Genomic DNA, 55455 nt, shown 5'->3' with positions numbered 1-55455 from the left:
TAACAAATAAAGCCTTTCAAACGCTCTTTCAACCATGCGTTCTGATAGGCTCTACGTTCACGATATTCTCGGTAGCTCATTCCATTTGGACGAGCAGTAAGAAGGGGAGTGCGATTCTCCGCAACTACCCCTTCCCGAAGGACTTTGTTCTTCTTCATTAATAAAATCTTTAAATTGTTGTTCTGAAATAAATTTAGTGCAATGATTGTACCAAGTTCCATCGTTTAATTGGAATGGATCATCTGATTCATCCGTTCCCATCAAAAGACCAACTACAGCATCGTTCCTGTTTCCTTCATCCCATAAAATGACAACATCGCCAATGGTAGGAATATATTCAGGCTCCAACTTTTCAAAATTGAAAGAGAAATGCTTCTCTTCTTTCACAACAGAAAGCATTTGAGCCTTCTCTTCTTCGGTTGCTTTGCGAAAACCTTCCATTCCACCAATGCCAGCTTGTGGCTGACTTTCGACAAAGACTCTTCCACCTTCATCATTGGAAGGTATATATTTAATATACCCCAAAGGATATTTCACTGGTGGCAAAAATGAAAGAGACTTTTCTTCTCTTATTTCGGAAAGAATCATCATGCAACCACCGCCGCGTTTCGGATTGATAATTACATCACCAGGTACGAATGTTTCACCTTCAAATTCAAATTTACCCCCCCCCGCAGCTTTTTGAGCAGGTTGCATACTCTCTTCATCTTTCACGATCTTTACTGTGTGTCCTTCGGGCACTTCAACTGTTACTTTCATTTTACTTTGATTTTAAATTGGTTATTATATTCATTGTATTTTTCGGGGCAAGTTGTTTCTATCACTCCGTTTATAGTGGAAATACGAGTCAACTTCCCGGCATTATGAAGCTCCTTTTCAAGTAATTTCGCTTTATGCAAAGCAGCCAAAGAATGAGCTTCATTATCAGTCTGTTCTTTGGCTACCGCAATACTTGTGCTTACTTTTTCCCGCGAATCCATTATTTGATTTCTTCTGCGTATGGAGTATCTTCTTCTTCAAAATCATCAGGTTTTTGGCCTTGTGATTTTTTCCAGTCCTCAAACATTTCATCATCCAATTGGCTCTCTGTTTCAAGGACTTTGAGCATTGAAGGTGATATGCCAAGTTTGGGTAGAAACTTGAATCCCCAATTGATAATCGTTTTTCGAGCCATTTCCTCGAAGTCTGTGTCCCACGGGGATTGTTTTCCTTTCTTTACAGCTTCGCTGCGATTCTTAATTTCGTCAATACGAGATTTAGGCATCGCATCAAATTTTACTACGCCGGAAGTTAATATGGCGAAGTAATAACCACCGAGTAGTTCGCCACGATCTCCAAACACATTTGGCTTGTGAGTAAGAGCACCAGCATTTCCTTTTGTCATGGAAAACTCGTCATTTGCATAAACCAAATCTGCATAAATATCTTTCACAACACCAGTGCGGATCAGGATGTCGGCCTTACCCATATATGAAGTCTGAAATTTCACTTTGCCCTTGTAGGGGACGAGATAGCCAAGCTTTAATTCGGGATTAAGTGTCAATCCAGTAAGAGATACATTCTTGATAGCTTCGACAAGATGATCGGGATATTGCCGCGCACAATCAATCAGATAGGGGTTATTCAACATTGCCTGCATAGCAAAGTTGACCTCACGAGCGAATTGCTGTTCTGTTCCTCCAGCAGCCAAAAAAGCTTTCCTGGGAGAAATAAAGCAGTTTTCCAAACCTTTTAGCTGGGAAGGAAAAGCCGGTGGGGTAAAAGGTACTGGGGCCTGCGCTGTGGAAGGTGTTGGGGAGGCCGGTTCTGTCTTTGTTGGATCGGGAGAGTTTTGCTGTCCCATTTCCAAAGTCCCTTGTGAGGACTGATTTTCAGTTTTACTCATTGTTCTTGATTATTATAAAAGTTAAACATCCTATTTTTTTCAAATGCTGGAGTGTCAGGCATCATAATTCTTCGTCCCCTAAAGCCGGGCTGAATGAATATCTGTGCGCCATCAAAATCGTTTTGTTGAGTACAGTAAACGTGTTGTTCCAGTAACTTCTTGAAGACTAAAGCACTTGCACCCATTTTCACGATACCGTCTTCTATGTGAAAAGCCCAATTTGCTGCACTAACGAACACTGCATCATAAGGAGGTGTCTTTTGCTGCATTACCCAATAAAATTCTTTCCACACGCCAGTACGTTCATGCTCAAAGAATTGGTAGAAGGCAGCGGATATTCCATAATGAAATTTGGCAATAGTCCGATTGACCGTTTCTTCATGAAGATCGTCAACGGCTAATGTTTTCCAATCAACAATCTTTTTTCCAGTCTCAATGTCCGGGCGATATTTAAACTTACATCCTTCATACTCAACAAAATGACTAACCTCGGCTTTTCCCCACTTTAGTATTTGTCTGATTTGTTTCGAGGTGTCCCTACAATTGTTGAGAAGTTCATAAACCATTGTCTCAACTAACTGTATATCAGTCGTACTTGTCAAGGTTTTACCTGGGTTAGCCTCTTTTGCCTCTATCAATGCAATCTGATATTTTTGCGTATCTCGGCCATACGGACTGCCGGTTTTAGGATTGATTGGAGGTTCAAATACGAGAAGATTATTTCTCCATTTCTCCAGTTTACCAGTGTTAGCAAGACTTTCCATTGCATCATGGTAAAGAGAGCCTTTTTCTGACGCTTCTACGCTGATCTCGAATAGTTCCGGGTGCAATGCCTTATATCGGGCAAATTTGGGAGATACAAGGTAGTCTTTAATCTGCGTACTACTAAGGTAGTCTTTAAACCTTTCTCCACGATGATATTCCTCATTGGGAAGATCATAGATCGTATCTTCTATTTTATTCATATATTGAATTTTGAGGTTCCTATGAAAGACTCCCTACTTTCACAAGCAAGGAGCCAATAACTAATAAATTTATTCATCACTTGTGGTTAATTCTTTCTTGTAATTTGCGAGGACATACGTCTTTTCTTCCTCATTTAAAGAATATGCTTTCACCATGAATTTTATAGCCATCTCTTCGTTATTATCAGAAAGGGGATAATAGTCAACGGCAAACCTTCTTGTGAGTGTATTCAGTCGCATATACTTATCCTTCACCTCTGATACTCGTTCTCGAATTTCAGCGACAATGTCAGAGGTATCTTGCAATTGTTGTTCATATTCCTTTTTGTCTTTTTCGGCTTGTTCTTTCATCGCCTTGTTTTGTACAGCAAAGTCCGTTATTTTAGCATAAAGCTCTTTTGAATATACCCAGCCGGACATAACATCAAAATCAGAATTACCTCTATAGGCGTACCGTTCTTTCTTTATAAGGTACTTGTAATCGCTCCCTAATTTTTGCCAGTCATAATCGGTCTTCCGTAATGACTTAGCATTTTGTAATGCTTCTGCTACTTTCTTTACTTCTTCCATGTCCGTGAAGGCATAGCCATCAAGAATAGGAATAGTGAAAATCTGAACATCAGCAGGCTCGATTTCAAATAATTCAGGAATAATTGGCTTATCCATGATTTTAATTCCTTCCTCCATCATGCGGAGCTTAATAAGCTTTTGCACGTCTTCCTCCGTTAGCGCAAGTATTTCTTGCTCGGTCATTTCTGCAATTTTTCTCATATTGTTAGTTTTTAAAAATGTGTTCCCGTCCGCGTTCCGATGCACTGTTGGCCGTAGCTTTTTAGCGGTGACTACTTCTTGCGAAGCACGGGTTATGTACGCATATTCACAAGGTTATTCCTGCTACGTGAGGGAACTACTTACTATAGCCTTGTGAGGGTTAATGCGTTTTCCAAAAGCGATTCGCCCGCCCTTCGCCTGCGAATACTTAATGCAATTAAGGACTTGATTGCGCTTTAGTTAATTTGTTCGGAATCCAGCGTACGGACGCCAACCCCGTATGCTTACTGATAGACGTTTTTTCAGACTGGATTCTTTACTATGACAATTCTATTGTGTGTCTAAACAACCATTTTAAAGCTATCGGTGCATTCTCATACTTCCCGTAAGGTGGGAATACCCCACATATCGCTGTGGATCGGAGCTATATTTTATTTAAAGAGTACCCTATAGCCCTATCGGGTGCTCATATCTAAAGTAAAATTTATTAGACCTTTCAGCGTATCCGTTGCCTAATCCGTTATTACTTACGCCTAAAGACTTGGCTACTGATGAAGTCATTATAGTAATTACCTATTCTAAATTATCACAAAGCAAATACCACGATTTGCCGACCAAAGTCTAACTATTTATTTTTACAACGATGCCGATTTGACCTTTATCGCAGCACACATCGTTGTCAAGTTGTGCCTATTTGTGTAGTCCACTTTCGGCGGAGGATAACTTGCAACCTCTATTTTTTTACCAATATGTCAAAGAGCGTTTTGTTAGTTCCCGGAAAGGCGATCAAACCCAGCCGAGATTATTTCCTCTCTAAGAATTGAGTCAGGGAAGATTTAGTAAAAATGAGCTTCTTGCCATTTTTAGAATGGGGTATATCTTCTATGCGATTGTATAATGTCTGAACTTTCCAGCCAAGAAATGCGGCAGCTTGTTTGGTGTCAAGATACTCTTCGGCTTCTATAGCTACAATTTCGCTTAGAGTCTTCTTCACATCTTTGCGAATAATCTTATGTAGCTCTTCTGCGATCATTTTGGCTTCTGAACGAGTCATTTCCTTTCAATCGCTTCAATGGTTATACTACATGCTTTGGCATTGATGGAGGTCTTATACCTTTCCACATCAGAAGGTTTATCACTTGAATTATTTAGTTGATAAGCAAATGATGATGCGCTTTTACAAGACTCATAATCGGGTAGTGTAAATTTCGTAGAGCTACCAGCCCTAATTGATAAGATGTCTTTCTTTGTTACTTTCATGTTATTTTCTATTTTATGCTTAAATTTTCCACAAAATATTTGCATAAAAGAAAGCTAACAACTATATTTGCCAATGAGATATGTAGTATGCGGCTTGATAAGTCGCCAGCCTTCTTTTTGTCTAAGCTTACTTACTTTGTTTGCTTTTGACTCTGCAAATATACTACATAATTTGGAAAGCAAGCATAAAATACTACTATTTTTATGTAGTATTTGTATGTTGTAAAACATGTTATATGTAACACTTTGATTATTAGCAAGTTATACAGACTGTGTTTTGTAAAAAGTGAAGTAATATTTTGATAAGAAAGCAAAAAGAAGAAAAATATCGTTCTTTATATGTTGTACAATTAGTGAAGTAAACCTCAATCTCATCCGGTAAGGTGCTGGATTGCTGCATAGTTAGCCCTAAGACGGTTTCCCGCTTTTGCTATATGCAGCATAAGAAATGTCTCGTCCGTATAAGTACGCCGTTCTTAGCTGGCCGGGCATTAACAAGTTACCCAACTTCCCGGATTTTTCGCTTACTTGTAGCTGTGCAGGCATCCCGGTTTCGTTTACCTCTCAATATCGCACGCTCTCGCAGTATTGAGTTTTAAGAGTACAACCCTCTGTCTCTCCGCTATGCGGCCTACCGCCGATTGTACAATGGATAAAAAAAAGAAAATCCGCAAATAGGTAGCAGCTATTTACGGATTTCTATATATAAAACTCCATTTAGGAGGTTTTATCATTTTATGTGGTAATACTGCTACTATTACGAGCACAAATATACTACTAAATTTAGAAAGTATGCAAGAAAATGAAGAAAAAAAAATAAGCGATCTCTCAAAGAGGTTTTTGCAAGCGGTAGCATATAGTGGGCTGTCAGGCTATAAATTAAAGAAAGATAATATTATACCAAGCGAATCGACTTTGACGAAAATAAAGCAAGGGGTTCAATTGCCAAGTAAAAAAACAATTGATCTCTTTTGCGAAAAATACAATATCAACAAATCATGGTTATATACTGGAGAAGGATTATATGCAAAAACCTCAAATGATAATGTAGAACCATCAGAGCAGGATGTCAATGATGCTTTTGATAATGCAAGATTGCAGACTGAATCTATGCCGGAGATCGCAAAAGCCGCTCCATACATTCCGGATTCACTTATTAAAGTCCAATACGTTCCCATTGATGCAGCAGCTTCATTCGTAGAAAGTCTATATGAAACTACTTATTCTATGGACTACTACGGTGTAATGCCGGAAGACGGTGAACAATTGGATGATACTTATATGGTATTTCAGGTTTATGGTGACAGTATGGAGCCGACAATACCCAATCATGCGAAAATACTCGCACGTAAGATAGATGAAGGATTATGGGAAAATGCAACCGGTGTAATTGTTATTGTGTATGGAAAAACTCTTTCAGTAAAGCGAATATTGAAAAATGCCCTTTTCTTAGATAATATACTGACGTTAAAAGCCGACAATCCTAAGCATGGGCAACTTGATATTGAAAGAAGAGAGATAAGATGTATGTGGCAAGCAATACGTATCATAAGCCAAAAAATTATTTGATATGGAGAAAGAAAGAGCTATTGATAGGCTACGAACGTTCGCAAAGTATGCGCGCGACAAAGGGGTAGTGAAGGGGGAAATATCATTTGAGGCTTATTGCGGTTTATCTCATAAGTATATATCCAATGCCGTACGAAATGGGAAGGGTGCGATTGGAAGCGATATAATAACTCGTATTGCAGACAAATTCCCGGAGTTAAATGTGAAATGGCTTTGTACGGGCAAAGGAGAAATGATTGGAATGGATATTGATATGAATGTCAATTATAGAGCCGCTTATGAAGGTGCGATGATGCAAATAGAGGCATTGCGCAAAATAATCGAAGAAAATGAGAAAAAGTGATATTGATATGATACCATTAATATATTTATGAACTGTATCTTTTTGATTATTAATACAATACAAAAATGTGTTAGTCCCGTACGCACCGCAAAAGGGAGTAACAGTAGTTACTCCCTTTTTTTGTTGTGTATCCAGACAGCTAAGGTATCGGATGTGTATTATGGTTATTCGTCTTTAAAAGTTACTTATTCCATTCATTTATCCCGCCGCACCCGTGTTTCCTCCCTTCTGTGGGGAGTGGTTCCGGGTGATGTTTATTCCATGGGATGCTTCGCGTTGCCCAGTATGACAAGGGGAATATCCTGCTGTCATACTGAGCTTTCCCCCCGCTGTCATCCTGAGCGAAGCGAAGGACCCCGTTGCTGCGGCTGCAACCTGATGTCACTCCCCCTGCAGCCCGATGTCCGCACCGTCGAGGTAGAGCGAGAACGGGAGGGCGGAGGGATGGGGGTCGCCGGCGGCATCGCGGTAGAACACGGTTTTGAGCGTGAAGCGGGGCACGTCGGCGGGGGTGAGGGGGATGGCGCCGGTGCCCGTGCCGGTGATGACGGTGGGGAAATGGATGCTTTCGTCCGAATCCAGATAGTTGTTCAGCACGAGGGAGCAGGCGAAGGCGTCGGGAAGGGGGAGGCCGACGGTCACGGTGGGGGGAGTGTCGTACGTTCCACGACCACCTACCTAAAAACCGCAAAACGTCCTGTGATACTTTCTCAAATCAAAATGTGAGCTTTTTAAAGTCATTAACACAAAACGAATTGCGAGATTTTATTTATTTTCTGCCCTTCTTTAAACACCTCTCAAAAGCATTTTAAAAAGCGTTCAAATCATACGTATTTCGTATCTTTGTATAAATCTTAGGGACAAACTGCCTGAGTTACCACAGTCCTATCAGGACTCAGTGCAGGCGCTGCGGGACACGTTTACGCGACTCAATATAATCATGGACGGAATCGCTTGCATAAGAATTGCTGACCCTGAAGTTAAACGGATTTTAGTATCAATTTTTGATGCTGACAAAAACGGTGAGATTAATGAAGATGAAGTAGATGGAATTACTCGAATTGGCCGGTATAATTTCAGTGGAAACACTCTGATTAAGAGTTTCGACGAAATGAATAAGTTTACCAACCTGGTGAATATAGAAATAGGTTCTTTCATGAATTGTACGAGCTTGGAAAGCATCTCCTTTCCCGATCATCTAACGTCATTCGGGCAACAGGTATGCAACGCATGTACTTCTTTAAAAAAAGTACATTTACCAAATTCGCTCACTCATCTTGGTGGAGGGTGCTTCAATAATTGCAGTTCATTGAGAGAAATAACTATTCCGGAGGGCGTTACTGTCTTAGATTCCTTCGCAAACACTGCATTGGAAGAGATTAAGATACCGAATGCTACAACTTCTATCAAGGGATTTGCCGGATGTATATATCTAAAAAAAGTGGATATCGGTACAGGAGTGACAGAATTTAAGCAAAGTGCCTTTCAGAATTGTGACGCTCTCGAGGTATTCATTATGCGTGCTGTGACACCTCCAAGTTATGCCGGATGGACTTTACCTGATGGCTTCTCAGGAACTATTTATGTGCCCGATGCTTCGGTTAATGCTTATAAGACGGCAAGCGGATGGTCAGGACGTGCATCAAAAATAAAACCTCTCTCAGAATATAATGGGTAAAAAATCGGAGTTATGGAAATAAATGAGAATCATATCAAAGCGAGCGACGGCAAAGTGCTCCGACGCATTAGTGACGGCTGGATAGCCGGGGAAGAAATATATCTCGGATATGCTTATTACCTCGGTGGTATCAAACTGGTAGAACCTATCTTGGAGTTACCTGAACACTATGAGGAGATAGATGCTCCAATCCCAGAAGAATGAGAAAGACAATCAGCCCGTGAGATATGTCACGGGCTGATTGTCGCTTAAATAGATTACTTCAAGTAGTCTTCCGGCATGTCAATCTCCTCATAGTGTTCCGGCAGTTCCAATAGCGGTTCTACCAGTTTGGTACTATTCAAGTAATAAGTGTAGCCGAGATAGATTTCTGTACCGGCTATCCAACCATCGCTAATACGCCGAAGTACTTTCCCCTCTGCCGCTTTTAGTACGGTCATTGTAACTTTTTCTGTTTTCATATCCTTTATTAAATTAGAAATCATATTCTTGTATTCTTGATGCCAACGCACTCCAATTTGTCGCAGATTTATAGGCACTACCGCAACCACGAGGGACGTATATATTACAAGGATTGTTATCAAATACCCTGCTGTCAAGTTGTGGTGGCGTTGTGGCTTTGATATAGAAAGATTTCATAGCTGTACATCCCATAAAAGTGAAGGCACCAATGCGCTGCATTCCTCTGCCTATAGTAATGCTTTTCAAGGCAGTACAATTATGGAAAGATGCCTGGCTGTATTGTCCCCATATAGTAGTACAGGTGTCTGGTATCTCATTGATGTCTTCCAATGATGCACAGTTCTCGAAGGCTACACCTGATATGGTTTTCAACTTGTCATTAAACCGGAACTTCCTGAGGTTTGTTAAATCTTGGAATAGCCCGGTACCAATTGCATTTGCGTCCGGTCCCATATAATACTCTTCAAGTACTGGAGAATGAATCTGCATGGCATTGATTATTCCATCCTTTTCGTAAGTCTCTCTGCCCACATATACAATTCGTGCATTAGGTACATAGGGCGAAGAACCGTTGACTACATATCCTAATACAAGCTCTCGGAAGTCGAACACTTCCCCATTACATGGTTTGTTCTGGAAATTGATGATTTTAGATACTTCTCCCTCTTCTGGCATAATCCAGCCGTCTCCATCGCTGTCCCAATAATTTAATGCCCATTCTCTAAATAATGGGTCTGTCAGGCGTATTGCAGGCTCTCCAATCATTACTAAATTTAGCCGCTTGAAAGTGCTTCTCAGCGCCTGCACTGAGTCCTGATAGTACTTGCTATGCACCGTTATAGTACCTTCTAAGACAGGTATGGGGTCTTCGCCAGCAAGTCCTTCGGCAGATAATCCGCTATAGCTGCCATCCGATAAGAGCGCCAGCATATCGAGTGCATCAGCCGTGTAGTATTCCTCCTCGAAGCCGACGGCGCGGATGTGCTTCAAGGTATGCTCGCTACCTTGCGATTGCTGTGCCTCAATGATAGTTGATAGCAACTGCATCGGCTTCAGCAGCGGGCAATTCTCGACAAGGAAGTCGGTTACGTTCTCCTTACAATAGTCAAGCAGTACACCTTCGCTTGTTATCAAAGGATAGTTCTGGAGCATTACATATTGGTTGTATGCACTGTATTCTATTACTTCCAGCCCACCGCCTTTGGGTAGGACAAGCTGGGTAAGTGAAGTACCGCCTGCATATACTTTCTTTATGTGAGTACAGGCAGATAAATTCAGGGTTCCACGCAATGTAGAGATGCGTGATAAATCAAGATTCTGCAATGATGCACAATTGGAGATCGTCAACGAAGTAATTGAAATGACGATATTGCCGGTCTTCTTCCCTAAACGGATTTCACGGAGCATACGTCCCTGAATAATCATACTTCCAGTTACATTCTTGTCGTACCAATCACCAATGTCCTGGAGATAGGATGCCGCTTGGATAGTATTCTGTTGGTCACCGGAACCGGACAACTCGATAAGCATTTCACAGACTTCCCCGGCTTTGGTTCTCGCTCCACGTATGATGGATGTACCATTGGCGATCGCCGGGTACATATCCATTGCGGGAGTCAGTTCGTATTTGATTGTATTACCGGCGGCACGCACGGTAATGTTATCCGTTCCGTCGGCCGAGAATAGCCCAAAGCTATACTTACTCATCATGTACAGGATGCGTTTCGTAATCCATCGCTGTTCGGCTGAGTAGTGATCGCCCAATGCTTGCGTTATAGGGTCTGTGTCGTTGGTGTAGCGTCCGGCTTCGTAAGCCAGCTTTGAGCCCTCATACGTAAACTTCGCATCGGCATTGTATAAGTTTTGCGGGAAGTATTCCTGCGCCTGATCGAAATAGTACTTCTTGAAGTAGGCATACAGCTTGTCGAAGTCAGTTCCTGATTTCAACCCGCCAAGTTCCTCCATTTTCGTCATCATCTTACGCATGCCCGCCCAAATCTCATCAGGGAATGCGAGGTCGAGAAGATTCCAGAAGTTTGAAGTCTCGCCGTTCCATACAGAACCGCCATTGTCGTAGGTATCGTGGAATTCAACGTAGTAGCCTTTCTTGGCCTGTCCTTGATTATCGGTGTCGAAGATTGTATCAAGGTCATCGTAACGCCATTTCCACTTGCTTGTGGCTGTTCCGAATGTGTAAGGATAGGTATTCTTGGCCCTGTTATCGGTGCCCGCATGGAATTCCACCCAGTTGCGGTGCAGGATGGCATCATCAATATCCCAATAGGCAGGTGCTTCTTTCCTGAACTTCTGTATGCGGGCATTGATAAAGAGTTCATTCAACTGATCTGCGGTTTTCCCGGATAAGTTGGCTGTAGTCAAGCCATACCCCTTGTCAACAAGTTGCGTCTTCAGATTAATCGTACCAGCACCGATATCGGATGCGATGAATTTGCCTTCTGACGACTCGTAGTAGTAGACATTATATAAATTGGCATCACCGGCTTTGGATATCCAGAATTCGTAAGGTTCATTGCGGTATGTGGCAATTTGTGCGTTTAGCTCGGCCAATGTCCCGTTAAACGGTTTCAGGCGGTTTGAACATTGGTAGGCGATGTTGTAGGCAGGAATCCACTTACTGATATTCTCTACCTTTCCGGCGCCAAAGTCCCAGGAGTTTGCACCGTTATACTGGAAAGCTTCTTCCTCTTCATTATAAACCATACGATTGGTATTCCAAGGCACACGGAACAAAGCGCATAACGGAGAGTTGTCCGAACCTTCAATGGAGATCAAGCCTGGAAACATATCGGTATCATATCCGAACGTATTCTTATCGCCCTTATCCGGTCCCATCGTGTACAATCCCATGAAGGTATATACCGCATCACCTTCTTCATTGATAGATTTCTCGAAGCCGACAAAAGGCAACTGATATACTGATACTCGCGCATTCGCATATTGTTCCGTCTGCATGGCCTCATTCAAGTAACCCATCGCTCGGTACAGGTCATTGACAGAATTCACGGAGCCAATCTTATGAGACTGCATGGAGGAAGCAAAATTCTTCTTTGCTGTGATTTTAGTTGCCTTGGCCAATTCAGGAGTCATGGACCAACCGCCGGTGCTGGTGGAGCCATCAGCCGCCTTTATAATGGACAATATTAAATCAAGTATAAAGCGGATATTCCATATCCAGTAGCGCATGGATGAAGTTCCTTGACCTTTACCTTCTACAGCGTTTATTATGACATTCCAATCGGGATGGCCAGCAAATAATACTTCCAAAATTCCCTTCATTTTGTTGGGATTCGCCAGCGATGGAAAGGTGTTGTAAAAGACGAACACATTACAATTCTTTTTCACCTTCTCGAAGTCTATCTCAGAACCGTTACCGTCCATTACATTATTGTTCTCCTGCACAAGAGCTTTGTACGCATTTTCAATGAGCCAGTTGATATAGTTTTTCAAGACCGATTCGGACGTCAGTGCAGAATCATAAACCCGTATGCCGTACACATCAATATCAGCATAATTACTGCCGATTACAATGCCATTCTGCTGGGAGAAGTAATCGTTGTTCTTGTAGGTAAACTCCCGGTTCTTCACCCCATTGATATAAACGATACAGAGGTTGAAATCAGGATTCCCGTAAGCGTCCGGCATGATAACGAGAGTAAGACGTAGGCGCTTCCCCTCAAACAGATTAATGCTTTGGTTGTCGATAGTCTTCAACGCATTCGAATACATAACCACCTTGTCTGGATATACCCGAAGTCCGACGAAAGAATCCCCTTCGGATGACATGCGGATAACCGGGTAATTAAAGTCCGTCACGTTATCCACTCTATAGTCTATCTCAATAGTCTTACCGATTCGTGCAGCTTCCTTCGCAAATACCTTATAGCCGATATCGGCCGATGCGGACGCCATGACACGAAGCACCTTGTTGCCGTCCGCGTCGGTTGTCCATCCGTCATTGCCCCAGTTCATGCCGTGCCAGGTAACGGCAATATCTTCTTTGGTCATCTCGTTAACCACAGAGAGATAATTCCCTTGGTTATTGCTTCGGGTACGCGGATTCATATAAAATGCCGCACCTGCAACGGATGAGAAGCCCAACGAGTTGTTCACTTGAATGGTAGCTGAAGCAAGGTCTTTGGCACCATCCTTGACGTTGACTACGATATTGAAGTCGGCATTGTCAATCGTTTCGATTTCAAGAGGCAGGGCGAAGGTATGCTTGGCTGACGTAGAGATGGAATCTTCATCGGATGTAAACACGGAATCGCCATCTTTGCTGACAACAAACTGCGCGGAGGTTATTGCATTGTTACCATCGTACATCGCATAGTCAAACAGAGCGTTTTCCGTCCAGTTCGTAGCTTTCTCAAGCACATTATTGATTGCTATCAGTTTGGCTGCCTCGCCTGCTACAGCACAGATAATGTTGTATGATATAGTGCGGGTGCGGATAGTACCGTCATTGTTGGCAACGTACATCGACACGTTATACACGCCCGTTTTACCCGGATGTGCAAGCTGATAGTTGTATGCTGTTTCCGTATATACTGTCGTGCCCAATGGTACTTCATAGCTCTTGTTGTAGTCATTTCCGATAACTGTCACGTACAACGTCTTGGATATGTTGCCGCCAATATTTAACGGTATACTGATCACTCCAGTAAATGCCGTCCACCAACGGAAGTTGGGAGCACTAATACCTAAGGAGGTCAGTTGGACAACATAGGTTACAGGGGCTGTCGTTTTATCGGTATTCTGGCCTTTAATGGTTATTTTAATGTTGTTACTGCCGGAAGACAACCATTCAGCAACATTCTGCTTTATGGATGTTCCTGATGCGATCTCCATCTGCTTCACAACGGTAAAATCGGCATACTTCGCATTTTTAATCATGATAGTGCAAATACCAAGTTCGCCGGTAGCCTTGTACGGCTCGGAGATATCATCCCGGTACTGCGATACGAAAGTAAAGTCAAGTACACACTCTTCACCGTATTGAGACGCAAAGCCGAGCGACTCCATGTTATTTCTGACGTACACGCTGTACATCGTCCCTGCGCCTCCTACCAGTTCCCTTACAAGTTGTTCGAGTGTCGCACCTGCAGCGCCGTCATAGGCTGTGCCTGGCGCAGTGCCTATCGTAATCGAAGCACCAACCAGTTCGTTCACCTTTGCAACGATCTCGTTAAGTTCTGCGGCTTTTAGCGGCTCTCCCTTGATAAAATTTCTATCTAAATTCTCCATAACTACCCCAATAAATAATTCTCATCATCCAAAATGCCGACGTCTAAAATAAAGTCTGAAGCTATCATTACCTTACCACCTCTTGCCGATAGCGCGTGCATGATTAAGTTCGTTTCAAGCATACTCGTATCAGCCATATCACTTTCGATACGGCTGATAACGGAGTGAGTCGTATTGCCCTGCTCATCCGTCTTCCGGGTGCTTAAAACGAACTTTATATAACCCATATCACTTACTCAACTCAGCGATTGTGTTCTCGAAATCTGTAATCAGCGCAAGGCGTTCTTCGGGCGTCGTTCCTTCCGATAATGATACGGAGTACCTCTTGCTTGTTTCTACATACATGATATTACCCACATATCTTGTTGTACCTCCGGAAACTCTCTTTATTTGAGCATCGAGTTTTACCAGCATGTTATCTGCGTCATTCGTTACAGAATACTCCAGCCTGAAGTCACCGACAACAGACAAACCGGTTTTGATAGTGTTTCCTGTAAGTTCCATATATACCTCCTTTTATTTAATTAATTATTCCCTCTATTAATTCATGTAACTGTCCATAGCCGCCCGCGGTTAGATAGTTTACGCAAACAGTTTTAATCAGTGATGCTTCTTCAGTAGAGATTTCAATTTCTCCCTGGGCTTCGCTGATCTTCCGGCAAATCTTGTACGCTTTGTACTTGTCTTCATTCTTGATTTGATTGTTCTGCATTCCTGCGGTAAACAATGCTTCGGCAACTTTATCGCCGATAATGTCCTGAGTTGGCTGTCCCTTGTAATTTGAGAAGGACACATTGAAATTGATTTTCATAATTCATATATTTAGTTTATTTCCTACTATAAGTTTTGGTAAGATTGAAATTCTCATAGAATTTAATACCAGAAGACGGCGATATTTCTACAGAGTATATATTACTACCAGAAGATGATTGCAAGTATAAAGAGCGGGGATTAATAATAACACTCTCATCACCATCTTTAAGTGCAATCCCCATCGCTCCACTAATTCCAAACCCTGTGGTATAGCCAAATGCACCAACTTGATTGCCTTTTTCATCATATATTTTCACCCCATTATCTTCTGCACCAGGAACACTGGATTGTTTCTCAACCCCTACAACAACATAGTTACCTCCAGAAGAAGAAGAAGATTTTATGGTTCCTACAAATTCAGCCTTACCTTTATCATCCCAAGTTATATTACCACTTGCCAAACTGCCACTACCATCGTTTTCCAGTAGTATTTTATTAGCGATAGAAACTCTTCCTTTAAATTCTCCGGTTTCGTTTACAGTGATATTATTCAATGTCAATTTACCGTTCTCATCTACAACGAACGTGTCATTGGCCACAATATTACCGTTGAATCGTATCTGTTCTGCCGATATCACCGCATTCGAAATCAACCTCCCTGCCTGGTCTTCGGTGATGAACGTACTGATTTCAGCGCGTTTCACATACCCATCAGCATAAGCCTTCTCGGAAAATAGTTGCGCAAAGCTGGCCTCGGTTACAAGACCGCTTGTACTTATATTCGTGATATGACCTCCACTGTCGAAGTTGACCTTCTTCGAAAGCAACACATTGAAGTCATCCGTTGTAACCAGACCCGACGTATCAATATTCGTGATGTTGCCCAAGGCATTGATATGAATACCTTCCACCAGCGCAGATATAGAATCCTTGGTAACCTGGATAGCTGCTGTATTTTGGTCGGCCGTACTCTGTGCACCTTGTGCTATTCCTAATGCCTGCAATGCCGATTGCGCAGCATCATAAGCATCATTTATACCTTGCCGTGCAAGCTCCTTTGCAGCCGCTATGCCATCTTCCGAATTCGTCACAGCAATTGTTATCCGGTCACCCAGATTTTCAATATAGGCAGTGGTTGCGGAAGAAGAAGGCTTCCAATGAGAAATAGAAAATGCCGCTCCTGCCGCCTTCGCAGTCTTGCATACAAGCGAGTCATTCTTATAAGTGACTGTTCCATCCGAATATGTTGCATTTACCCACAAGTCCCCCACGTCGTAAGCATCCTTAGCCGTAGGTTGAGCGACAAATACACGACGTTTACTATCGGCTGTGTCCTGTGCTTTAGCTGCATCCTCCAGCGCTTTCAGCGTCAGGTGGTCCGTGATCTCTTTCCATACGCCGGATTCAAACCGATATCCCTTCCCGGTCAGTCTATTATAGAACATGTCCTGATCGTGCATAGCCTTCAGTTCCGCGGTCTTCCATTCCGATGCCGGGAGATTGCTTAGTGTAGGCTCATAATCATAGTACCACAGCGTATACTCCTTATCCGTCTGCTGCTTAATCAAATCCAGATTAACCTGCATATCGCCAATAGTCTCATCAATGTCCTTGCCTGTAGCCTCATTGATAAACTTCGCAGTGATCTCACTCAGCACCGTATTAAAATCAATGAGTGGCTCAGGCATCGTATAAGAATTGATACCTTTATATATACGCACATAAGGTCCTCCAGCCGTAACGCTATCCCAAACAATCGCACCCTGCCGGGAGATATCCGTCCGATTACCCAACTGCACGATACTGTCACCGACAAGAGGTGCATCGCTACCTGTTGCACAGTCTGATTTGGATAAGTCTATGTAATCGTCTCCTTTCCCTACAAGAAGCCGCCAATAATAATGGCTACCCGATTTTAGATTGAACACCTCGCAGATAGCTTGGTCATCCTTCTGAAAGGTATTATATACTGTCCGTCCGTCGGCATCCGTAGTCTTAAAGTAGCATCGCCAATACGTACCCATATCCTCTACGCGATTACAGATCATACCGCCTCCGGTATTGTATTGCTTGCCACCAATGTAAGTTGATTCCTGCACCTGGATTTCTTCTACCCTCAACTTCTTGCGAATATCCACGAAGTCAATGTCAAGATGATAGTTTCCGTCTTCATCCTGATAGATACCAAAACCATTACCGCCGGGAGAAAAATTCTTGGAAATAATATTATTCAGCAAGATGATTTCGTTCAGTGTTGCCGTACCTTTTACGTTTATGCCTTCGATGAAGGTCATCAGCTTCTCGATCGTTTCGGCAATATCCTTGCGAACGTAGCGATCATCATTATCATTGTTACCCCCCAGCGGGTCAAGGTAGCAATGATAAATTTCCTTATCGCTTTCGTCCGGCATTTCCGGGTCTATCTTAAGTATATACGCCTGACCTTCTGCCGATATGATCTGCCCCGGATATGGCACGTCTTCGCCATTTGCATTTCTGGCATACAGATGCGCCTGCTGTTTAGTAGCATGTGTCTCTGAAGAATCCAGCGATTTAGGATTCGTTCTTTTCACTGACCCTACATACGGGCTTCCGGTATTTATTATTCCTGCCATATCAAGATATAGTTATAGTTGCGTAGTTAGTGACATCGTTTACAATCGTCGATTTAATATACCATACATCATATTCTACCGGGGTACTTCCGTTCACCCCGTCTACCATTACGGAGTGATCGGAAATCTTCAGCGTACCGTCGTTTGGAACCAAATCAGCTAAATAGCCTTTAATACTCACCCTGGTAAGGGGAGCACCGGCCGGAAAACATATCACAACGAGCTTCCAGTTTGTCGCCTCGAATGTGTAATTTCCGGCACCAGTATAAAGACCACCGAAACTCAGTGCCCGCACCTGCGCACTCGTAATAGGTATTGAGTCCACAACCCCCGCAAACCACCTTCTGCGTACATTCACGCTAATCGTAGTAGTCAGTGATTTCTCCGGCAGCTGCCCGTCCGAGGATGCCGCATAAACAACAGTAGCCTTATACGTTTCTCTTTCTGTGTAGCTTCCCGACAACTGTCTTACCGCCGTCTGCACCCCCGAATTCTCTTCCGAGAAATTCAGCTTATTCTCCTTCTTCTCATCGTAGTATGCCTCTTTCATGCCACCCTGACCGTTTCTCGTTGCGGTATAAGTGATATACCCCTTCTTAGTACCATACTCTACATCGGTACCCGTCGATATAACACCCCGAAGTTCCGCTCCTACCGGCCTGTACAGCATATTCCGAAAGATAGTTTCCCAAGTCGACCCGGCAGATACCACATCACCCTTCTTGACGTAACCTACATCGTTTGAATTAACGAGGATGTCTTTTTTCAGCTTGTCAGAAACCTCGGAAGAAGAGGAAGAACCGCCCCCGGAAGAAGAGGAATTGCCATTAGATACCACATACTGCAATTGTGACAAACTTGCTTCTACAGTTCGCTTCCAGCCTTTTCCTACCTTATTCGTACACGATATCGTGGCAATGCTCAGATTATCCAGCTTGCGCACTACTTTCGTCATACGCGTGTCACGGTAACCTTCGCTGAAATATTCGTCACTCAGCAGCCGGACACGTTGACCAACCTTCAGCGGCACCTTATTCTTATCTACATAGATGTAATCCGTCTCTCCGCCATAGATTGCCACGTCCTCGCTATATTTTTCCAGATAGCTTGTCACGGCAGCTTCGAAGTCCAGTTCTGCTTGCACTTCGTACGATTCCGGCATGCGGAAATTCCAGGGGATGTACGTGTTACCCGGACGGGGAATAAGGTTACCACCCGGTATCTGTACGTCGTCCGAAGGATAGACATTAATAATTTCCCATTCCAGAGTGTCGGAGTTATAATTTGCCTCGAACCAGTAGTTATTACCCTCGGAATTTCCTTGCCCCGCGAGATCACCTGTTTGGAATGATAGACGTTTTACCAATCCGGCAATTTCATTCTTGTTCGGGTCGAACATCATCCCTTCATCATTGAAATAGTAGACCATGAACTTCTTGCCGTCATCCCCCGTTTTTTCTTCTGAGCGAACTGTAGAGACCGTACCGGTATAATGAGGGAAAATCTCGGCAAAAGCCGCTTCCTCCACATGTTCGTAAAGCCCGTATTGAGTATTACGATCTATATATTTCGCACGATTAGGAAGTTGAAGCCGATAGAAGCCATACCGGGACTTATCTATATTCTTCGTACTTCCCCGCGGAATCAATCGCGTAAAGAACTCCACATCCTCGCTGTTCTCCGATTGCGTCAATGAGGTAAGCCCTTGCATATAGCCAAGCCTTACCAAGTCACCATGTTCACAGCGCGTCAGGTTAATCTTAAAGCCATCTGCCCACCATTCTGTTTCAAAAGCTTCAGATATTTTGGACAGTGCATCCCAACATGTTGCATTGTCATAGTCAATGGTTTTATTAGGTAAATCAGCCACCTCACCTATACTCCATCGCGTTTCACCGTAGATACGATTCATATTATCCACCCATTTTTGCAGATGCACGCGCGGACTGTCATTCAGCGTAAATTGCGGTTCATACTGCCCATCCGCCAAATGCAGGTACATCACCTGCTCCGCGTCGTGAATAGGCGCGTAGAACTTCACAGAGTAGCTGTACGTTTGCTTGTTCTTCTGCTTGGGTTTATATTCCTTTTTGATGGAAAATCTGATACCTTCCAGCAATACATAATCATTCACATCCAGCGGAACATAGAACGGGTGAGTGAAAGAGACAGACACAGAATTCTCCGTCATCAACTCATCGCTCCAGGTTGATGACGTAGCTGTACTGGCTGTCAGTTTCAGCGCTCCAGATTGGCTATAGATTCTTAGCTTCATTTTAATCAGCGTTTAATCATTGTTTAAAGGGTCAATCGTTTGATAAGGATTTGGCTCCCGGAATTTCATTTTCATTTTTCCATATATCTTGCCGCTCGCCTTAAATGGGGTTACCATCTGCTGCGCGGAACAACTTTTGAAATACATCCGGTAAGTCGTTCCCAGTTCCGGCAGGGAGAACACCAGCCACCCGCTTTTGAGAAAAGCTTGAAACGCTATATATTTCTGATGCCATTCCGTTTTTGTATCGGTAAGGATTCCGAATTGCAACGTAACGTCACGCGCTTCATAATGCGGTTCCGGCAAACTGTCCGGAAGGCGTTCCCCATTTTCTTCACGAAACGACACAACCGTATATGCTTTCATGGCAGGCACCTTCAGCAATTCGTCATAGTTTGTATGAGCTCCTGCCGAGTCCTCTGCCAGGAAAGCATTGTATTCCTTATATATATCCACACCATTAATGATGAGCAATCCTTCCAGTATCTTCATATCATTTCATTTTCATTCCATCTCTTTCAGTTCTTTCCATTATGTCGGCAATGTCATCCAGCCGCTTGCAGAAGGCCGTATTCTCGGCAATAGTGTTCAGTATGCCGATAGCTTCATAGGCATACTGTGAAATATCCGTCAGTTTATCATCCATATTGATGACATGTATCTGCATAGACATACCAATCCCTTCAAGTTTCCCGGCAGTCTCTTCAGTGATAGTCGTAACAGCACCTGCATGACCGGACTGTGAAGAGGAAGAGTTTCCCCAGCCGAAAGCATCAGCCAGTTCTTTCCTCTTTTGCAGCATCTCTTCCGTTATTGCTTCCTGCTCTTTACGCAAGGCTTCAGCTTCGGCAGCCGTCAATTTCTCATCACTCTCAGTAGCATCGGCCCAATTGTCATACAGTCGCTTTATTCTGTCGCGATACTTATCCGTGATAAGAGACGACAATATTGCATTTTTAAGATATTCCTCGAAATTGTCTGCAAAATCTTTAGAGCTGCTATCCATATCTGTCAGCACATCCGTGAAGCTGCTGAGGAAGCTGTCAAAATCAGCTTTTACCAGACCCTCTTTCCGGTCATTCTCCAACTGGGTAAGTTCATCATTGCAATCAATGATCTGCTGGAGATACTTTTGTGTATCATCGTACAGTTCTGCCCAAAACAGAGGAGCTGTTTCCTGAAGCTTTTTAAGTTGTTCTACACTCAGATCAAAAAGGCCGGTCATACGCCCATCTCCAATATTGTATTTATAGAAATCACTGCCAAGTGCTTTCTTTGCCTCATTCCATGCCTTGGATGATATGTCTTTCTGTTGCTTGACACCTTCGGATGCCGAACTTCCAAAACCTAAAAAGCCCTTGCTTGCTCCCGAATTCAGATACTGCTTTCCAAGTTCACGGGAGGCATCTTCCTGCTTTTGAACGATTATCTTCGCTGTTTCATAAGCTTGCTGTCCGGTTTTGGAATTCAGTTCAAACAGTTCTTTCTGTTTTTCAATGACTTTATCAAGGATATTGATATAAGATTCGTATACCTCTTTGGCACGTTCATATTCGGCCACCCCATCATCATCTTTGAATAAAGAGGCGATCTTGATCGCTATTTGAATGGCAGCACTTATTATCGCCAATATAACCGATGCTTTTTCCACGGCCTTCACTGCGGAACTTGCTGTCTCAGATGCCGTACTCACACCACTCATAGCCGTCATGGCAAACATACCGATATCGCCAATAATTCCGATGATCTCTCCGGCCTGCCCGCCGATAGCATCGCCCAAGCCTTTCATTGCCTGAGATAAGTCTCCTATGACATCTGCTACTTTCTTTTCGGCCGCCTGTACCTTGGTATTGGCCTTTACCGCTTTGTCTTTTGCTTTATTGTACTTTTCAAGTGCTTCGGCAGAAGATAAATAGGTCTTATCAATCTTGCCGGTATCCTTGTTGTATGAACTACCGGTGACCACCTTTCCCCCGGAATTCACCGTTTCAAGATTTCTTTTGGCTTCAGCCAGTTCTTCTTCCGCTTCGGCCAGCTCTTTCTTCCGGTCTGCAAGTGCCTGGAAAGGATTGCGCTCATCCAACTCGTTCATGATCTCCTGGATGGTGGTGGTATACTCACGCAACTGATCGGGAGACAACACTTCTGCTGCTGTCTGTTTGGCATTCTCAAATTGAGCAAGCAGGGATTTAAGCGTTGATGATGACGTTTCTTTCAGGTTCTCGAATGCACGGACATAATCAGGAGACTGTTTCAATTGCTCGTAGTCCAGTCCCATAAGGGCCTTGCCTTTATCTTTTGTTGCTTTTGCCAAAGCAATATTCATCGTTTCGACGGTATCAGTATCTCCCTTCTTTTCCGCCTCCTTGCGTTTTTCGGTGATATCGGCTATTTCCTCATTGAATTTCATTTCAATGGCAAGTCGTTTTTCCTGGTATGTCCCATACTCCTTGTTGTAGTCAATGAGAGCTTGTATTTTTTCTTTTTTCAGCTTTTTGCTTCTTTCTGCATACTCCTTTTCTACATCATAAAAGTCTTTTATATACTGTTCCCCGGCAAGGTCACGCTGTTGCTTGGCTTGGTCTTTAACTGTTGCCACTTGTTCCGGGGTAACGGCCATGCCGTTCTTTTGCGCTTTCTGCAAAGCCTTCAGGCGGTCGCGTTCTTCCTGGTCTATACGTGCCAGTTCCTCATCGAATTGTTTGCGAGCAAGGGCCTTTTTCTTTTCCTCTCCCTCCTTCATCAGGACGATGGTCATATCATTTATTTTTTGGCGTGCTTTGAGTTCAGCATCGGAGATTTCATTGGCTTTATCACTGAAAGATTCGTTTTTCTTCTTTTTATTGGTTTGTTCTTCATAGTCATAGACCACTGCATCCTGCATCGCTTGATTATACGATTTCCAAGCATTATCTGCTATATCTTTAGCTTTATTCAGTTGTTCTGTCGAAGCTTTACCTTTGGAATGCTGTTCCAAAACCTTATCATAGTTGGCATCAGCAAGCGCCAAAGCTGTTTTTGCAGCCTCCTTTCGCAATTCAATAAGTTCCTTCTTGGATTTTCCGGCAGCCTCGGCAATTCTAACATCGAAATCAACATCATCGGATAGGTTCTGCATGGATGATTGTGTTTTTTCAATCTCCGTATTGAGTTCTCGCTGACTTTTTTTTGATTTCTCTGTATATTTATTCCATAAGTAAATCAATGCACCAATTGCCGCAGTGAGTCCTAACGTCATAGTTGCCATCAATGCCTTGGCCGCCACGTTGGAGATACCCAAAGCAACGGACAGCCTGGTGGTTGCTGCCGTCAGCATATTTTTTGCACCTGTCAGCAGTATATGCGTGAAGTAACTGTCTTTATTCAACGTATTGGCCACCTGCTGCACTCCCATAGTGATCGCCATCACTGCCTGCAACTTGGTCTGTATCTGTGCCAGTTTCTCTTCCTCGGCACCAAAAAGTGATGCCACACCGACACCTGCGGTCATTACTCCCGTCAGTCCGGACACGGCATCCATCGTAGCTCTGATGTTCTTGTTGTCATCAGAAAAGATTCTTCCCTGCGTGTTGATATCTCCCATGCGGTCCTGCATTTCTCCAAGCTTCTGCATGGCAACAGCATACTCCTCCGTGCCTTCCGTCATGTCCGCCATCTGCTCTTTCAGGTTGCGGATTTCTGTACGGAGCATGGTGTGCTTCTGTGCAGACTGGTTCACTTGCTTTTCCAAAGCCGCAAGTTCCCCCTTCTCTTCGGCAAGCACTTTCTTGGCAGCATTCAGTTCGGCAGTCAGTTCCATCTTTGCCTTGCCGGGAGCAGCATTTTCAAGCTGCTTCTCCAGAGACTTGATATCAGCTTCCACCTGCTTCACGGCCTCGCTCTGTTCCTTCATACGTGCCTTGAAGTCATCCGTTACTTGCTCTACGGTCTGACCTACTTTGGAGGTGTCACGTGCAATCTCGTTCAGTCCCTCCTTAGTCTTGTTGCGGGTGATTATGGTAAGTTCTACAGGTTCCATCAGTCTGCTGATATATGAGTTTGGAAGAAGGCAACCGGGTCTTGGCCGACGGCGCTTTCTTTCTGTATCTTTTTCATCATTTCCTTATACTGCCGTTTCTTTTGTTCTTCCACCGAAACGTAGCGGGGAGCATCCTTTGCCATGAGCAGCAGCATCGGATAAGGCACCTTCCACAATATGTAGTCAATACTCCAGCCGGTGGCCGTAGCCACCTGCCATACTAAACCGAACGGGCTATGAGGGGCTTCTGTATATCCCTTTAACTCCCGCTGTTGGAATGGCTCAGATTCGGCTTCATCGGATTCATCATTTCCACCGAGCTGATAGTAGTCTGAAAATACTTCGGGTCGAGCATGGTCAGGAACTGGAACATGGCTTCCTGTAGGAACATGGGGTGAACACGCCAACGGAGCCACCAGGCTACGGGACGGTTCAACAACCTTCCCCAAAATTTACTCCGGGTCAGCGTAAAAGCAACGATACGGCTGACGGCGACTCCATGTTCTGCAATAAACTTCATGTTCTGCTCGAAGGTATATTCTTGCATTTCATTATAGGTGACGCCTATTTGCAGGTACAGATTCGAAATCCGCAGCAGGCTGCCCAGTCCCGGTGTACGCATTACTACCGTCATTGGTTTCCGCTTGCGATACAGAAAATTGAAAGGGCGGACGGGAATCGCCACGCCCATATCAAGCATCAGCGCGGAAGCTTTCAGTTGTTCCGTCTGTTCCATAATTATCCTGCCTGGATTTGCGGAGGAACAATGCGATAGCGTGCCAGCCCTTCAGTCAAAGGCTTCAGGCACTTCACCGTACAATCGTAACTCAGCACACCGCTCATGTTGATGGAATCAGCCAGTTCGCCGCTCATCTTGGCGCGGGGAATCTCGATCTTGTGACCGCTGACACATTCTACTTCAAACGGTCCTTCCAAATCTTTGAAGTCGGCAGGCGGTTCGTATGCCCCGTCCGCGGTAGCAACAGTACCGCCAAATAGTTCCTTACATACTTCGGGACTCAACTGGATGAGCTTAAAACCGAAAGCGGTGGTACCGGGTGTACTTGTCAGTTCGTCTACCGGACCATCATGCACTTGTGCTGCGTAGATGGGTGTAGTCTGTTTGGCCTCACCTTTTGGGGACAAACCTTCCTGGCTAATCCAGCCTATTTCTTTGTTATTGAACTTCAGTTTACCGATACCGTAAACAAGTCCATTATTATCTTTTACAGCCATAATCTTGCTATTTAATTACGTTTAACCGCCGTTTAATCAGTATTATAACAAGAACGAAAACGGCGATTCGTCCTATCCATATCTGAAACCATTGCCAACCGGTTGGCTCATGCACCACCTGCGGAGGAGGTTCTTCCACTTCCTCACCGGTTTCATTTCTTATGCGCGTAATTTCTTCCCGAAGGGCGATTACTTCACGCGCCAGGCTGTCGCAGGTCGAAGTGAACGTTAAAGTATCACCGCGTCCGCGTATCACGCTTGCCGTGGCCTGCCCGCTTCGCGCACTATATCCCGCGCCTTCCGGCAGCACGGCCAGTTGGCTCATCGGCAAGGTCATCCGCGCTTCGCTTGCCGGTACCGGCAGAAAGGTCAGAACGGATTGTCTTACGCTTTGCAGGCTGTCGAGGACGGTACTCTTCACCACTCTTGTCGGACTTTTGCAACTCATCGCGCACAGGGCAATTAGCAGAAAAACGGCAATTGTTAGCCTTTTCAACGACACGCCTGAGTTTGGCGAGTTCTTTTCTGATTGCATTGATTTCTTGTTTTAAAGGTTCTACTATGTCATCCATCAGAATTTGCATCGCCTTCTGAACGTTGTCCAGTTCGCTACTACGGGTATTTACCTTCGCTGCCTGTACTTCTTCCTTCAGCTTTTCTACCTCTTGGATGTATTTCCGTCTGTCTATGTACATCTTGAATCCTCCGGCTCCTATGGCAACCGTAAGGATACCACATATCAGCTTCAAGATTTCAAGTGTATCCATTTTTATTCCTCCTGTTTAGAGTAAGTTCCAACCCACTTCCACATCTGCCGTCACAGCGGGAATACCATTCTCTACCTGAGAGACGGCTGCCGCAAAAGCACACATGGTTGCTTTATCATCCACATCAGGCACATAGCTGTCGGGCACTTGCATTTCCGTACACACCCTCCGGATGTAACCCGATGTGTTATTCTCCACGGGCGTCGCCCATCGGTTGATGAAGTCCGCCATCGTCCGGCAACCGTTCATCCTGCGATAGTTCTGCAACAGCTTGATGAGAGCTCGGTAACCGTAGGCCATCGTTTTGAACTGACAGAATGAACGGTCCTGCGACGGGCGAACCTCCCCCTGCCACAAAGTACGTGACAGGCGGATGTTTCCCGGATTATTGTTCCTCAGTCCTCTGGTCATCTTTCTGCTCCGTTTCCTTCTTTTCAGGTACCTCAACCGCTTTCTTCTCCTTATCCGCTTTCGGGGCTTCGGGTGCCTTGGTCTCGGGTTTCTTGGCAGGTTCCGGCTTCTTAATCCCGGCAAGCTTGCGGCTTACCAAATCATCCGCACGTTCCTGGTCTACCTGCAACTCCGTACCTACCGGATATTGCGTCTTGTGGTCGTACTTGTCCTGGAAGGATTCGAGGACAATCACTGTGACTTTGTCTTTCTTTGCCATAGCTGCACCTCCTTACCCTTCTGTTACAAATTTGAATGCACCGTCGGCGCGCCAGTCCAGTGCGATGAACTCCTCACCGAAGCCGATCTGCGTGTCCGCCTTCATCAGCATCTTGAAGAAGTAGAGTTCGCTGGCATTCGCCCACTTGTCAATCTGAATGACGTTTTCGTCATCCTGCAGGTTGACAGCTGCGAAAAGGTTGCCGTTCATACCGCTGTCGCAGAGGGTAGCGACGATCAAGCCTTGCGGCCATTGAGTCAGCACCTCGAACGGAATGCCTTTGTAGCGTTCCTGGTTGATATCCGTAGGGGCGGTACCCTTATTGGCGAGTTGCGTCAATTCATCGTCGTACTGGTCGAAGTCTTCCACAGACATCAGGATGCGCAGGTTCGGATTCTTACGCATGGTTACGGGAATCTTGGCACGCAGTTCCTTGAGACGCGCCAGCATGGTAGTGCCGACGGTTTTCACCTTCACCACATCCACGTTCTTGGCAGCCTGCGTCAGGATACCGTCCATCAGGTAGGCATCACCGGTGTCTTTGTATTCACCGTTTATATACTGGTAGCCCAGCTCGTTGCCCACTTGCTTCAACAGTTCATTCAACAAGAGGCTCTGAATGTTGGGGGGAAGCTGACGGAAAACGAGGTCGCCCGTCGGCTGGAAGGGACGCCAGATGTGTTCGAAAGCACGGGGGTTGAAAAGTGTGAAGGCCATCATGTCTTTCGGCACCAGCTTTTGCTCGCTGTAGGTAAAATCACCCTTGCTGTCTGCCTTGGACGGGTCTTCTTTGCGCTTTTGCAGCATGGTACCCGTTTTCACGCGGGGGATGCTGATGGAACTGTTAATGCCCGGAATCACCATGATAAGCCCTCTGCCCACCAGTTCGTTGCCGGTAGTGGCAAGGGTGAGGACGGTTTCCAGTACTTCACCACCATAGTTGGTGGTATTCAATCCTTGAATTGCCATTGTCTTTTTTATTATTTATTGTTAGTTATTCGGGTTATGCCGCACGGCAATTAGCACATTAGCATATTACCACATTATCACATTTTAATCTTCTGCCGTCCGCGGATTTGTGGGGCACTGCCGGCGCTACGCACGCTGCTGCCGACATTCTTACCAAAGTAGGAGCTACCGCCCAGTTTGGCATTCTTGGGGTTCTTGATCGGTATCATAGCGCATCACTTTTTACGGTTTGCCTCAATTTCCCTCATCTTCTTTTGCCAAGGGCTTTCGCCTTCACCGCCCGCAGGGGCTTCCAGTTTGTCCTTCAGCATCTTCTTTGGCTTCAACGCCTTCAGGGCGCTCAATCCGTTTTTGAAGTCAGCCTTCAGAATGTTCTTGTAGGTGTCCTTCTGGTCGGCACCGATACGACCGTCCGTCACGGCATCCGTCACAGCGGTTTCAATCCGCTCTTCTTCCTGCTGTTTCAGCTGCTCTTTCAGTGCGCCGTTTTCCTTTTCCAGATCATCGGCTTTGTCCGCTTTCTGAGCAGTCTCGCCAAGCATGGCCATCACTGCCGCTTCGTCAGCACAGTTGGCGAAACGGGGAATTGTCTTAAAGTCTTCCAATTTCATTTTATCGGGGTTTTGTGGCTGTTGCTCCTGCTCCAGCCGGTTAGTAAATATGCGGTAAATATCGTCCGTGGTGCTCTCATCGGGTACGGCTTCCACGTCGTAGATGGCATCGATCAGTCCCAGCTGCAAGGCTTCGTCGGCTTTCAGCCAGTGGTCGGTACCGTCGAAGTAAGCACTCTTCACCTCTTCCTTATCCTTGCCGCAACGCCCGCCGATGATTTCGGCGATGGTGTCTTCCAGGCTCTCGATGGTGGAGATCATATCCTGCAAGTCCTTCTTGTTGCCGTAGCAACCGCCACTGACGTTATGCAACATCATGCGGGCATAGCGGCTCATTTCCACACGTTTGCCGCAGAGGGCAATGACACCGGCGATGCTGGCGGCGATACCGTCTATATAGATGGTGACATTGCTTCGGCACTGGCGGATGGCATTGAAGATGGCGATACCGGGGTAAACGTCACCGCCGATGGAGTTGATACGGATATTCAGGTTTTCATAGCCCGCGTCCAGGTACATCAGTTCGTTCACGATGTCCCGGCTGGCTATCTTGCCCTCACCGCCTTCGTCGCTGACTTCTCCATAGAGCAGCAGGCAAGCGGTCTTTTCGTTTAATATGGATTTAAAAACAGTCATGCGTTTCCGATTATTTGCGGCAAAGCTATGTCTATAAGGATAACCGCACAAAAAAGTGTGTAACGGTTACGAGCAGGTATGTAAACCTTGCGGCATAGTTTGTAACCGCTCCGCGCTTTTTTCCTCTTCCCGCCCGGAGTAATGACCTTTGCGTAAACTCTAATTACAGAATTATGGCAGATTTAACCGCACAACAGAAAAAGGACTATGCCCGCACACTCTACCTGAAGGACAATCTTACCCAGCAGGAAATAGCGGAAAAGGTGGGAGTAGCCCGTAAAACCATCAACCGATGGATTGCCACGGAGAAATGGGAAGAAATGAAAGTCGGCGTAACCCTTAGTCGAGAGCAACAGATAGCAAATCTTCATCGCCAAGTGATGGAATTGAACAATACTATTCTGTCACGCCCGGAAGGTGAACGCTATGCAACTCCGGCCGAAGCGGATACTTTGGGTAAACTCGCTGCCGCCATTAAAAAGATGGAAAGTGATGTAGGCATTGCGGACCTTGTAAGTGTGGGCATCCGCTTTATCGAATGGATACGCCCCATCGATCTGGACAAGGCTAAAGAGATAACCATCTTTTGGGACAAATTCATAAAAGACCAGTTGTAAAATGAAGCAGGAAGAAAAAAACGCACTCGGTAACTGGGAAGAATATAAAGCGGATATCAGCAATTCCACCCCGGTAGATGTCAGCATGAGTCATGCCGAGCGGGAAAAACACAGGATGTATTTGGAGGCACACCCCGTAGAATGGATTCAGTTCTTTTTCCCGAAATATGCAAAATATCCGTTTGCTCCGTTCCATAAAAAGGCCGTCAACCGCATCTTGAACAATGACGAATGGTATGAAGTCTTGTCATGGAGCCGCGAGTTAGCAAAAAGTACGATAGTCATGTTCTGTGTAATGTATCTTGCCTTGACAAAGAAGAAAAAGAACGTGATGCTGGCAAGTGCCACCCAAGACAGCGCCAAGCGATTGTTAGCCCCATACCGTGCCAACTTTGAGGCTAACGGGCGTATCAAGGCATATTATGGCGAGCAGATGAATATCAGTTCTTGGACCGATACTGAATTCATTGCCAAATGTGGCTGTGCCTTCCGTGCTATCGGCGCCGGGAATGCTCCACGCGGTTCCAGAAACGAGGCCGTGCGCCCTGATGTGCTCTTGGTGGATGACTTTGATACGGATGAGGAATGCCGTAACCCGGATATCGTAAACAAGAAATGGGACTGGTACGAGCAGGCTTTCTATGCCACACGCTCCATCAGCGAACCGACCTTGATCGTGTGGTGTGGTAATATCATTGCCCGAGACTGTTGTGTGGCGCGGGCCGCGGCTCTTGCCGACCACCATGATATCGTGAACATCAGGGACAAAGACGGGCACAGCACTTGGCCTGAAAAGAACACGGAAGAGCACATCGACACTGTACTCCGAAAAATCAGCGCCGCCAGTGCACAGAAGGAATACTATAATAATCCGGTCACGGAAGGTGAGGTATTTAAGGATATCACCTATGGGCGTGTACCTGACCTGAAGAAGTTTCAGTTCCTGGTTATCTATGGAGACCCCGCACCCGGCGAGAACAAGAACAAGAACAGCAGTACGAAAAGCTGTATATTACTTGGTATGAAAGAACAAAAGTTATATATCATCAAACCTTTTCTGGACCGCGGATTGAATGCAGAATTCATAGACTGGTACGTACAACTTCTGGAGTACGTGAACGAAAAAGTCCCGGTATATTGCTATATGGAGAATAACAAGCTACAAGACCCATTCTTTCAGCAGGTATTCAAACCGCTGGTAGGCAAGGTACGACGCGAACGGAACATCCAACTCTACATTCACCCTGACGAAGAGCGCAAGACTGACAAGGCCACACGTATTGAAGCTAATTTGGAACCGCTGAACCGGGAAGGCAATCTCATCTTCAACGAAGTTGAAAAAGATAATCCACACATGAAACGTTTGGAAGATCAATTCAAACTTTTCACCCTGCGGTTGAAGTTTCCCGCCGACGGTCCCGACTGTGTGGAAGGCGGCCTGCGCATCCTCAAGAAGAAAGTACAGCAACTAAAACCGATTACCGTGGCGCGTCACAACGCCCGGAACAATCCTAAAAGATTATAGCCATGAGTAAATTCATCAATCCCGAAGACTACGACGCCAGTATCCACCGCGAGATACTGGGCTCCCTGACCCGCGATGACGAAAGTATCGTCGAAATCTGCGAAGACCGTGCCATCGCTGAGATGCGTGGCTATCTCAGTGCGCGCTACGATGTAGATGCCATCTTCTCCGCCGAAGGGGATGCACGTAACCAGCTTGTCCTGATGATGGCAATCGATATCGCAGTATACCATATATTCAGTATTCATAATCCGCAGAAGATGTCGCAGATACGGAAAGACCGCTATGAGCGTGCCGTGGAATGGCTGAAGCAGGTGGCGGCATTCAAGATCACCATCGACGGCGCTCCCAAGCTGCCGGAAGAAGAGCAGAAACAGAACAGCCCCTGGCTGATGAGTAGTAACCCTAAACGTACGAACCATTTATGAAAAGAATAAATTTCCCGGCATTTTGGAACAAAGCATCCAAAACCAAACAACGCATCACCGAAGGCAGCAACGTCACCCGCCAGGGCGCCACTATCATACTGACACAACCCCAACGCTTCGGCATCGGGCTGGATGACTACATGCGGGGCATCCGAAGCGCCGAGAATGTGGACTTCACACAGCGGGTTCAGATTTACGACATCTACAGTGAGAGTCTGATGGACCCGCATCTGTTTTCTGTCATCCAAAAGCGGAAGAGCGGTGTGCTTGGCAGGAAAATAGAGTTCAGGCGCAACGGCGTGGCCGATGATAAAGTAAACGAGCAGATTTCCTCGCCCTGGTTCCTACGATTCATCGGTGACGCACTGGATGCCGACTACTGGGGATTCACGCTGGTGCAGTTCTATATCAACAGCAAGGGATGGATAGACTACTATCTCGTGCCCCGAAAGCACGTGGACCCGGTGCTGAGACTCATCAAAACCCGTCAGAACGACATCAACGGTGAAAGCTTCGACGAATACCCGGACCTGCTGATGATACGGGGCAAAGAACCGCTCGGCATCCTGGCACGGTGCGCTCCGTACGTCATTTATAAGCGGGGAACCGTGGGCGACTGGGCGCAGTTCTCCGAGATATTCGGCATGCCCATACGCAAGTACACCTACGATGCCGCCGACCCGGAAGCATTGTCCGCCGCCATGGAAGCCGCCAAGGCTCAGGGAGGCGCTTCCTCCTTCTTTACACCCGAAGGTTCTAACCTTGATTTCGTAGAAACCGGTAATACCACCGGCAGCAGCGAGCTCTACAGTACCTTCGTTGACCGCTGTAACGCGGAAATGAGCAAGGCTGTCCTGGGCAACACCCTCACCACCGAAGCCAGCGAAACGGGTACGCAAGCCTTGGGAACCGTGCACAACAAGGTGGAGCAGGAACTTATCGAGCAAGACGCTCTTGCCATCCTGAACCTGCTGAACTATGACATGACAGACTTGTTTGCGGCTCTTGGCGTCAATACCCAAGGCGGTGAGTTTGTTTATGTAGAAGAAACGGACTTGGAACAAGTGAAAGTCAAAGCCGAATTACTGGAAAAGGCTGTAAACGTATTCGATCTGCCGCTCGATGATGACTATCTGTACGAGCAATTGAACATCGAACGCCCGGACAACTATGAACAGTTGAAAGCGGAAATGGCAGAGAAGAAGAAAATGAACAACCCCTTTGCTCTCGGAGTATCTCAATTCTCCTCCTCCGGGGAGGAGGAGTACCCGCAGGGGGAGGTGGTAGCAAAACATCCCCAGAACCGCTCCCGCTCTTTTTTCGGGGACGCCCCGCAAACCGACGGGGCTTTAGACTGGTAATGAACGACCTTTACTATGGGGAACAGCAGCTACCGGGCCTTGACGAACTCGACTATATATCCGGTTCTACCGCACCATTGCAATGCAAGGCCGATGATGACGTAAGCACCGCTTTCGTCTTCGACAACGCCGCCCTGCAACGTGCCTTGAAGCATATCTACGAAAAGGATTTTCACCCTATGACGGAAATAGAGGAGAACCTTTTCAACGAAACATTCCGTATCTTCAACGAAGCATCAAGTGAAGGGCTTAGTGAATCCGCTGCCGAAATTCCGGTAGAGTTCCGTCAGAAGCTTGACCTCGGCAACGCTGTATTCTCCGCCTTCAAAGTCCACCGGATGCAGAACGATATCGCCGCGCAACTCTACGATTCAAACGGTATTTTAAAACCGTTTAAACAGTGGAAAGAAGACGTTCACCCCATGCTCGACCATCACGTCCGGCACTGGCTGCAAACCGAATACAATACCGCCGTCATCCGTGCCCGCCAGGCTGCGGACTGGCAACGCTTCGAGCAATACGCCGACGTCCTGCCTAATCTGGAATGGATGCCCAGTACCAGTGCAAACCCAGGAGCAGACCATCAGGTTTATTGGGGAACTATTCTCCCGATAAACCACCCCTTCTGGAGTGTGCACCGCCCCGGAGACCGTTGGAACTGCAAGTGTTCTTTATCGGCTACAGACGAACCTCCTACGGGAGCGCCACGTGGAAGCGCCGCCCCCAAAGATCAGCCTGCCCCGGGACTGGATAATAACCCGGGAAGAGACGGAAAACTGTTCAGTGACACGCATCCCTATATCGCCAATGGATATGAAGGGGCGAAAGAGGCCGTGAAGAAATATATAGCAGAGCATGTGAATAAGGAGAAGCCGATAGTGTATGAACCGGACAAAGAGCGGAAAGAGGCACTGAAAGTTCGTAGAAAGGAAATACAGAAAGATGCAGAAGTGCTGAAGGCGAAACCTCTTGTCAACTCTGATTTTAAGAAAGAAATCATTGTCAGCAAAAAGTCCATCAAGGAATGGTTGAACCAACCTCACGAACATTATGCCGAAAAGAATGAGATGCTATTGCACCTCAGTGATGTCATCCGACAGGCTCAATATAAGGGATGGACGGAATATCATAAAAACAATCCTATGTATGTAAAGTCTCATGTTTTTGAAGTGACTGTTAAGGGAGACAAGTCGTGGATTATTGTATTGGAAGATGTGGACGGGAATATGATATTACATAGCATATCCGATAGCAGCAAAGTAATGGACAACATACAAAAATAGCCCGAAAGACCATTTCAACCGGAACTGCAATCCGGAGCTGTGCCTGTCGAGCTATTTTCTTAGACTGCAAATATACAGAAAAATATCAAGTAAACAATGAATATTCAAGAATTTAACCAACGTATTTTGCAATATCAAAAGCAACTGGCCGACCTGACACGCCGCCGCATGCCCGTACTGGCAGGCAACATCGCCAAACGCCACATCGAGGAAGACTTCCGCAAAGGAGGTTTTACCCATAACGGTTTCCATAAATGGAAGGAAACCAAGCGGCAAAGAAACGGTGGAAGTAGTGCCGGTTCTCAATACGGACCGCTGCTCTCCGGCAGAAACCATCTTTCCGGCAATATCCAATACACACCAGGAGACGGACAGGTTACTATCTTCACCCGCGCCCCTTATGCAGGCATCCACAACTGGGGAGGCATAGTTCGCCCTACCGTCACCCCGCAAATGCGTCGCTTTGCCTGGGCGCAGCATTACCGGGAAGCGGGTAAAGACAAAAAGAAAGATACTTTCTGGAAACGCCTCGCATTGACCAAAAAGACCAAACTTACTATCAACATCCCGCAGCGCCAGTTCATGCCATCCAAGCCGGGACCGGAACTGATAAAGAAAGTAAATGATAAACTGAATACAGAAGTAGAGAAAATTATAAATCAATAATTTATTATGGAACAACTATTCAACGACCTCCAGCAACAGATCGCCGATAAAATGGGTAACGACGTTTCCCTTATCGACGAAGACTACGGGCAACTGGAAGCCCTGCAGAACGGGGAAGACCAGTACCCTGTCACTTTCCCCTGTGTCCTTATTGGCATCCCCGAAACCTTGTGGGAAAACCTGAAAGGCAACCTCCAACACGGCAAGACCACCATCATCATCCGGTTTGCCTTCGACTGCTACGATGACACTCACTATGGCAGCACCCAGGAACAGCACGCAGCCGAACGCATGGCACTGGCCCGACGCCTGAACGGCGCGTTGCACGGCTGGCGGTTCGATGGATGTGCCACCGCCCTGGTACGCCGTGCCAGCCGACAGTTCTCACTGCCCGGCGGCATCAAAGTCTATGAAATGGAATATACCACTACGACAGCGGATGAGATTCAGAACAACGACAACTGACGATCCAGTTCTTCCTGCTGACGGATGATCCGAGGATCGGCAGAAGCATTGATGATGTTGTAGAATGTTTTTTCGCAAATGGGGTATAACGGCCAGATGTAACGGCGGAGGATTTCGCGGTTGCTCAATCCGCTACGGCTATGTTCATCGTAAATACGGAGAATCTCTTTTACCCTGTGCGCATAGCTTCGTCCTACAATGGAACGATGATACTTCTTCATACCCGAAAACTTAAATTGATTATCCTGAAACTTGATACAAAAATAATTATAATAACACATTAATGCAACAAATACGCCCGGAAAGCACATTCTACAACACGGAATAACCCGTTTACACCACCTTTGCCGCGTCAATTCGCGAATGACAGAAGTAAACGATGATAAAGCTGCAAGATGTACAGCGCAGCCTAATTGTCAATTGTCAATTATCAATTTTCAATTGTATGGTAAACTATTCTCTCGCTCTGATGAGCACCAAGCCCGGCGATGACCAGGCCCCCAAGAAATATTACGCCAAGGCGCAAGCCAGCGGCGAAGTGACCATGGACGAAATGGCGGAACAAATCTCCTACGCCACCTCCCTCACGGACGGTGATGTGCTGAACGCCATCCGCGCCCTGATCAAACAGACCAATCTCCATCTGGCGGCAGGCAAGATCGTACGCCTGGAGAACTTCGGAAGTTTCCAAATCCAGCTGTGCAGCACTGGTGCCGACACGGAGAAGAAATTCACCAGTGCCAACATCACCGAAGCCACCATCCAGTTCCGCCCCGGAAAGCCTATCAAGGCGGCAACGCGTGCGGGCGACGGCGGCTTGACCTTCCACCGTGTGGCCAAGAAGGGTGAAGCCCCTCTGCCCGATGACGGCAACACCGGCGGCGGCAACACCGGAGGAGGAAGCGACGGCGACCAGGGAGAGAATCCGCTGGGCTGAGAACCACTTAGTAGTAGTGCGCCGACTACTACCAGGTAAATGACCAACTACCCGTAAGTAGGGAGCCAACTACTTACGGGTAGTTTTTTGCACGAACTTAACCGAAGAAAATATGAAAGCCATTTATATGAGTGACCTGGCACAAGCCTACTTCCCGAACTCTACTCCCCGCAGCGCCAGCTCGCAGCTGCATCGCTGGATAAAACTGAACACCGAACTGCAAGCACGTCTTGAAGAGTTATGCTTCAAGCCCAGGCAGCGGGCGCTGACGCCGCTGCAACATGAGGCGATAATAGAATGTCTGGGGGAACCGGGAGAATAGGACCATCTTCCTGACGTCAGGAAAACGTTCGAGAGATAGCGCAGGGGGCGTATCTCAACAAAAAAGCCGCTGTATGGTGTTCCATGCAGCGGCTTTTTTTTGCTTCGCTAATAATTTATTTCTGTACAATTTTCATACAAAAAGTATTTCTTCTAAATAGGTTCTGTTATCCCTAATCTAGCCATTATCACTCCAACTTCATGTGGCTGCAAATCTAAAGTTTGAGTACGTGCATTATTTATAACTTTTGCTCGAATAATGGAAACACCTGTTTCTGGATCACCCTCAAAATGAATATGAATTTGACAATGTTGCGCGGCGAAAGGGATTATTATTAGAGGATTGTGATGTGCATCCATTATTTGTTGATGAACCCCAGGTATTACCACCCCCGTCATAACATCTCTCACGAATTGCGAATCATCATTATAACCCAAAGCAACAGGCATGAATTGACTTACAGATGGAAAATCAAAACTTGGCTCTTGGTATCTTTGCAAAATAGCATCAATAGGGAGTTGATCTATTTTTTTAGATTTTCTGCCCAATACTCTTGATGTACTTTCCTTTTGAAATGCTTTTCTTTCCATATTCCATATATTATAGAATTATATCATAAATTCTTTAACCTCAGAGATATTGTATGCCTTATTTAAAACAATCTGTTTACCTACTCCTTTGAATCACTCCACAAATGTATAAAAATTATCTTATTAAAACAAATAAAAATATTTTTCTTATAATTACCATTTGCGACTACACCACTAACAACTAAAGTATCATGAAAAGTCATCGGATTGCTATGTTATAAAGATATTTTTCAACCTTCCAAGTAATCTAATATTAGTAATAACTCATACGCTATCCGTGGGTCAATCGCATTTCCGAGTGCATGAGTTCTGTCCATCCAATCGGATATCCCATAAACCACTCCATCCAACTCGGAGTAATATCGGACGGATTGAACCCAGCTCTCGAAATATGCGCTGTTAGGTAGTTGCTTTTTCGTTTGTCTGAATGCTTTAAAATGCTCTCTCTGCGTAACTTTATCCGTTTCGCTTCGTTTGCTGTCAAGGCAGGCAACAATCCATACTCGTTTCCTTTCTTGAAAAGAGTCTTTACCCGCAGCTGGAATAATAAACGGTTGAACTTCGTAGCCTTCACTTTCCAAATCAGTGCACACTTGCTCGAAGACCACTCCGTCTGCGTTACTAATAAGTCCGAGAACATTCTCAGCGATGACCCATGTCGGCCGGCATTCTTGTATAACTCGATACATCGGCGGCCATAAAAAGCGGGGGTCTTCTGCCCCTTGCTGAAGTCCGGCGTTACTGAATGGTTGGCAAGGGAATCCTCCGACCACAACATCAACGTTGCCTCTGTATTCTTTAGCATTGATTTCATATATATTTCCATATTTAGGCACATTGGGAAAACATTTATCTAAAACTTGCAAGCAGAACTCATCTATTTCCGATTGAAACAGGATATCCCATCCAAGAGTATAAGCTGCCAAGTCGAAGCCGCCAATACCAGTGAACAGGCTTATCATTTTTATAGTTTTGCTCATTACTATTCTGATTTGAATTATTCACCTTCTGAAAACTTCTTCCCACAAAATGGGCAGAAAGGATAAGCGATAGATATAGTACTTTCTGTTTTATTGAATGTACCATCTTTTTTCTTATTCCGGTAGGTCGCCTCTATTACTGGCTTTTTCTCAAAAGAAGGCATGGCGTACATATAATTTAAAGACGCTTGCGGGTCACCAGTCTTTTCTCTCAAATTCGCTTCTACTTTTTCAAAACAGTCACACATATTTTTCTACGCTTGCCTATACAGCATTAGGTTCAAATTTTTCTTGTTATTAATAAAAATACTCACTACATTTAAATCCTTTCCGGGGAGCAAAGTCTTTAAACTCACAACTCCTAAATATCCACTTTTTGTCAACCCATCCGGATAAGTCCTTTTGCCATTGAGGGATTATTTGATGTGGATTATTCAAATCCCGATATGGCTGGCAATGTGGCAAGAACCTACCACCCTTTTCCTTCCAGTGGTTAACGCGGTAAAACGACTCTTTAAAGTCATTCAGTAAGATACAGTAGAAGAAGTATTCTCCCCGATAACCATATTTATCAATCAGAGCTGTGGCACGTTCGCAATCTGCTATCTGCGCCGCTGTATCGCAACCAAACCGAATGCGCTTTATCCATTTTACACGAGCAAGTAATCGAGCTATGTCATCAGTCACCAGTCGAGCGTCCAGTCCTTGGTTAAAGTCTACTCTGAGTTTCAACTTGACTATCTTCTCGATCTGCTCTATCCCGTACTCGGAAGCAAGCACATTGTTATCCATAAGGATGATGTTTTTACGTCCGTTGACTGCGATTTCTTCAATATCCATATAGGGAGCGATCTTACCTTCTTTTTGAGGCACCACACACCACTTACACCCATTGGGGCATCCGCGTGTAAGAAAACCATAAGCCAAAGACTTATCTATATTGTATATCGAGTAATCCGGGACAGCCTTGTCTACCTGCGATGGAAGAGTCTTTGAAACATCGTAGCCAGTGCCACCTTTCTCTATCTGATCGGTATTTGTAATCCACTGTCGATAATCTTCTGTAAAGCTGAATACTTTAGCCATATAGACCTTTTCATACTGGTCAAATGGATTGTACCATTCTACATTATCACCTCTCGCTTTGTGATAGCTGCTTATCTTCATCAAAGCAAGATTGGGATAATTGCTATCAACCGCTAATAGTCCGATGTTCATTACTTCCTTCGATTTACTAATTCTACATAAATACATCCTGCACACTCAGCGGCTTCTTCGTCATCTTGTCGTACATCCGTGCCTTCAGTCGCTCGCACAGCATGTAGACGAAAGAACCGGAATCAGGATTGTTCATTTTGACAAGCAAGGCAGTCAACCCTTCTGTTTTGGCAGCAAACTCTATGAGGTCGCAGGGTTTGCCGTAGTACGTCCAGTAGTATTGCACCTGCCCCAGAAGGCTGTCTTCTACCTGGATTATCAGGTCTTTCGGTTCACGGTATATCATGGTCGTGTTCCTCCTTGAAATAAGGTTTCACTTCGCCGTCCGGTACCCATTCCACCGTAACGATGCCTTTTACTTGCCCGGTACCGCCACACTTAGGGCAAGGTGTTTTCACCCGTTCATTAATAATCTCAGGGTCCCAGTGCCAGCCGTTGCCCTGGCAATAGCCGCAAGCATAACCAGTGAAATATCCCACCGTTTCCTTGCCTGTTCCGAAAAGGGGTGCCGTGATCAGCACCCCGTTCTTTTTCTCGCTCATACGCTATTCGATGAAATAGGTTTGTACTAAATTACCGTTCCTAAAGATATTCAGCACCGTACGTCCGTTGTCCGTGACGATGTTCGTTTCAACGACACTGCGGTTAATTTCCCTTCTCCCAATCATTGACCTGATTTCCGCATCAATGAATGTTTTCAGGTTCTTAAAGTCCCGTTCGTCACCGTTCAACTGCGTGAACTCCAGTGCCTGGCTCACGGAAAGCTGGAGTTTCAGTAGCCACATGGGTTTATCGTTCGGAATCACCGATTTATAAAACACCTTTGCCATACTTTTCTTCTTCTATTTTACTGTTACACAATTCATGCGCCTTACGTTTCGCCTCCTCCTTGGTCAGATACTCCCCAATCTTGGTACCGATGTAACCGGTGGCGGTACGTTTATAATGATATACCGCCCAGTTCCTGCCGCAAGGTCGCCAGTCGAAGTAATCCTCAGTCCTGATGTACATCATTCTCCTTCTTGGGCTCTATAAAAAAAGTCTCTTCCTGCACCACCTGCACGCCTATCTGCGGAAACAGGCTGGCAACATCCTCATTGTCGCGGGCGGCCAGTAACGACTGTTTGTCTACCTCCTCCGTAACGCGTACGTACGATGGCAATTTGTCCTTTACGAGCATCAATACTGCCTTCCAGGTTAAACCTTTCATTGTCTTCAGCGCCGGAGTTCCCGTGCGGAAACCAAACACGCCGTGAGCACTCTCCACACTCTTTTTCTTGGAAAACAATTCATCTTTATTTTCCAATGCATAAGCCTGGATTTTCGCGAAGGCTTCTTCCTTCTTAGCGCTCTGTTCCGCCAACTGACTGGCATACTTCTCACGGATGCGCGTTACCTCGATATCCATCTTCGAGGTGAGATTGTTACACTTAGCATCGGCTGCTGCAAAATCTGCAAATGCCTGCTCCGCTTGCTCGCGGCTGATACCGCTTAATACTGTTTTCTTTGTTCTTGCCATAATTCTTATTCTTTTATAGGGTTAATATTTAATCTTATTCTTGTTCTGCTGGTAAATGCGCTTGTATTCGAGGTATTCCTTAGTCTTCTTCGGTTCTTCCAGCGCTTGCAGTTCCCGGTCTATCCGGTCGTAGCGTATCTGCTCGGCACGGTATTCATCCATCAGGCGCTCCAGTTCTATAGGTTTCATGCTGTTGATTCCCGCATGCAGGCGGTCCTGATAATCGCAAAGGCGGTCGGCACTGGCTTCGAGTTGCGCGGCCAGCTGTGCACGGCGCTCGGATTTCTCGGTGACGTAGGTTGGCGGCACATTGCGCGGACTATGTTCTCTCATTGTTCGGCCTCCTTTCTCTGCTGCTTGATTTTCTTGTCTATCTCCCGGCGGCTATAATAGGTGAACTTCCCTTGTTTATAGCTGTGTATCAAGCCACGGCTGGCATAGCCTTTGATGGTGTTCTTGCTGCATGCCAGATAGCGGCAGGCTTCGTTCTGCTTCATCATGTCATTCATGTCGGCATTTGCGGGAAGGAGTTGCGGAGCGATATCGCCCGGGGCGGCTTTGCGCCGAAGACCCGTCCACTGTTCCAACCGTTCAATGCGTGCCAGCAACTTATTGAACTCCTTGCGCGAAAGAAGTATTGTGTCGCTTTCTTCATTCAATACCCCCAGAGCACTTGCCGCATCAAAGTCGGCTGCTGTCATGGATTGTACGTCCGGTATCAGTTCCTCCAGCCCGATATGTCCGGCATGGAAACGGGCGGCATCACGCGCTGCAAAGAATACATTTTCGTCGCGATCGGCTTCGCATACCTCCAGCACATACTTCTGAAATACTTGTTGCTCGGTCATGCTTGACGTCAACACCTCTGCCATGATCAGACTCAACCGATCTGCCTTGTGGTTCAAGACGGCTACAGCTTGTTTGATTTCTTGTTTTGTTCTCATTTCAATCCTTTTTAAGTTTTCTTTCCTCGCGTCTCATAAATGCCTCCAGCTGCGTCTTGGTGTCCTGGAGTTCCCAAAGCTTCATACTCGTTACGTCTTTATGGGCTTTACTGTACTTCCGTGCCCATACGTTCAACTTTGCCACATTCATGCGGTATTCTTCCTCACTGTCGCTGGTGAACCCCTGGTTCAGTTGCGGAATCAAGAAAGAAAGACGATAAATGTCACGGAATACATTACGGGCTTCCTGCATCTGCATCTTGCGGGCTTTGTCATCCATCGGGTTCAGACTTTCCATTAACTGTTGAGCCTCGCGCATTGACAAATCCTTGCTGCTCTGCGTGCGTCCGGAAGTAAAATTGTAGATGCAGCCGTGGCGGGTATCATCATCCATGCCGATACGGTGGAAGGTGGCATGCAGCGCTTTGAGTTGCTGCGGGGTTATGGGTTTGTCTTTCGTTACTTTCATATCACTAATCGTTATTTAGTATATTTTTCTCCCCGATATATTGCCGCTTCTTCCGGCCATACATCGTAATATCCCTTCGGTCCGATAAAGCGTCCTTTGCTGAAAGCGCGATATCCCTCGACATAAATCTTCAGTGAAGCATCAAATGCCACCTTCTTGGCACTACGACCGTCCGGATTCTTCCCGCTGGCATGGCTGATAAATATCAGCAGTTTGTTGCGGTGCTTCTCTTTAAACTTGATGTACTGGGCATATGTCATCTGCGTGTATTGGAAACTATCGATCACAATAAAATCCGGTGCCTTCTGACGTTTCATCCGCAGGCTCAACTGGTCTATCGGCTCGGCATCGAGCAGTAGAAATCGACGGTTTACTTCCTGCATATTGAAGCGCCTCAATGTGTTCTGCATCGTCAGGCAGGCGCCTTCCTCCAAACTATCGTAAGCCACACGTCCATACTTGCACAATTCCTTGCAAAGCTGCATCACGAAAGAGGTCTTCCCGTTGCCAGTGTTTCCCCATATCATCCACACGCCTTTGCGTTCCGGCATATCAAAAGCATCGTACCATTCACCTTCAAAGGGAAAGGTATCGAACTTCATGCTCAGCAACTCCCGCACACCCTTGGCGTTACGGGAAAAGGTCTTTGCATCGTTTACCGCTTCGCTCATGCCTGCTCTCCTTTCATCCTCTTGGCTTCCAAAATACGCTTGCAGGCATGCACTACACGCTTCACGCGGCGAAGGTCATATTCTCCCTGCTGGGCCTCACGCATCACCCGCTTGATCTCTGTCGGTTCGGTCAATCCGTTTGCCTGGCAAATGGCATAGACATCCTGTTCGGTGGCAATGTTGATATCGAAGAATTTGCGGCCGATACGGCTGTTTATCTCCTTATACCCCTTCTTATTATAGCGTAGTCCGTTCTCCACACGACGCTTAATGTAGTCGGTAGAGAGGAACACGATACCAGCCTTATTCTCCAGACGATTATAAATGCTGATAAAATAGCTGAACACGCTGTCGGTCAGTTTATCACCTTCATCAAAGATTATCAACGGATTGTTCAGAAAAGCAATCATAGAGATGGCATACTCCAAAATATCCCGTAAGTTCGTCCCATCCACCGGAGCGCCCACCTGTTTGGCTATCTCGCGCACAAAATCGCTTTTCTTCATGTCTTCCGAGCAAAGAATGTAGTAAACGTTGCGATGCGTGCGGCGGTATTCTATCGCAGCTGTGGTCTTGCCACAACCTGCATCACCCACTACCCAAGTAGTATTCTTATAAGCTTGTGCGTCTGTCATAGCGAAGGTTATACGCTGGAAGGCATTGCTCTCGGTCAGTGTCCAGCGCTCCAAACTGTAGCCTATCTGTGCAGCTATACGGCTGAACATGTCATCGCTGATACTGGTGTACTTCTGATTGCATATCTGAGATACTGTAGCGGCACTCACACCGTTCAGGCTCTCGCTCGCACGGTTTTGGCTGGGATAGTTGCTGCAATATTCCATCAGCGCGTCACGGATAGAATCTTTGTCTTGTTTGCTGAGTTCTTTCATTGTTTGAATGGTATTTAATTGATTATTGAATGCTGATTAATTGTTGTTGCTGAGAAAGCTTTCGTACATATCCACATCTGTAATGCCGGACACCATCTTAGTATATTCACCGGGCGAAGCGATGCCTGCGGGCTCTTCAGGTTCGGCTTCATAAGTACCCGGACCTACGCCTGCAGGATATTGTACCGGAGCAGTCAACTCACCATTGGCATATTCTTCACGCTGTCGTTCCATGCTCTTCTGAGACTCACCTACAGGAATGGGCATCACCAGTCTGCTGTAAGCCTCGCTCATACTCTCTTCGAGCAACAACTCCTCGCTGGCAATATAATGCCCCACAAGGGCACGCTTTTGTGCATGTATTTGGGCAAAGAGCCTTGCGCTTTCCTCTTCCGTACGTTCGGCAGTGGCACGATGGATGACAACCTTCGGTGTGGCAGTAGCAGCGTACTTCAATGCACCTTTAGCACCTACCTCCCAAAGTTCTACGGCAGTCATATCCTTGGGATCATAACGGTATCGGAAGCTGACACCCACATTCTGCAAGTGGAAGTTCATATCCACCAGCCCGTCTTCATCGTAAACCATATAGCGGTATTCCTGTTTGTTACGTTCGAAGATGAAGCCTTGCTTGCTGTACTTCACACTGTCTTTGCTGAACAACTTGAAAAGTTCCTGCACCTCATAGTCATCCAATGGCTCAGCATTGGGACTGTTGAGGGTAGTATACATTTCCATGCGGGTCATGCCCGTTTCTGAAGTAGGATGCTGCATGGCGTTCCATTTCTGGCGACATTGCAGATATTGCGACTTCATTTCTTCCAAAGTGGGAAGCCGGGCTATGTTCTTCATTATCAGGTCCACATTGATGTGACTGTTCTCCTTGACGGCGGTAACATTTTGTCCAGTATAGTTGTATAATTGGCGCATCACCTGCATTTGAAAACGTCCGAAAGCACTTTCAATGGTCTTTGACTGTCCATTATGCGGCATAGTAGTCTTGTGGATGTGGCATATTTTCTTGAAGAAGGCTTGTGCTTCGGGCTTCTTGTGTCCGCCTTGATTATCGGTCACTATTTCGTAAGGCTTCACCTTCCAAGTCTCCAGCGCCATGCGATAGGCATCGTACTGGGTCAAGAAGTTTTCCACACCGAACGAATAACCCAGGAACGCTTCCGAACAAGCATCCATCACTTCGTAGACGTCGATAGTGCGTGCCACCATACGCTTGTTCTTGCTGTCATAAGCCTTATAGTAGAGGTTCAGTTTCGTACCGTCACCATACCATAAGGTGTTAGGCATCTGTGGAAGTTTGGTATCGAACAAAGGCATAAACTCATTCTTGAAAGCGATTTCACCATGTACAACGCCATACCACCACAACTTGATGCTGGTCTTATAGAGGTAATTGATGACCGTCTGCGGGGAATTGATAGTCTTCAGCCTATCCTCCTCGCGGGTAACACGTGCATTCCGTTCCTCTACAATCTCATTAAACTTATCGAATATCTGCTGGTCGGTATATACCGGAAATTTGCTGCGTTTGAGTTTCAGCAGCAAACGCCCTTCACGAGGACCAATCTTGCGGGCCGACTGGTTGCCGCTGTTACCATTGACAAGAACCATATAACCATATTCCTTATAGGCAGCATACTTTTCCATCAACCGGGCTTTGGGGAGGGTGTGTCCGTAGCGTTCGCGCAAGTCTTCGCAAAGGGCGATGACACGATCGCGTATCATTTTATTGTGTTGTTGCCCGCATTTACCTTGCGCATCACGTATACTCATCTCCAATGCCATCATAGCATTCAGAACTTTGGCGTTTAGCACATATTCCGCCTGGCGTTCCAGGGAAATCTTCGGAGCGTAGGTCTTATAGAAGTCTACAGCCTTGCTGTCACTTTTTAATCTGCTGTCCATAGGAAAGGGTTGTTGTTTTTTGAGTAGTTCTTTGGCTTTTGGGTATCGTTCGTCCACTTGCTTGCGAAGTTTGTCGGGCAGGCGTTCGTAGATGATAAGTGCCTTACGGCCATTGCCACCATGCTGCGAAAAATGAAACTTCTTCTCACGAACATGCTTTTTATAATTCGCAAGACTCATGATTCCGCCTCCTACAAGTTCTTCAAATGTTACACATAGTGTCTTTCCAAACATTTCCATAATCAGAAACTTTATACTTTTCAATTTAGTGCAAGCCCCGGCATCGAACCGGGGAGCCGACCGCTTCCGCATGGCAAAGGAGACTTCGGACTTGCAGAACAAGCTGTTTCTAAGCTGTTTCAGTATCTTTCTTATCCGGCATACACAGCGATATCGCCACAATGGCCGATAATACCACAATCACAAACGCGTTACGGCTGTCCGCATCCGTTGCGTCAACATTACTGCCCAGCCACAGCCCGTAAGTCATGCCTACAGCCACAGCTACTTTCTGAATCATTCTCCAAGTTTTCATAACCATATCATTTTAAGAGTTCAGTTCTATTACATCCTCCAAATCAAGGAATGTATTTATTGTTTCCGGTAACACGATTGGCTCCACCGGGTCTTCACTGTCTGAATACCCCACATCTATGGATATTCTTTCATCCTCTACACTCAGCATAGCACTATACTTTGCCATCAGCTCCCTCAATTCTGTAAGGAATGCCTTTTCATTATCTGTCAGTTTTCTGTCCATATCACTTTTAATTATTAATTATTAATTTTTCATTGATAAAAGTCTATCCCTATTCATCCCGAACCGGGATAGTTTTGCTACATTTGTAGCATCACATAAAAAATATGATTATTATGACTGAATTTATGCTACGCTTTCGTTTCAACCTTCGTGACCGGAATTCTGTAGATATTGCTCACAAAGAATTCGGAGCTCTTCTAAGGAAGTTGAACCTGAGATACAGAAGCGAACAGTGTTTTTGTGACTATATAGACTTATCCCTGCCAAATGCACGCCCGTGGGAACTTGATTTTTTAATATTGCCACCAAAATACCAGCCAAACACGTGTTGGGAAAATCTTCGACTCCTGAATCAATCATATTTGGAACCGTTTCTGGCTGCTCACCCGGCATTGGAAGGCGTATCCATGTATAGGAATCTGGATGATTTTCCAAACTTGATACACACAACTGCGGATTGGTGGAAATAAGCTTTTGTTCCGTCTTATGATATAATTCCAGAACCTTTTTTAGCTCTAAAAAGGGGACTCTTTTCATGTTCATACCATTTATAAAGTTATCGCATCGTTCGCTATCACCACCTTCACATTCCCTTTGGAATCCAGCACCTTCACCTGGCGCTTCAGTTCATCGGTCACATCAATAATCTGTACCAATGAACCGCCATTAACAAGCGCCGCCTCCCTAATTTTGCAAGCCTGCACGCTATTACGCTTAAATAGCAACGCCTGACTTACGTTCTGCACAGTCACTCTGAACGTCTTAGCAAGCTTAGCCTTACCCGCTGCACTCAGTTCAATCTTCTGTCTGATTTTCTTTTCCATATATAAACACTGATTAAAATTATTCTTATCTTTACCGCTGTTTCATTAAAACATGCTGCAAATGTAGTCAATATTTTGACCATACCAAATTTAAAAGATAAAATTATGACTATAAAGGATAGAATTTTGACCTTTATTAAGGAACAAGGCATATCAAGGGAAGACTTCTATAGGAGTACAGAACTCTCTGCATCCAATTTTAAAGGAGCAGCATTGAAGAGTGAATTAGGAGGAGACAAGATAGTCAAAATACTGACTACGTATAAGGTACTCTCTCCCGAATGGCTTCTCATAGGTGAAGGCCCAATGCTAAAACAAAAAGTATCAAATGATAAAAGCACGGATAACACGCTTGTTTCCAGTGATAAAGGTACAATAAATAATCGTACAAAACAAGATGAAACGTCCTATATGTATAAAATGTATCAGGATGAAAAATCAGACTGGAAAGAAGAGAAGAAAGAACTGAAGGAGCAAATTAACCATCTCCAGTCCGACCTCCGTCAAAAGTCTGAAGAACTTGCTGCCCTCAAAGCCAAATATCCGGAAGCATCCATAGAGCATCCTGAGGGTTTAGGTCATGCGAAGACTGCTTCTACAAAGAAACCTTCTTCGCAGCCCAATGCCGACAGTGCAACATCTGCCACTGCCCAATAAGAAAAGAGTCTTTAAACGACAACTAATAACCTTTTAAATAAATAATATTATGAAGATCATTAAAGCATTACAGAAACATGTACAAACCATTAGTAAGTATCAAAAAGCGGATTTAGATAAAGAAATAGACAAGTTCATTTCTGATAATCAAAGTTTAAATGAAGCAGAACTATTGGATAAAATCTATTCGACCTATGGAATCCAAATTAAATTTTTGGAAGATGCCAGCCAATGCAAAGCCATCATTAATATCAAAGAATGGGTAGTCACTTTTGGCGTCTTCTTTACAATAGGAGTAATTATTGGAGTATTATCTTTTATAGTATCAGTAATGGCTAAATAGTCTTCAAATAGTAATCTAAAATATTAAAAGTGCTCCCGGCACAATCACCGGGAGCATTATCCATCAACAATCAATTACCTTAAATCTCCATACGTTTCAACCCCTCAGCGGAGCACTGATCAGCGGGAACGTTCGCATACCTTCAAACATATATTGTGGCAGGAACAAGACTCGAACTTGCGACCTCATGGGTATGAACCATGTGAGCTACCTACTGCTCCATCCTGCGATATTTAGCGCCGCGCGCACGTTTATGACGCTAAGATACCACTTATTCCACTAATATGCACTACTAATCAAGCACTTATACCAACTTTGCAATCTCAAGACCTCTAAAAACTACTATACTATCCCCCTATAAATACTTATTAAAATGCCCAAAAACACCATCCAAAAGGAAACATCATACCTAAAATCGTCATTTTTTAGGGGGTAAAAAGTATCCCCAACTTTTATGCAAGTAAACGATTCGGACATAAAAGTATCCCCAACTCAGTATCCCCAACAGTATCCCCAACTCACTATTTAACACTTCACTGCCCAACAGATCACTAATGCAATTTTCTCTATTTACTAAAATCAGACCACCCAAACAGATTATCTTTTAAACGCTCTAAACAGTATATCTTTTTCAGATAAATACTTCTAAATAATTATTATTTAGAATATCTTTGCAAAAGAAACTTCTAAATAATAACAATATGACCAAAGTAATCCATGTGCACCTCATATTCGAGAAAAAGGACTATTATTTCGGCAGCATTAGCGCCATTTACACCGTCCTAAACGAGGCTCAAATAGGCATCAAACAAAGCTCCTTACTCCACGCCGGTCTATACGACGGTGGCGTCAAGATAACCCGTAGAGCCATTATCAAGCAATCCCACCTCATTCGCAGTACCCAGGAGTAGTCCGCATCACCCCACACAAAAAAAAAGCTGAATTGCGCTTCAAAAAGCATCAATTCAGCCCTCGTTTTATCTCAATGTAACTTTCAACCGTTTAGAAGTCCATCATATCTCATTCAAATGCCACCCACATGTAACCGAATGTAACAATTCGATTTGGTTTCCTTCATCACTATCAAAACATCTCAAACTCTTTATTCATCGGTGTTATAGCCGTATTTACTCCTCTCAGACTTTACATACAAAGTGTTTTACCCCCCTTATACCAGGCAGAGGTCCGCGTCGGTGTTGTTGCCGAAGGTGCCGCCGTTGAGGCGGAGGATTGCTCTGGTGGAGCCGGTGAGGCGCACCGGATAGCCCCGGCCGTTGCCGGTCACTTGCGAGCCTTTTTCCATGATTAAAGTGCCGCTTACGTTGATTCCGGGAGTACGATTTAGCTTGTATGCGTTGTCCGATGCATCCGCCGCCGGCAAAGCTGCTCCCGTCAGCATGAAGCCTTCGCCCAGCGTCAGTGTACCGGGAATGAAATCGGAAAAGTCCTGGAGCGTTGACACGTCAATAAGCGGCATGTCCGTTTCCTTGTTCTCACCGTCCACCGTCATGCGGGTGAGTTTGAGCGAGGCGTTGCCGAAGACCATGAAAAGCAACTCCGCAGTGGCGGCGCGGGTGAGGCGGTAGCCGTTGCCGTTTATTTCGATGTATTGATTGCGGGAAATGTTGATACAGTCCGATGTCGTGCCGGGGAATTCGATGTCGGCGCCGAGGGTGATGCGGGTGGGGTTGTCGGCGGTTCCGGTGGCGGCTTCGCAGGCGGATTTCAGGGCGGCGTAGGTGGTGATGTAGTTGCCAAGGCCTTCGTTGTCGGCAAGGGTGAGGCGGATGAGGGTTTGATGGTTTGCGTAAATGTCGGACGCGACGGACCATTGGATGGGGTAGCTGGCCACGGTTCCGGCGGCGCGGACTTCTATACTTTCATTGAAGAAGCGGGGCTTGCTGTTGTCCATCCACGGGATGAGGGCGCAGAAGGTGTTGTCGCCGAGGGGGAGGGGGAGGATGTCGCCCTCGGTTACATAATCAGTCTCTATACCGTTTTTGAGAGTGGCCATGCCACGGATGGGCGCATTCTTTATCACGACGGTGGCGGCGTCGAGGTCGGCCTGCGTCAGGGAGCCGGGATGTTCGTCGAGGACGAGTTTCACCACGAGGCGGTGCATGGCGTGGACGAAGCGCAGCTCTATCGGGGTGTCGCTTTGTTGCTGGCCGATGGCGTGTAGGAAAAGGTAGTCGGCGGCGGCATACTTCCCGGGGGTGGACTGGTCGGTGGGGATGTCGATGGTTTGCGGGTTCAGTTGGCTGAACAGCAGCGCGGGGAAGTAGGCTGTGAAATCGACCTTGGCGCCGGGGCCGAAGTCTTCCCACGTGAGGTCGGTGAGCCATGCGCCGTCGTGGTAGGTGGCGGGGTGGTCGGTGTCGACGGTGGTGTCGAAGACGTGGGTGATGATGTTGATGCGGTCGCCTTCCTCGAAGGTGCCGCGGCCGTCGGCGGTGCTGATGAGGGCGCGGGTGGCGGGGGCGGTTCCGGCGGCATCGGGGCTGATGAGGGCGGGGTGGGCGGAGCCGTCGGGGTTGTCGGCGGGGGCGGAACTGTCGGGGTTGTCGGCGTGGGCGAAGCCATCGGGGTTGTCGGCGTCGGCGAAGTGGCCGATGGTAGAGGTGAAGCGGATGGTGCCGGGGTCGCCGGGGGCGGGATGGCGGTTGTCGGCGGGGTCGTCGTCGGCGGAGCAGGCGGCGAGGGCGGCGACAAGCAGGAGCAGCAGGCAGGCGGCGGGGATGACTGCGGAGGTGAACGCCGCGCGGAACAAGGTTGGTAGGGATGGATTGGGTTTCATATTGTTAATGTTTTAAAGGGTTGATAATGGGATTGTAGGGGGGAGTATCTCCAGCTCCTCCGCCTGAACCAACGGTCGGCGAAGCCAAAGGGGAGGTGGCGCGAAGCGACGGAGGGGTTTCACGTGCCGCAAGGTCTCTTGTGCCGCAGGGGGGGCCACAAACAGGGAGTAACTCTCGCCTTGTGTGAGACCCCCTCCCCCCTTCGGGGTACTCCCCCTTTCAGGCGGGAGAGCTGAAGATAGTCTCGACTGCGGGCTTCCGAAGTATCTCAAGCTCCTCCGCCTGAAAGGGGAGGTGGCGCGAAGCGACGGAGGGGTTTCACGTGCCGCAAGGTCTCTTGTGCCGCAGGGGTATCTCACAAACGGAGAGTTACTCTTGCCTTGTGTGAGACCCCCTCCCCCCTTCGGGGTACTCCCCCTTTCAGGCGGGAGAGCCGGGGTTACTCCGGCTTGCGGGCTCCGTTGTCTGCCTCTGCCTTCGTCGTCGTCGTGCGCGCGGCGGCGTGGAGCTGGGCGATGCGCTGGTTGTAGGCCGCGTCGGTGTCGGCAATGAGCTTGTTGAGGGCGGTGACGAACGCGGCGGTCTCGGCCGTGGGGGTGACGACGCTGGTGGCGAAGGCGCGGGTGGCGATTTCGTCGTACTGCGGGTCGGTCTCGGTGCGGACGGTCTTGGCGGCGTCCAGCCGGGAGGCGGACTGGGAGGCGGCGCGGGCGTCGAGCAGGGCGGCGTAGTCGGAGGTGACCGAGTCGAGCTGTTCGATGACGGGCGCGAGGCCGAGGGTCTTGACGTGGGCGGCGAGGGCGGGTTTGGCGAGGTCGACGAGCAGTCCGCGCATGGCTTGCACCTGCTGGCCCTGCGGGAGGGTCTGGCAGCCGATGTAGGGGCGGGTGGCGTTGTAGAGGGTGGTGGCGGCGGTGCGCTGGGCGGTGATGGGCGACGACTTTCCGGTGCGGAAGGCGGCCATGAGGTAGACGATGAGGTCGTCGGCCTGCTTGTCGACTTCGGCTATCTGCGCGGTTTCGTCGCTGATGCGGCTTTGGGCGACGATGTCCGTCAGGCGGTCGATGTTGGCGCTGAAGGCGTCGGTGAGGGCCGTGGTGAGGCCGAGCTTTTCGGGGGTGGCGACGGTGACGAGGTCGGCCACGCGCTGCATGAAGAAGGTGTACTCTGCGTTGTTGAGTTTGGCGACGCGCAGGTCGCTGATTTTGGTGTAAGTTGCCATGATGGTAGGGTTTTAAATGTTATTATTAATGTTATAATTGTTTGTTACTATTGGGTTATTGTTGTTGTCTGCCTCGGGGGTAGCTCCGGTCCTCCGCCGGAGATAGTCTCGACTGCGGGCTTCCGAAGTGTCTCAAGCTCCTCCGCCTGAAAGGGGAGGTGGCGCGAAGCGACGGAGGGGTCTCTCGTGCCGCAGGGGTATCTCACAAACAGGGAGTTACCCTCGCCTTGTGTAAGACCCCCTCCCCCCTTCGGGGTACTCCCCCTTTCAGGCGGGAGAGTTGGAGATAGTCTCGACTGCGCGGAAGTATCTCAAGCTCCTCCGCCTGAACCAACGGTCGGCGAAGCCAAAGGGGAGGTGGCCGGAGGCCGGAGGGGTTTCCCATTCCGCAGGGGTATCTCGTGCCGCAGGGGTATCTCACAAACGGAGAGTTACTCTTGCCTTGTGTGAGACCCCCTCCCCCCTTCGGGGTACTCCCCCTTTCAGGCGGGAGAGTTGGAGATAGTCTTGACTGCGGGCTTCCGAAGTGTCGGGAAATGGGATTTCAAGTTGAAATGCGGCTTTCCGACTGTCCGGAAGTGCCGGCACGGTTTGAAATCCCGTTTTCCAGGTGTCCGAAGCCGCCGGATGAAATCCTGCGCAGGGTTTCGGGGCGGCGGAAACCGCCGGCACGGTTTGAAATCCCGCTTTCCAGCTGTCCGAAGCCGCCGGATGAAATCCTGCGCAGGGTTTCCGGCCGTCCGGAGGTGCCGGCACAGGTTGAAATCCCGTTTTCGGGGTGTCCGAAGGTGCCGGATGAATTCCTGTGCGGGGGTTCCGACTGTCCGAAGGCCCCGTTGTCAGGGGTATCTCCGGCTCCCTCTCCTCCGCTGCCTACGGCGTGGCGACGAGTTTGATGGTCTTCCTGTCCGTCGAGAGCTGGAGGGCGAAGCCGGTGCCCACGACGGCTCCGCCACAGATTCCTACCCACTTCAGGTTGAAGCGCGAGAAGTCGGCGTCGGTGAAGGCGGTGTAGCTGCCTCCCACGGTGATGACGCTTTCGGCGCCTGAAGTGACGGTATTCCACTTATCCGCATAGTTGTCAAGGAACATATCGAATGCAGAGCCGGCCGGGAGGGCGTTGTCCACCGTCACGGTAGCCTTGCCTTGCAGTGCCCCGCCAAGAGTCAGATAAGCATCAAGATAGAGGCTGTACCCGGTGTTCCCGCTGATTTTTCCACCTTTCAGGTGCAGCGTCCCCTCCGCATCGATACGTACCGCTGAGCCGTTTCCGTTGCCGGTGATTTCGGCGCCGTCCTCCATAACGAGCGTGCCGTAAACCCAGATTCCGTTTGCATTAATTCCATTGGTAGCTTGTTGCGCCCCTGTCAGCCGGAAGCCGCTGCCCAGCGTCAGCTCTCCGGTGTAGTTGCCGCTTTCCCCGACCGTGATAAGCTCATTGCCATCCTTCTTCTGCCCGTCCATCGTGAGGCGAGAGAGGCGGAGGGAGGCGCCGTTCTTCACCTGGAAGATGGGCTTGGTGCCCTCGCGCATCAGCTTGTGCCCGTCGGCGCCGCCGTCTATTTCGATGTACTGTTTGCCATCGAGGATGTAGGTGGCATCTGCGGAGGTCGGTTCGGGCACGGTGATGTCCGCCGTGAGGAGGATGCGCGTGGGCTTACCGGCGTTGGTGCTTGCCTTTTCGAGCGCTGCCTTCAGCTCATCGGCAGTGGCGGCCTTGCGGGCGAGGCGGATGGCGCCGTCGGCGGGGTCGATGACGAAGGCGTAGTCATCGGCGCGGCCGGAGGCGCCGAGGCTGCTCTCGCCGGGCTTACGTATGGTCGAGTTTTCCTGGATAACCAGCCGCGCGGCATCGTCGGCGGTGAAGGCGCCTGCCGTGGGGGTGATGGCGAAGTCGGCTTCCGGGATACGCTGCAAACCCAAGTGGACGCGCTTTCCCATGCCGGGACGGAGGCGGATGGAGGCGTTAGTCTGTATACTGATGTAATCCCCGTCGGACGCAAAGGTGAAATCGTTCAGCACGAGCGTTCCGGTAATTCCGCGTGTATTGGCTACTGCTATCCACGGTACACTGAAGCCGGCAGCGGTGCCTGTAAACGTGGCGCCGTCGAGGGTCAGCGTGCCGCCGCCAAAGTTTATCGGTGACAATGTGCCATTGCTGGTGACTTTTACCCCGTCGCCCAATGTCCAATCGGCGCCGTCATTGCAATAGAACCAGCTGCTACCAGCTTCATCGGCAAGCGTGACGCGGGTCAGCTTCAGCGATGATGCGCCGGAGGATAAAATCTTGACCGACACGCCCGCGTCCGTGCGCCTCACGGCATAGCGGCCGTCGCCGTCCAGCGCCTTATAGCCTTTCGCCTGTATCTCCACGCTGCCGCCGTTCGCAGCCTTTACCGCCTCGTTGGTGAGCACGATGTCGGCGCCCAGCAGGTAGCGCATGGGGGTGCTGACGCCGCCCCCGTCGGCGGTGAGGGCGGCTACGAACTCTTCAACGGTGCTGATGAGCCTGGCGCCTTGGGCGAGGTCCACGCTGCCGTCGATGTTGCCCTGGTTTCCCCATGCGGCGATGTCGCCGGAGGTGAGTTCCACCGTGTGCTTGCCTATCAGGGTGAGGTTGAGGGTGAGACGGTAGCCGCTTCGAAGCTCGGTAAGCGGAGTGCTGCCGGTGAGCGTGGCGGGTACCTTATATATATAGACGTCGTTGCCCAGCCGGATTTGGAGCCAGTCGGCGCCGGTGGTCACTGCCTGCGGGGCGACGATGAGCGAGGTGTACCATTGCCCGGCCGGTGTCTGCATCATCGTCCCGGCGGGGTAAGGCGTGTTGCCGGATGCGGCGGCGGGGTCCACGTTGCCCGTTGTCAGGTCCAGGCGGGCGGTGCTCTTCATGCCTTGCAGCGTCACTTGGGCGGTGGCCAGGTCGGCGGGGGTGACTCCCGTGCCTGCGGTGAGGTTGATGCGGAGGGAGTGCATGCGGTGCTCGAAGCTGAACGTGAGGGGGTGGTCGGCGGTGTTCGTGGCGCGGTTGCCGGTGGCGCTGGCGGTGAGGAGGTCGGCATCGCCGGGAGCGACGGTTGCGGCTGCTGCCACGTCGAAGTCGTACGCTGCGGGGTCGGCCACGGAGGCCTGGCGGGGGTAGTGGGCCAGGAAGGTGACGTCGTCCGTGCGGCTCAGGTCTTCCCAGTAGAGGATGGTGGTGCCGTAGGTGTACTCCAGGTTGTCGTTCACTATTTTGCCGTCGGCGAGGGTGTGCATGCCCCACGTGTCGCCGTCGGCGAAAGTGCCTTTTCCGGTATCG

Annotated in this window: 66 protein-coding genes and 1 tRNA gene (1 of these 67 running past the window's edge); 16 read left to right on the top strand and 51 right to left on the bottom strand. The window is 47.3% G+C overall.

Annotated features, from left to right (window positions below; translation table 11 throughout):
* Positions 1-57: 57 nt before the first annotated feature.
* The 7 genes from AAE250_RS11885 to AAE250_RS11855 form a co-directional block, all read right to left on the bottom strand.
* Positions 58-759, bottom strand: coding sequence for a hypothetical protein (locus AAE250_RS11885; RefSeq protein ID WP_342288929.1), 702 nt, complete (start codon positions 757-759; stop codon positions 58-60).
* On the bottom strand, positions 756-980 hold the full coding sequence (locus AAE250_RS11880) for a hypothetical protein (protein WP_342288928.1): 225 nt from the start codon (positions 978-980) through the stop codon (positions 756-758). The genes AAE250_RS11885 and AAE250_RS11880 overlap by 4 nt, the downstream gene beginning before the upstream one ends.
* Positions 980-1885: a recombinase RecT gene (locus AAE250_RS11875; RefSeq protein WP_342288927.1), complete on the bottom strand. Its 906-nt coding sequence runs from the start codon at positions 1883-1885 to the stop codon at positions 980-982. Before AAE250_RS11875 ends, AAE250_RS11880 begins: the two co-directional genes overlap by 1 nt.
* Entirely contained in the window at positions 1882-2850 is a 969-nt protein-coding gene (locus tag AAE250_RS11870; protein ID WP_342288926.1) for a PD-(D/E)XK nuclease-like domain-containing protein, read from the bottom strand. Before AAE250_RS11870 ends, AAE250_RS11875 begins: the two co-directional genes overlap by 4 nt.
* A gap of 69 nt (positions 2851-2919) precedes the next feature.
* Positions 2920-3621, bottom strand: coding sequence for a hypothetical protein (locus AAE250_RS11865; protein WP_342288925.1), 702 nt, complete (start codon positions 3619-3621; stop codon positions 2920-2922).
* Positions 3622-4423: 802 nt separating this feature from the next.
* The gene (locus AAE250_RS11860) at positions 4424-4675 is read right to left on the bottom strand and encodes a helix-turn-helix domain-containing protein (protein WP_342288924.1); all 252 of its coding nucleotides are present in this window, start codon (positions 4673-4675) and stop codon (positions 4424-4426) included.
* The gene (locus AAE250_RS11855; RefSeq protein ID WP_342288923.1) at positions 4672-4881 is read right to left on the bottom strand and encodes a hypothetical protein; all 210 of its coding nucleotides are present in this window, start codon (positions 4879-4881) and stop codon (positions 4672-4674) included. Before AAE250_RS11855 ends, AAE250_RS11860 begins: the two co-directional genes overlap by 4 nt.
* Positions 4882-5673: 792 nt before the next feature.
* On the opposite strand from AAE250_RS11855, the gene AAE250_RS11850 reads away from it, so the two are divergent.
* Both AAE250_RS11850 and AAE250_RS11845 read left to right on the top strand, forming a co-directional pair.
* Entirely contained in the window at positions 5674-6450 is a 777-nt protein-coding gene (locus tag AAE250_RS11850; RefSeq protein WP_342288922.1) for a S24 family peptidase, read from the top strand.
* A gap of 1 nt (position 6451) precedes the next feature.
* A complete protein-coding gene (locus tag AAE250_RS11845) occupies positions 6452-6793 on the top strand; it encodes a hypothetical protein (protein WP_342288921.1) in 342 nt (113 codons plus the stop codon).
* A 381-nt stretch (positions 6794-7174) separates the two neighbouring features.
* Here AAE250_RS11845 and AAE250_RS11840 read toward each other — a convergent pair whose 3' ends face one another.
* Entirely contained in the window at positions 7175-7435 is a 261-nt protein-coding gene (locus AAE250_RS11840) for a hypothetical protein (protein ID WP_342288920.1), read from the bottom strand.
* A 298-nt stretch (positions 7436-7733) separates the two neighbouring features.
* Between AAE250_RS11840 and AAE250_RS11835 the strand changes: the two genes are divergently transcribed.
* A complete protein-coding gene (locus tag AAE250_RS11835; RefSeq protein ID WP_342288919.1) occupies positions 7734-8471 on the top strand; it encodes a leucine-rich repeat domain-containing protein in 738 nt (245 codons plus the stop codon).
* 12 nt (positions 8472-8483) lie between these two features.
* Positions 8484-8675 (top strand): hypothetical protein, encoded by a 192-nt coding sequence (locus AAE250_RS11830; RefSeq protein WP_342288918.1) that lies wholly within the window; start codon positions 8484-8486, stop codon positions 8673-8675.
* A 53-nt stretch (positions 8676-8728) separates the two neighbouring features.
* On the opposite strand, the gene AAE250_RS11825 is transcribed toward AAE250_RS11830, so the two are convergent.
* From AAE250_RS11825 to AAE250_RS11735, 19 genes are all read right to left on the bottom strand, one after another.
* The gene (locus tag AAE250_RS11825; RefSeq protein ID WP_342288917.1) at positions 8729-8932 is read right to left on the bottom strand and encodes a hypothetical protein; all 204 of its coding nucleotides are present in this window, start codon (positions 8930-8932) and stop codon (positions 8729-8731) included.
* Between the two features lie 13 nt (positions 8933-8945).
* Complete coding sequence (locus tag AAE250_RS11820; protein ID WP_342288916.1) at positions 8946-14198, bottom strand: leucine-rich repeat domain-containing protein; 5253 nt, start codon at positions 14196-14198, stop codon at positions 8946-8948.
* 2 nt (positions 14199-14200) lie between these two features.
* On the bottom strand, positions 14201-14425 hold the full coding sequence (locus tag AAE250_RS11815) for a hypothetical protein (protein WP_294601089.1): 225 nt from the start codon (positions 14423-14425) through the stop codon (positions 14201-14203).
* 1 nt (position 14426) lies between these two features.
* A complete protein-coding gene (locus AAE250_RS11810; RefSeq protein WP_294601091.1) occupies positions 14427-14702 on the bottom strand; it encodes a hypothetical protein in 276 nt (91 codons plus the stop codon).
* Positions 14703-14718: 16 nt separating this feature from the next.
* Positions 14719-15009, bottom strand: a complete 291-nt coding sequence (locus AAE250_RS11805; RefSeq protein ID WP_294601093.1) for a hypothetical protein — start codon at positions 15007-15009, stop codon at positions 14719-14721.
* A gap of 16 nt (positions 15010-15025) precedes the next feature.
* Positions 15026-17566 carry a hypothetical protein gene (locus tag AAE250_RS11800; protein WP_294601095.1) on the bottom strand — a complete coding sequence of 847 codons (2541 nt, stop codon included), beginning with the start codon at positions 17564-17566 and terminating at the stop codon, positions 15026-15028.
* Between the two features lies 1 nt (position 17567).
* A complete protein-coding gene (locus AAE250_RS11795) occupies positions 17568-19841 on the bottom strand; it encodes a hypothetical protein (RefSeq protein ID WP_294601096.1) in 2274 nt (757 codons plus the stop codon).
* Positions 19842-19853: 12 nt separating this feature from the next.
* Positions 19854-20333, bottom strand: a complete 480-nt coding sequence (locus AAE250_RS11790) for a hypothetical protein (protein WP_294601098.1) — start codon at positions 20331-20333, stop codon at positions 19854-19856.
* Between the two features lies 1 nt (position 20334).
* Positions 20335-23859: a hypothetical protein gene (locus AAE250_RS11785; RefSeq protein ID WP_294601100.1), complete on the bottom strand. Its 3525-nt coding sequence runs from the start codon at positions 23857-23859 to the stop codon at positions 20335-20337.
* Entirely contained in the window at positions 23859-24071 is a 213-nt protein-coding gene (locus tag AAE250_RS11780) for a hypothetical protein (protein WP_294601102.1), read from the bottom strand. Before AAE250_RS11780 ends, AAE250_RS11785 begins: the two co-directional genes overlap by 1 nt.
* A gap of 47 nt (positions 24072-24118) precedes the next feature.
* Positions 24119-24595: a hypothetical protein gene (locus AAE250_RS11775; protein ID WP_294601104.1), complete on the bottom strand. Its 477-nt coding sequence runs from the start codon at positions 24593-24595 to the stop codon at positions 24119-24121.
* A gap of 2 nt (positions 24596-24597) precedes the next feature.
* Entirely contained in the window at positions 24598-25095 is a 498-nt protein-coding gene (locus AAE250_RS11770; protein WP_294601106.1) for a hypothetical protein, read from the bottom strand.
* Positions 25096-25102: 7 nt separating this feature from the next.
* Positions 25103-25432 (bottom strand): hypothetical protein, encoded by a 330-nt coding sequence (locus AAE250_RS11765; RefSeq protein WP_294601108.1) that lies wholly within the window; start codon positions 25430-25432, stop codon positions 25103-25105.
* Positions 25380-25862: a hypothetical protein gene (locus tag AAE250_RS11760; protein ID WP_294601109.1), complete on the bottom strand. Its 483-nt coding sequence runs from the start codon at positions 25860-25862 to the stop codon at positions 25380-25382. Before AAE250_RS11760 ends, AAE250_RS11765 begins: the two co-directional genes overlap by 53 nt.
* A gap of 15 nt (positions 25863-25877) precedes the next feature.
* On the bottom strand, positions 25878-26273 hold the full coding sequence (locus AAE250_RS11755; RefSeq protein WP_294601111.1) for a structural protein P5: 396 nt from the start codon (positions 26271-26273) through the stop codon (positions 25878-25880).
* Positions 26248-26532, bottom strand: coding sequence for a hypothetical protein (locus AAE250_RS11750; protein WP_294601112.1), 285 nt, complete (start codon positions 26530-26532; stop codon positions 26248-26250). Before AAE250_RS11750 ends, AAE250_RS11755 begins: the two co-directional genes overlap by 26 nt.
* A 12-nt stretch (positions 26533-26544) precedes the next feature.
* Positions 26545-27501, bottom strand: a complete 957-nt coding sequence (locus AAE250_RS11745) for a hypothetical protein (RefSeq protein WP_294601114.1) — start codon at positions 27499-27501, stop codon at positions 26545-26547.
* Positions 27502-27578: 77 nt separating this feature from the next.
* The gene (locus AAE250_RS11740) at positions 27579-27710 is read right to left on the bottom strand and encodes a hypothetical protein (RefSeq protein WP_259296387.1); all 132 of its coding nucleotides are present in this window, start codon (positions 27708-27710) and stop codon (positions 27579-27581) included.
* Positions 27711-27716: 6 nt separating this feature from the next.
* Positions 27717-28748: a head maturation protease, ClpP-related gene (locus AAE250_RS11735; RefSeq protein ID WP_294601117.1), complete on the bottom strand. Its 1032-nt coding sequence runs from the start codon at positions 28746-28748 to the stop codon at positions 27717-27719.
* Positions 28749-28921: 173 nt separating this feature from the next.
* On the opposite strand from AAE250_RS11735, the gene AAE250_RS11730 reads away from it, so the two are divergent.
* The 7 genes from AAE250_RS11730 to AAE250_RS11700 all read left to right on the top strand — a co-directional run bounded on the left by AAE250_RS11730 (position 28922) and on the right by AAE250_RS11700 (position 35093).
* The gene (locus AAE250_RS11730) at positions 28922-29365 is read left to right on the top strand and encodes a YfeC-like transcriptional regulator (RefSeq protein WP_294601118.1); all 444 of its coding nucleotides are present in this window, start codon (positions 28922-28924) and stop codon (positions 29363-29365) included.
* 1 nt (position 29366) lies between these two features.
* A complete protein-coding gene (locus tag AAE250_RS11725; protein ID WP_294601120.1) occupies positions 29367-30890 on the top strand; it encodes a hypothetical protein in 1524 nt (507 codons plus the stop codon).
* Between the two features lie 2 nt (positions 30891-30892).
* Positions 30893-31318 (top strand): DUF1320 domain-containing protein, encoded by a 426-nt coding sequence (locus AAE250_RS11720; RefSeq protein WP_117703121.1) that lies wholly within the window; start codon positions 30893-30895, stop codon positions 31316-31318.
* Positions 31315-32679 carry a phage portal protein family protein gene (locus tag AAE250_RS11715; RefSeq protein ID WP_294601122.1) on the top strand — a complete coding sequence of 455 codons (1365 nt, stop codon included), beginning with the start codon at positions 31315-31317 and terminating at the stop codon, positions 32677-32679. Before AAE250_RS11720 ends, AAE250_RS11715 begins: the two co-directional genes overlap by 4 nt.
* Positions 32679-33962 carry an LPD3 domain-containing protein gene (locus tag AAE250_RS11710; protein WP_294601124.1) on the top strand — a complete coding sequence of 428 codons (1284 nt, stop codon included), beginning with the start codon at positions 32679-32681 and terminating at the stop codon, positions 33960-33962. The genes AAE250_RS11715 and AAE250_RS11710 overlap by 1 nt, the downstream gene beginning before the upstream one ends.
* A 96-nt stretch (positions 33963-34058) precedes the next feature.
* Positions 34059-34628: a hypothetical protein gene (locus AAE250_RS11705; protein WP_294601125.1), complete on the top strand. Its 570-nt coding sequence runs from the start codon at positions 34059-34061 to the stop codon at positions 34626-34628.
* Positions 34629-34634: 6 nt separating this feature from the next.
* The gene (locus tag AAE250_RS11700; RefSeq protein WP_294601127.1) at positions 34635-35093 is read left to right on the top strand and encodes a hypothetical protein; all 459 of its coding nucleotides are present in this window, start codon (positions 34635-34637) and stop codon (positions 35091-35093) included.
* Here the strand turns inward: AAE250_RS11700 and AAE250_RS11695 are convergent.
* Complete coding sequence (locus AAE250_RS11695; protein WP_294601128.1) at positions 35075-35314, bottom strand: hypothetical protein; 240 nt, start codon at positions 35312-35314, stop codon at positions 35075-35077. The genes AAE250_RS11700 and AAE250_RS11695 overlap by 19 nt on opposite strands.
* Positions 35315-35538: 224 nt before the next feature.
* Between AAE250_RS11695 and AAE250_RS11690 the strand changes: the two genes are divergently transcribed.
* A complete protein-coding gene (locus AAE250_RS11690) occupies positions 35539-36030 on the top strand; it encodes an HU family DNA-binding protein (protein WP_294601130.1) in 492 nt (163 codons plus the stop codon).
* Between the two features lie 112 nt (positions 36031-36142).
* Positions 36143-36352, top strand: coding sequence for a DUF4248 domain-containing protein (locus tag AAE250_RS11685; RefSeq protein WP_117681171.1), 210 nt, complete (start codon positions 36143-36145; stop codon positions 36350-36352).
* 152 nt (positions 36353-36504) lie between these two features.
* Here the strand turns inward: AAE250_RS11685 and AAE250_RS11680 are convergent, their stop codons facing one another.
* The 19 genes from AAE250_RS11680 to AAE250_RS11590 form a co-directional block, all read right to left on the bottom strand.
* Positions 36505-36942 carry a hypothetical protein gene (locus AAE250_RS11680; protein WP_294601133.1) on the bottom strand — a complete coding sequence of 146 codons (438 nt, stop codon included), beginning with the start codon at positions 36940-36942 and terminating at the stop codon, positions 36505-36507.
* Between the two features lie 230 nt (positions 36943-37172).
* On the bottom strand, positions 37173-37904 hold the full coding sequence (locus AAE250_RS11675; RefSeq protein WP_446715754.1) for a DNA cytosine methyltransferase: 732 nt from the start codon (positions 37902-37904) through the stop codon (positions 37173-37175).
* A 35-nt stretch (positions 37905-37939) separates the two neighbouring features.
* Complete coding sequence (locus tag AAE250_RS11670; protein ID WP_294601136.1) at positions 37940-38170, bottom strand: hypothetical protein; 231 nt, start codon at positions 38168-38170, stop codon at positions 37940-37942.
* 49 nt (positions 38171-38219) lie between these two features.
* Positions 38220-39140 carry a radical SAM protein gene (locus AAE250_RS11665; protein ID WP_294601137.1) on the bottom strand — a complete coding sequence of 307 codons (921 nt, stop codon included), beginning with the start codon at positions 39138-39140 and terminating at the stop codon, positions 38220-38222.
* A gap of 22 nt (positions 39141-39162) precedes the next feature.
* Positions 39163-39426, bottom strand: a complete 264-nt coding sequence (locus tag AAE250_RS11660; RefSeq protein WP_294601139.1) for a hypothetical protein — start codon at positions 39424-39426, stop codon at positions 39163-39165.
* Positions 39413-39682: a hypothetical protein gene (locus AAE250_RS11655; protein ID WP_294601140.1), complete on the bottom strand. Its 270-nt coding sequence runs from the start codon at positions 39680-39682 to the stop codon at positions 39413-39415. The genes AAE250_RS11660 and AAE250_RS11655 overlap by 14 nt, the downstream gene beginning before the upstream one ends.
* A gap of 3 nt (positions 39683-39685) precedes the next feature.
* Positions 39686-39970: a hypothetical protein gene (locus tag AAE250_RS11650; protein WP_294601142.1), complete on the bottom strand. Its 285-nt coding sequence runs from the start codon at positions 39968-39970 to the stop codon at positions 39686-39688.
* Entirely contained in the window at positions 39951-40154 is a 204-nt protein-coding gene (locus AAE250_RS11645; protein WP_294601143.1) for a hypothetical protein, read from the bottom strand. Before AAE250_RS11645 ends, AAE250_RS11650 begins: the two co-directional genes overlap by 20 nt.
* The gene (locus AAE250_RS11640; protein ID WP_294601145.1) at positions 40135-40659 is read right to left on the bottom strand and encodes a host-nuclease inhibitor Gam family protein; all 525 of its coding nucleotides are present in this window, start codon (positions 40657-40659) and stop codon (positions 40135-40137) included. Before AAE250_RS11640 ends, AAE250_RS11645 begins: the two co-directional genes overlap by 20 nt.
* Before the next feature lie 21 nt (positions 40660-40680).
* On the bottom strand, positions 40681-40992 hold the full coding sequence (locus AAE250_RS11635; protein WP_294601147.1) for a hypothetical protein: 312 nt from the start codon (positions 40990-40992) through the stop codon (positions 40681-40683).
* On the bottom strand, positions 40989-41603 hold the full coding sequence (locus AAE250_RS11630; protein WP_294601149.1) for a helix-turn-helix domain-containing protein: 615 nt from the start codon (positions 41601-41603) through the stop codon (positions 40989-40991). Before AAE250_RS11630 ends, AAE250_RS11635 begins: the two co-directional genes overlap by 4 nt.
* Position 41604: 1 nt before the next feature.
* Positions 41605-42072: a hypothetical protein gene (locus tag AAE250_RS11625; RefSeq protein ID WP_294601151.1), complete on the bottom strand. Its 468-nt coding sequence runs from the start codon at positions 42070-42072 to the stop codon at positions 41605-41607.
* Positions 42073-42083: 11 nt separating this feature from the next.
* Entirely contained in the window at positions 42084-42743 is a 660-nt protein-coding gene (locus AAE250_RS11620) for a hypothetical protein (protein WP_294601153.1), read from the bottom strand.
* Positions 42740-43633: an AAA family ATPase gene (locus AAE250_RS11615; RefSeq protein WP_294601155.1), complete on the bottom strand. Its 894-nt coding sequence runs from the start codon at positions 43631-43633 to the stop codon at positions 42740-42742. The genes AAE250_RS11620 and AAE250_RS11615 overlap by 4 nt, the downstream gene beginning before the upstream one ends.
* Positions 43634-43669: 36 nt before the next feature.
* Positions 43670-45793, bottom strand: coding sequence for a hypothetical protein (locus AAE250_RS11610; protein WP_294601157.1), 2124 nt, complete (start codon positions 45791-45793; stop codon positions 43670-43672).
* A 109-nt stretch (positions 45794-45902) separates the two neighbouring features.
* Complete coding sequence (locus tag AAE250_RS11605) at positions 45903-46088, bottom strand: hypothetical protein (RefSeq protein ID WP_294601159.1); 186 nt, start codon at positions 46086-46088, stop codon at positions 45903-45905.
* 12 nt (positions 46089-46100) lie between these two features.
* Positions 46101-46313, bottom strand: a complete 213-nt coding sequence (locus tag AAE250_RS11600; protein WP_294601161.1) for a hypothetical protein — start codon at positions 46311-46313, stop codon at positions 46101-46103.
* A 141-nt stretch (positions 46314-46454) separates the two neighbouring features.
* Complete coding sequence (locus AAE250_RS11595; RefSeq protein WP_294601163.1) at positions 46455-46856, bottom strand: hypothetical protein; 402 nt, start codon at positions 46854-46856, stop codon at positions 46455-46457.
* 5 nt (positions 46857-46861) lie between these two features.
* Complete coding sequence (locus AAE250_RS11590) at positions 46862-47137, bottom strand: hypothetical protein (protein WP_294601165.1); 276 nt, start codon at positions 47135-47137, stop codon at positions 46862-46864.
* A gap of 105 nt (positions 47138-47242) precedes the next feature.
* On the opposite strand from AAE250_RS11590, the gene AAE250_RS11585 reads away from it, so the two are divergent.
* Complete coding sequence (locus AAE250_RS11585) at positions 47243-47794, top strand: hypothetical protein (protein ID WP_294601167.1); 552 nt, start codon at positions 47243-47245, stop codon at positions 47792-47794.
* A 49-nt stretch (positions 47795-47843) separates the two neighbouring features.
* Positions 47844-48137 (top strand): hypothetical protein, encoded by a 294-nt coding sequence (locus AAE250_RS11580; protein ID WP_294601169.1) that lies wholly within the window; start codon positions 47844-47846, stop codon positions 48135-48137.
* 156 nt (positions 48138-48293) lie between these two features.
* Here the strand turns inward: AAE250_RS11580 and AAE250_RS11575 are convergent.
* Positions 48294-48366 (bottom strand) — tRNA-Met (locus AAE250_RS11575).
* A 472-nt stretch (positions 48367-48838) separates the two neighbouring features.
* Here AAE250_RS11575 and AAE250_RS11570 point away from each other — a divergent pair.
* A complete protein-coding gene (locus tag AAE250_RS11570; RefSeq protein WP_117681192.1) occupies positions 48839-49048 on the top strand; it encodes a hypothetical protein in 210 nt (69 codons plus the stop codon).
* A 257-nt stretch (positions 49049-49305) separates the two neighbouring features.
* On the opposite strand, the gene AAE250_RS11565 is transcribed toward AAE250_RS11570, so the two are convergent.
* The 3 genes from AAE250_RS11565 to AAE250_RS11555 all read right to left on the bottom strand — a co-directional run.
* Positions 49306-50934, bottom strand: coding sequence for a fimbrillin family protein (locus AAE250_RS11565; RefSeq protein WP_294601171.1), 1629 nt, complete (start codon positions 50932-50934; stop codon positions 49306-49308).
* A gap of 440 nt (positions 50935-51374) precedes the next feature.
* Positions 51375-52157, bottom strand: coding sequence for a DUF6261 family protein (locus tag AAE250_RS11560; RefSeq protein ID WP_294601172.1), 783 nt, complete (start codon positions 52155-52157; stop codon positions 51375-51377).
* Between the two features lie 873 nt (positions 52158-53030).
* On the bottom strand, positions 53031-55455 hold the 3' portion of the coding sequence (locus AAE250_RS11555) for a fimbrillin family protein (protein ID WP_294601176.1). 173 nt of this gene lie beyond the right edge of the window; 2425 of the gene's 2598 nt are visible here — the last part of the coding sequence; the start codon falls outside the window, past its right edge; its stop codon occupies positions 53031-53033.

The organism is Bacteroides sp. GD17 (genome assembly GCF_038448625.1).
Taxonomy (GTDB): domain Bacteria; phylum Bacteroidota; class Bacteroidia; order Bacteroidales; family Bacteroidaceae; genus Bacteroides.
Note: the sequence above shows the minus strand (reverse complement) of the source record. Positions and strands in the feature narration are given on the sequence as shown.

Coding starts and splice junctions, on each gene's coding strand:
- AAE250_RS11885 (WP_342288929.1), bottom strand. CDS start 759: ATGAAAGTAACAGTTGAAGTGCCCGAAGGACACACAGTAAAGATCGTG.
- AAE250_RS11880 (WP_342288928.1), bottom strand. CDS start 980: ATGGATTCGCGGGAAAAAGTAAGCACAAGTATTGCGGTAGCCAAAGAA.
- AAE250_RS11875 (WP_342288927.1), bottom strand. CDS start 1,885: ATGAGTAAAACTGAAAATCAGTCCTCACAAGGGACTTTGGAAATGGGA.
- AAE250_RS11870 (WP_342288926.1), bottom strand. CDS start 2,850: ATGAATAAAATAGAAGATACGATCTATGATCTTCCCAATGAGGAATAT.
- AAE250_RS11865 (WP_342288925.1), bottom strand. CDS start 3,621: ATGAGAAAAATTGCAGAAATGACCGAGCAAGAAATACTTGCGCTAACG.
- AAE250_RS11860 (WP_342288924.1), bottom strand. CDS start 4,675: ATGACTCGTTCAGAAGCCAAAATGATCGCAGAAGAGCTACATAAGATT.
- AAE250_RS11855 (WP_342288923.1), bottom strand. CDS start 4,881: ATGAAAGTAACAAAGAAAGACATCTTATCAATTAGGGCTGGTAGCTCT.
- AAE250_RS11850 (WP_342288922.1), top strand. CDS start 5,674: ATGCAAGAAAATGAAGAAAAAAAAATAAGCGATCTCTCAAAGAGGTTT.
- AAE250_RS11845 (WP_342288921.1), top strand. CDS start 6,452: ATGGAGAAAGAAAGAGCTATTGATAGGCTACGAACGTTCGCAAAGTAT.
- AAE250_RS11835 (WP_342288919.1), top strand. CDS start 7,734: ATGGACGGAATCGCTTGCATAAGAATTGCTGACCCTGAAGTTAAACGG.
- AAE250_RS11830 (WP_342288918.1), top strand. CDS start 8,484: ATGGAAATAAATGAGAATCATATCAAAGCGAGCGACGGCAAAGTGCTC.
- AAE250_RS11825 (WP_342288917.1), bottom strand. CDS start 8,932: ATGAAAACAGAAAAAGTTACAATGACCGTACTAAAAGCGGCAGAGGGG.
- AAE250_RS11820 (WP_342288916.1), bottom strand. CDS start 14,198: ATGGAGAATTTAGATAGAAATTTTATCAAGGGAGAGCCGCTAAAAGCC.
- AAE250_RS11815 (WP_294601089.1), bottom strand. CDS start 14,425: ATGGGTTATATAAAGTTCGTTTTAAGCACCCGGAAGACGGATGAGCAG.
- AAE250_RS11810 (WP_294601091.1), bottom strand. CDS start 14,702: ATGGAACTTACAGGAAACACTATCAAAACCGGTTTGTCTGTTGTCGGT.
- AAE250_RS11805 (WP_294601093.1), bottom strand. CDS start 15,009: ATGAAAATCAATTTCAATGTGTCCTTCTCAAATTACAAGGGACAGCCA.
- AAE250_RS11800 (WP_294601095.1), bottom strand. CDS start 17,566: ATGGCAGGAATAATAAATACCGGAAGCCCGTATGTAGGGTCAGTGAAA.
- AAE250_RS11795 (WP_294601096.1), bottom strand. CDS start 19,841: ATGAAGCTAAGAATCTATAGCCAATCTGGAGCGCTGAAACTGACAGCC.
- AAE250_RS11790 (WP_294601098.1), bottom strand. CDS start 20,333: ATGAAGATACTGGAAGGATTGCTCATCATTAATGGTGTGGATATATAT.
- AAE250_RS11785 (WP_294601100.1), bottom strand. CDS start 23,859: ATGGAACCTGTAGAACTTACCATAATCACCCGCAACAAGACTAAGGAG.
- AAE250_RS11775 (WP_294601104.1), bottom strand. CDS start 24,595: ATGGAACAGACGGAACAACTGAAAGCTTCCGCGCTGATGCTTGATATG.
- AAE250_RS11770 (WP_294601106.1), bottom strand. CDS start 25,095: ATGGCTGTAAAAGATAATAATGGACTTGTTTACGGTATCGGTAAACTG.
- AAE250_RS11765 (WP_294601108.1), bottom strand. CDS start 25,432: ATGACCTTGCCGATGAGCCAACTGGCCGTGCTGCCGGAAGGCGCGGGA.
- AAE250_RS11760 (WP_294601109.1), bottom strand. CDS start 25,862: ATGGATACACTTGAAATCTTGAAGCTGATATGTGGTATCCTTACGGTT.
- AAE250_RS11755 (WP_294601111.1), bottom strand. CDS start 26,273: ATGACCAGAGGACTGAGGAACAATAATCCGGGAAACATCCGCCTGTCA.
- AAE250_RS11750 (WP_294601112.1), bottom strand. CDS start 26,532: ATGGCAAAGAAAGACAAAGTCACAGTGATTGTCCTCGAATCCTTCCAG.
- AAE250_RS11745 (WP_294601114.1), bottom strand. CDS start 27,501: ATGGCAATTCAAGGATTGAATACCACCAACTATGGTGGTGAAGTACTG.
- AAE250_RS11740 (WP_259296387.1), bottom strand. CDS start 27,710: ATGATACCGATCAAGAACCCCAAGAATGCCAAACTGGGCGGTAGCTCC.
- AAE250_RS11735 (WP_294601117.1), bottom strand. CDS start 28,748: ATGACTGTTTTTAAATCCATATTAAACGAAAAGACCGCTTGCCTGCTG.
- AAE250_RS11730 (WP_294601118.1), top strand. CDS start 28,922: ATGGCAGATTTAACCGCACAACAGAAAAAGGACTATGCCCGCACACTC.
- AAE250_RS11725 (WP_294601120.1), top strand. CDS start 29,367: ATGAAGCAGGAAGAAAAAAACGCACTCGGTAACTGGGAAGAATATAAA.
- AAE250_RS11720 (WP_117703121.1), top strand. CDS start 30,893: ATGAGTAAATTCATCAATCCCGAAGACTACGACGCCAGTATCCACCGC.
- AAE250_RS11715 (WP_294601122.1), top strand. CDS start 31,315: ATGAAAAGAATAAATTTCCCGGCATTTTGGAACAAAGCATCCAAAACC.
- AAE250_RS11710 (WP_294601124.1), top strand. CDS start 32,679: ATGAACGACCTTTACTATGGGGAACAGCAGCTACCGGGCCTTGACGAA.
- AAE250_RS11705 (WP_294601125.1), top strand. CDS start 34,059: ATGAATATTCAAGAATTTAACCAACGTATTTTGCAATATCAAAAGCAA.
- AAE250_RS11700 (WP_294601127.1), top strand. CDS start 34,635: ATGGAACAACTATTCAACGACCTCCAGCAACAGATCGCCGATAAAATG.
- AAE250_RS11695 (WP_294601128.1), bottom strand. CDS start 35,314: ATGAAGAAGTATCATCGTTCCATTGTAGGACGAAGCTATGCGCACAGG.
- AAE250_RS11690 (WP_294601130.1), top strand. CDS start 35,539: ATGGTAAACTATTCTCTCGCTCTGATGAGCACCAAGCCCGGCGATGAC.
- AAE250_RS11685 (WP_117681171.1), top strand. CDS start 36,143: ATGAAAGCCATTTATATGAGTGACCTGGCACAAGCCTACTTCCCGAAC.
- AAE250_RS11680 (WP_294601133.1), bottom strand. CDS start 36,942: ATGGAAAGAAAAGCATTTCAAAAGGAAAGTACATCAAGAGTATTGGGC.
- AAE250_RS11675 (WP_446715754.1), bottom strand. CDS start 37,904: ATGATAAGCCTGTTCACTGGTATTGGCGGCTTCGACTTGGCAGCTTAT.
- AAE250_RS11670 (WP_294601136.1), bottom strand. CDS start 38,170: ATGTGTGACTGTTTTGAAAAAGTAGAAGCGAATTTGAGAGAAAAGACT.
- AAE250_RS11665 (WP_294601137.1), bottom strand. CDS start 39,140: ATGAACATCGGACTATTAGCGGTTGATAGCAATTATCCCAATCTTGCT.
- AAE250_RS11660 (WP_294601139.1), bottom strand. CDS start 39,426: ATGATATACCGTGAACCGAAAGACCTGATAATCCAGGTAGAAGACAGC.
- AAE250_RS11655 (WP_294601140.1), bottom strand. CDS start 39,682: ATGAGCGAGAAAAAGAACGGGGTGCTGATCACGGCACCCCTTTTCGGA.
- AAE250_RS11650 (WP_294601142.1), bottom strand. CDS start 39,970: ATGGCAAAGGTGTTTTATAAATCGGTGATTCCGAACGATAAACCCATG.
- AAE250_RS11645 (WP_294601143.1), bottom strand. CDS start 40,154: ATGATGTACATCAGGACTGAGGATTACTTCGACTGGCGACCTTGCGGC.
- AAE250_RS11640 (WP_294601145.1), bottom strand. CDS start 40,659: ATGGCAAGAACAAAGAAAACAGTATTAAGCGGTATCAGCCGCGAGCAA.
- AAE250_RS11635 (WP_294601147.1), bottom strand. CDS start 40,992: ATGAGAGAACATAGTCCGCGCAATGTGCCGCCAACCTACGTCACCGAG.
- AAE250_RS11630 (WP_294601149.1), bottom strand. CDS start 41,603: ATGAGAACAAAACAAGAAATCAAACAAGCTGTAGCCGTCTTGAACCAC.
- AAE250_RS11625 (WP_294601151.1), bottom strand. CDS start 42,072: ATGAAAGTAACGAAAGACAAACCCATAACCCCGCAGCAACTCAAAGCG.
- AAE250_RS11620 (WP_294601153.1), bottom strand. CDS start 42,743: ATGAGCGAAGCGGTAAACGATGCAAAGACCTTTTCCCGTAACGCCAAG.
- AAE250_RS11615 (WP_294601155.1), bottom strand. CDS start 43,633: ATGAAAGAACTCAGCAAACAAGACAAAGATTCTATCCGTGACGCGCTG.
- AAE250_RS11610 (WP_294601157.1), bottom strand. CDS start 45,793: ATGGAAATGTTTGGAAAGACACTATGTGTAACATTTGAAGAACTTGTA.
- AAE250_RS11605 (WP_294601159.1), bottom strand. CDS start 46,088: ATGAAAACTTGGAGAATGATTCAGAAAGTAGCTGTGGCTGTAGGCATG.
- AAE250_RS11600 (WP_294601161.1), bottom strand. CDS start 46,313: ATGGACAGAAAACTGACAGATAATGAAAAGGCATTCCTTACAGAATTG.
- AAE250_RS11595 (WP_294601163.1), bottom strand. CDS start 46,856: ATGAACATGAAAAGAGTCCCCTTTTTAGAGCTAAAAAAGGTTCTGGAA.
- AAE250_RS11590 (WP_294601165.1), bottom strand. CDS start 47,137: ATGGAAAAGAAAATCAGACAGAAGATTGAACTGAGTGCAGCGGGTAAG.
- AAE250_RS11585 (WP_294601167.1), top strand. CDS start 47,243: ATGACTATAAAGGATAGAATTTTGACCTTTATTAAGGAACAAGGCATA.
- AAE250_RS11580 (WP_294601169.1), top strand. CDS start 47,844: ATGAAGATCATTAAAGCATTACAGAAACATGTACAAACCATTAGTAAG.
- AAE250_RS11570 (WP_117681192.1), top strand. CDS start 48,839: ATGACCAAAGTAATCCATGTGCACCTCATATTCGAGAAAAAGGACTAT.
- AAE250_RS11565 (WP_294601171.1), bottom strand. CDS start 50,934: ATGAAACCCAATCCATCCCTACCAACCTTGTTCCGCGCGGCGTTCACC.
- AAE250_RS11560 (WP_294601172.1), bottom strand. CDS start 52,157: ATGGCAACTTACACCAAAATCAGCGACCTGCGCGTCGCCAAACTCAAC.